This is a genomic window from Streptomyces sp. NPDC047072 (assembly GCF_040643855.1).
Taxonomy (GTDB): domain Bacteria; phylum Actinomycetota; class Actinomycetes; order Streptomycetales; family Streptomycetaceae; genus Streptomyces.
Genome location: NZ_JBEYVC010000070.1, coordinates 1 through 49934 on the forward strand (window position 1 = coordinate 1; position 49934 = coordinate 49934).

47 protein-coding genes and 1 pseudogene are annotated in these 49934 nt (G+C 71.3%); 23 read left to right on the forward strand and 25 right to left on the reverse strand.

Annotation, left to right across the window (positions count from 1 at the left end):
* A pseudogene (locus tag ABZ896_RS26975) lies at positions 1-283 on the reverse strand (hypothetical protein); the annotation flags it as partial.
* Between the two features lie 259 nt (positions 284-542).
* On the opposite strand from ABZ896_RS26975, the gene ABZ896_RS26980 reads away from it, so the two are divergent.
* Together ABZ896_RS26980 and ABZ896_RS26985 are read left to right on the forward strand one after the other, a co-directional pair.
* Positions 543-761 carry a CbtB-domain containing protein gene (locus ABZ896_RS26980; protein WP_360934262.1) on the forward strand — a complete coding sequence of 73 codons (219 nt, stop codon included), beginning with the start codon at positions 543-545 and terminating at the stop codon, positions 759-761.
* A gap of 15 nt (positions 762-776) precedes the next feature.
* Complete coding sequence (locus tag ABZ896_RS26985) at positions 777-1520, forward strand: CbtA family protein (RefSeq protein WP_360934265.1); 744 nt, start codon at positions 777-779, stop codon at positions 1518-1520.
* 93 nt (positions 1521-1613) lie between these two features.
* Here the strand turns inward: ABZ896_RS26985 and ABZ896_RS26990 are convergent, their stop codons facing one another.
* The gene (locus tag ABZ896_RS26990) at positions 1614-1850 is read right to left on the reverse strand and encodes a hypothetical protein (protein ID WP_360934268.1); all 237 of its coding nucleotides are present in this window, start codon (positions 1848-1850) and stop codon (positions 1614-1616) included.
* Between the two features lie 217 nt (positions 1851-2067).
* On the reverse strand, positions 2068-3591 hold the full coding sequence (locus tag ABZ896_RS26995) for a helix-turn-helix domain-containing protein (RefSeq protein WP_360934271.1): 1524 nt from the start codon (positions 3589-3591) through the stop codon (positions 2068-2070).
* A 256-nt stretch (positions 3592-3847) separates the two neighbouring features.
* Here ABZ896_RS26995 and ABZ896_RS27000 point away from each other — a divergent pair, with 256 nt between their 5' ends.
* Positions 3848-4669, forward strand: coding sequence for a class I SAM-dependent methyltransferase (locus ABZ896_RS27000; protein WP_360934274.1), 822 nt, complete (start codon positions 3848-3850; stop codon positions 4667-4669).
* Between the two features lie 14 nt (positions 4670-4683).
* Here the strand turns inward: ABZ896_RS27000 and ABZ896_RS27005 are convergent, their stop codons facing one another.
* From ABZ896_RS27005 to ABZ896_RS27035, 7 genes are all read right to left on the reverse strand, one after another.
* Positions 4684-8370 carry a family 78 glycoside hydrolase catalytic domain gene (locus tag ABZ896_RS27005; protein WP_360934277.1) on the reverse strand — a complete coding sequence of 1229 codons (3687 nt, stop codon included), beginning with the start codon at positions 8368-8370 and terminating at the stop codon, positions 4684-4686.
* Positions 8371-8410: 40 nt separating this feature from the next.
* Positions 8411-8641: a ferredoxin gene (locus tag ABZ896_RS27010; protein ID WP_360934280.1), complete on the reverse strand. Its 231-nt coding sequence runs from the start codon at positions 8639-8641 to the stop codon at positions 8411-8413.
* On the reverse strand, positions 8638-9834 hold the full coding sequence (locus ABZ896_RS27015) for a cytochrome P450 (RefSeq protein WP_360934283.1): 1197 nt from the start codon (positions 9832-9834) through the stop codon (positions 8638-8640). Before ABZ896_RS27015 ends, ABZ896_RS27010 begins: the two co-directional genes overlap by 4 nt.
* A 25-nt stretch (positions 9835-9859) precedes the next feature.
* Positions 9860-10696 (reverse strand): mycofactocin-coupled SDR family oxidoreductase, encoded by an 837-nt coding sequence (locus ABZ896_RS27020; protein WP_360934286.1) that lies wholly within the window; start codon positions 10694-10696, stop codon positions 9860-9862.
* 68 nt (positions 10697-10764) lie between these two features.
* Positions 10765-11244 carry a (2Fe-2S)-binding protein gene (locus ABZ896_RS27025; RefSeq protein ID WP_360934288.1) on the reverse strand — a complete coding sequence of 160 codons (480 nt, stop codon included), beginning with the start codon at positions 11242-11244 and terminating at the stop codon, positions 10765-10767.
* Positions 11237-12073 carry an FAD binding domain-containing protein gene (locus ABZ896_RS27030; protein WP_360934291.1) on the reverse strand — a complete coding sequence of 279 codons (837 nt, stop codon included), beginning with the start codon at positions 12071-12073 and terminating at the stop codon, positions 11237-11239. The genes ABZ896_RS27025 and ABZ896_RS27030 overlap by 8 nt, the downstream gene beginning before the upstream one ends.
* Positions 12070-14388 (reverse strand): xanthine dehydrogenase family protein molybdopterin-binding subunit, encoded by a 2319-nt coding sequence (locus ABZ896_RS27035; RefSeq protein ID WP_360934294.1) that lies wholly within the window; start codon positions 14386-14388, stop codon positions 12070-12072. The genes ABZ896_RS27030 and ABZ896_RS27035 overlap by 4 nt, the downstream gene beginning before the upstream one ends.
* Positions 14389-14485: 97 nt before the next feature.
* On the opposite strand from ABZ896_RS27035, the gene ABZ896_RS27040 reads away from it, so the two are divergent.
* The 4 genes from ABZ896_RS27040 to ABZ896_RS27055 all read left to right on the forward strand — a co-directional run bounded on the left by ABZ896_RS27040 (position 14486) and on the right by ABZ896_RS27055 (position 17394).
* On the forward strand, positions 14486-15079 hold the full coding sequence (locus ABZ896_RS27040) for a helix-turn-helix domain-containing protein (RefSeq protein WP_360934297.1): 594 nt from the start codon (positions 14486-14488) through the stop codon (positions 15077-15079).
* Positions 15080-15142: 63 nt separating this feature from the next.
* Entirely contained in the window at positions 15143-15751 is a 609-nt protein-coding gene (locus ABZ896_RS27045; protein ID WP_360934300.1) for a TetR/AcrR family transcriptional regulator, read from the forward strand.
* Positions 15752-15800: 49 nt separating this feature from the next.
* Positions 15801-16421, forward strand: coding sequence for an L-threonylcarbamoyladenylate synthase (locus tag ABZ896_RS27050; RefSeq protein WP_360934303.1), 621 nt, complete (start codon positions 15801-15803; stop codon positions 16419-16421).
* Between the two features lie 217 nt (positions 16422-16638).
* Positions 16639-17394, forward strand: a complete 756-nt coding sequence (locus tag ABZ896_RS27055; protein ID WP_360934306.1) for a dienelactone hydrolase family protein — start codon at positions 16639-16641, stop codon at positions 17392-17394.
* 51 nt (positions 17395-17445) lie between these two features.
* Here the strand turns inward: ABZ896_RS27055 and ABZ896_RS27060 are convergent, their stop codons facing one another.
* Entirely contained in the window at positions 17446-19521 is a 2076-nt protein-coding gene (locus ABZ896_RS27060; protein ID WP_360934309.1) for a prolyl oligopeptidase family serine peptidase, read from the reverse strand.
* 124 nt (positions 19522-19645) lie between these two features.
* Here ABZ896_RS27060 and ABZ896_RS27065 point away from each other — a divergent pair, with 124 nt between their 5' ends.
* Positions 19646-20479, forward strand: a complete 834-nt coding sequence (locus ABZ896_RS27065) for a helix-turn-helix transcriptional regulator (protein WP_360934312.1) — start codon at positions 19646-19648, stop codon at positions 20477-20479.
* Positions 20480-20482: 3 nt separating this feature from the next.
* Here the strand turns inward: ABZ896_RS27065 and ABZ896_RS27070 are convergent, their stop codons facing one another.
* The 4 genes from ABZ896_RS27070 to ABZ896_RS27085 all read right to left on the reverse strand — a co-directional run bounded on the left by ABZ896_RS27070 (position 20483) and on the right by ABZ896_RS27085 (position 23861).
* A complete protein-coding gene (locus ABZ896_RS27070) occupies positions 20483-21169 on the reverse strand; it encodes an SDR family oxidoreductase (protein WP_360934315.1) in 687 nt (228 codons plus the stop codon).
* 143 nt (positions 21170-21312) lie between these two features.
* Complete coding sequence (locus tag ABZ896_RS27075; protein ID WP_360934399.1) at positions 21313-22482, reverse strand: MFS transporter; 1170 nt, start codon at positions 22480-22482, stop codon at positions 21313-21315.
* A 147-nt stretch (positions 22483-22629) separates the two neighbouring features.
* Entirely contained in the window at positions 22630-23178 is a 549-nt protein-coding gene (locus ABZ896_RS27080) for a YciI family protein (protein ID WP_360934318.1), read from the reverse strand.
* 50 nt (positions 23179-23228) lie between these two features.
* The gene (locus tag ABZ896_RS27085) at positions 23229-23861 is read right to left on the reverse strand and encodes a TetR/AcrR family transcriptional regulator (RefSeq protein ID WP_360934321.1); all 633 of its coding nucleotides are present in this window, start codon (positions 23859-23861) and stop codon (positions 23229-23231) included.
* 102 nt (positions 23862-23963) lie between these two features.
* Between ABZ896_RS27085 and ABZ896_RS27090 the strand changes: the two genes are divergently transcribed.
* The 5 genes from ABZ896_RS27090 (at position 23964) to ABZ896_RS27110 (ending at position 27979) form a co-directional block, all read left to right on the forward strand.
* The gene (locus tag ABZ896_RS27090) at positions 23964-24842 is read left to right on the forward strand and encodes an ABC transporter ATP-binding protein (RefSeq protein ID WP_360934324.1); all 879 of its coding nucleotides are present in this window, start codon (positions 23964-23966) and stop codon (positions 24840-24842) included.
* Complete coding sequence (locus ABZ896_RS27095) at positions 24829-25590, forward strand: ABC transporter permease (RefSeq protein WP_360934327.1); 762 nt, start codon at positions 24829-24831, stop codon at positions 25588-25590. The genes ABZ896_RS27090 and ABZ896_RS27095 overlap by 14 nt, the downstream gene beginning before the upstream one ends.
* 49 nt (positions 25591-25639) lie before the next feature.
* Complete coding sequence (locus ABZ896_RS27100) at positions 25640-26428, forward strand: DUF899 domain-containing protein (RefSeq protein WP_360934330.1); 789 nt, start codon at positions 25640-25642, stop codon at positions 26426-26428.
* A 30-nt stretch (positions 26429-26458) separates the two neighbouring features.
* Positions 26459-27148, forward strand: coding sequence for a 2-phosphosulfolactate phosphatase (locus ABZ896_RS27105; RefSeq protein ID WP_360934333.1), 690 nt, complete (start codon positions 26459-26461; stop codon positions 27146-27148).
* A 66-nt stretch (positions 27149-27214) separates the two neighbouring features.
* Positions 27215-27979 carry an alpha/beta hydrolase gene (locus tag ABZ896_RS27110; protein WP_360934336.1) on the forward strand — a complete coding sequence of 255 codons (765 nt, stop codon included), beginning with the start codon at positions 27215-27217 and terminating at the stop codon, positions 27977-27979.
* Positions 27980-27991: 12 nt separating this feature from the next.
* Here the strand turns inward: ABZ896_RS27110 and ABZ896_RS27115 are convergent, their stop codons facing one another.
* Positions 27992-28771 carry an SDR family oxidoreductase gene (locus ABZ896_RS27115; RefSeq protein ID WP_360934339.1) on the reverse strand — a complete coding sequence of 260 codons (780 nt, stop codon included), beginning with the start codon at positions 28769-28771 and terminating at the stop codon, positions 27992-27994.
* Positions 28772-29010: 239 nt separating this feature from the next.
* Here ABZ896_RS27115 and ABZ896_RS27120 point away from each other — a divergent pair, with 239 nt between their 5' ends.
* From ABZ896_RS27120 to ABZ896_RS27130, 3 genes are all read left to right on the forward strand, one after another.
* On the forward strand, positions 29011-29880 hold the full coding sequence (locus ABZ896_RS27120) for an MHYT domain-containing protein (RefSeq protein WP_360934342.1): 870 nt from the start codon (positions 29011-29013) through the stop codon (positions 29878-29880).
* Between the two features lie 64 nt (positions 29881-29944).
* A complete protein-coding gene (locus ABZ896_RS27125) occupies positions 29945-31459 on the forward strand; it encodes a metallophosphoesterase (protein ID WP_360934345.1) in 1515 nt (504 codons plus the stop codon).
* A 76-nt stretch (positions 31460-31535) separates the two neighbouring features.
* The gene (locus ABZ896_RS27130) at positions 31536-32570 is read left to right on the forward strand and encodes an LLM class flavin-dependent oxidoreductase (protein ID WP_360934348.1); all 1035 of its coding nucleotides are present in this window, start codon (positions 31536-31538) and stop codon (positions 32568-32570) included.
* Positions 32571-32577: 7 nt separating this feature from the next.
* Here ABZ896_RS27130 and ABZ896_RS27135 read toward each other — a convergent pair whose 3' ends face one another.
* Positions 32578-33543 (reverse strand): TauD/TfdA family dioxygenase, encoded by a 966-nt coding sequence (locus ABZ896_RS27135; RefSeq protein WP_360934351.1) that lies wholly within the window; start codon positions 33541-33543, stop codon positions 32578-32580.
* 81 nt (positions 33544-33624) lie between these two features.
* On the opposite strand from ABZ896_RS27135, the gene ABZ896_RS27140 reads away from it, so the two are divergent.
* Positions 33625-34254 carry a hypothetical protein gene (locus ABZ896_RS27140; RefSeq protein WP_360934354.1) on the forward strand — a complete coding sequence of 210 codons (630 nt, stop codon included), beginning with the start codon at positions 33625-33627 and terminating at the stop codon, positions 34252-34254.
* Here the strand turns inward: ABZ896_RS27140 and ABZ896_RS27145 are convergent.
* Positions 34244-35782, reverse strand: a complete 1539-nt coding sequence (locus ABZ896_RS27145; RefSeq protein ID WP_360934357.1) for a glycoside hydrolase family 32 protein — start codon at positions 35780-35782, stop codon at positions 34244-34246. The genes ABZ896_RS27140 and ABZ896_RS27145 overlap by 11 nt on opposite strands.
* A 169-nt stretch (positions 35783-35951) precedes the next feature.
* Here ABZ896_RS27145 and ABZ896_RS27150 point away from each other — a divergent pair, with 169 nt between their 5' ends.
* Genes ABZ896_RS27150 through ABZ896_RS27165 form a run of 4 tightly spaced genes read left to right on the forward strand, consistent with a single transcriptional unit; the run spans position 35952 to position 40513 of the window.
* Positions 35952-37361, forward strand: coding sequence for an extracellular solute-binding protein (locus ABZ896_RS27150; protein ID WP_360934360.1), 1410 nt, complete (start codon positions 35952-35954; stop codon positions 37359-37361).
* Positions 37358-38299 (forward strand): sugar ABC transporter permease, encoded by a 942-nt coding sequence (locus ABZ896_RS27155; protein WP_360934363.1) that lies wholly within the window; start codon positions 37358-37360, stop codon positions 38297-38299. Before ABZ896_RS27150 ends, ABZ896_RS27155 begins: the two co-directional genes overlap by 4 nt.
* A gap of 16 nt (positions 38300-38315) precedes the next feature.
* On the forward strand, positions 38316-39170 hold the full coding sequence (locus ABZ896_RS27160) for a carbohydrate ABC transporter permease (RefSeq protein WP_360934366.1): 855 nt from the start codon (positions 38316-38318) through the stop codon (positions 39168-39170).
* On the forward strand, positions 39167-40513 hold the full coding sequence (locus ABZ896_RS27165) for a glycoside hydrolase family 32 protein (protein ID WP_360934369.1): 1347 nt from the start codon (positions 39167-39169) through the stop codon (positions 40511-40513). Before ABZ896_RS27160 ends, ABZ896_RS27165 begins: the two co-directional genes overlap by 4 nt.
* Before the next feature lie 69 nt (positions 40514-40582).
* Here ABZ896_RS27165 and ABZ896_RS27170 read toward each other — a convergent pair whose 3' ends face one another.
* Positions 40583-41647 (reverse strand): LacI family DNA-binding transcriptional regulator, encoded by a 1065-nt coding sequence (locus ABZ896_RS27170; protein WP_360934372.1) that lies wholly within the window; start codon positions 41645-41647, stop codon positions 40583-40585.
* A gap of 83 nt (positions 41648-41730) precedes the next feature.
* Between ABZ896_RS27170 and ABZ896_RS27175 the strand changes: the two genes are divergently transcribed.
* Both ABZ896_RS27175 and ABZ896_RS27180 read left to right on the forward strand, forming a co-directional pair.
* Entirely contained in the window at positions 41731-42561 is an 831-nt protein-coding gene (locus ABZ896_RS27175) for an aldo/keto reductase (protein WP_360934375.1), read from the forward strand.
* 69 nt (positions 42562-42630) lie between these two features.
* Positions 42631-43215 (forward strand): DNA polymerase ligase N-terminal domain-containing protein, encoded by a 585-nt coding sequence (locus ABZ896_RS27180; RefSeq protein WP_360934378.1) that lies wholly within the window; start codon positions 42631-42633, stop codon positions 43213-43215.
* 179 nt (positions 43216-43394) lie between these two features.
* On the opposite strand, the gene ABZ896_RS27185 is transcribed toward ABZ896_RS27180, so the two are convergent.
* From ABZ896_RS27185 to ABZ896_RS27210, 6 genes are all read right to left on the reverse strand, one after another.
* Entirely contained in the window at positions 43395-44402 is a 1008-nt protein-coding gene (locus ABZ896_RS27185) for a BadF/BadG/BcrA/BcrD ATPase family protein (RefSeq protein WP_360934381.1), read from the reverse strand.
* Positions 44395-45678 (reverse strand): 6-phospho-beta-glucosidase, encoded by a 1284-nt coding sequence (locus tag ABZ896_RS27190; protein WP_360934384.1) that lies wholly within the window; start codon positions 45676-45678, stop codon positions 44395-44397. Before ABZ896_RS27190 ends, ABZ896_RS27185 begins: the two co-directional genes overlap by 8 nt.
* 39 nt (positions 45679-45717) lie before the next feature.
* Positions 45718-46581 carry a carbohydrate ABC transporter permease gene (locus ABZ896_RS27195; protein WP_360934387.1) on the reverse strand — a complete coding sequence of 288 codons (864 nt, stop codon included), beginning with the start codon at positions 46579-46581 and terminating at the stop codon, positions 45718-45720.
* Positions 46578-47579 (reverse strand): sugar ABC transporter permease, encoded by a 1002-nt coding sequence (locus ABZ896_RS27200; RefSeq protein WP_360934390.1) that lies wholly within the window; start codon positions 47577-47579, stop codon positions 46578-46580. Before ABZ896_RS27200 ends, ABZ896_RS27195 begins: the two co-directional genes overlap by 4 nt.
* A 2-nt stretch (positions 47580-47581) precedes the next feature.
* Positions 47582-48931, reverse strand: coding sequence for a hypothetical protein (locus tag ABZ896_RS27205; protein WP_360934393.1), 1350 nt, complete (start codon positions 48929-48931; stop codon positions 47582-47584).
* 138 nt (positions 48932-49069) lie between these two features.
* On the reverse strand, positions 49070-49934 hold an 865-nt coding region (locus tag ABZ896_RS27210; RefSeq protein WP_360934396.1), incomplete at its 5' end, for an ROK family protein.

The window sequence follows — 49934 nt, forward strand, 5'->3', positions numbered from 1 at the left end:
CTCCGACGCCACGCTGGGCGAGCCGCTCAAGGCCGCCGACGACTATCTGCGCGCCGAGATCGTGTACGCCGCCTCCCACGAGGGCGCGCGGCATCAGGCCGAGAGCCTCGGCGGTCTGCGTGCAGCGCATCGAGGGGGCCGTGTAGACAACGGTGGCCCTCTCCAGGGTCCCGGCGGTGGCCCGCGCCTCGCGCACGGCACGCTCGTCGAGGGGGTCGTCGCCGAAGCGTACGGAGTGTTCCGTGGAGGCGGCGGCGCACAGCAGGACGAGCCGGACGGTCATGCGGGCCTTTCGTCGAGTCGCCGGGAGCGGTCCATCGTAGGTGGCGTACGCCATGTTGGCCGACGTGCTGATTGCCCCTACCATCTGGGGCGACAAGGACGACGGCGCCACGGAAGTCCGGTGCAAGCCCGGCACGGTCGCGCCACTGTGTGCCACCCCTCCACCGACGAGGTGACGAGGTGGTGGTGAGTCAGACCCAACGCCGTCGTCGAGTGCTCCACACGAAAACGGGACGCGTTGTTCCCGAGGAGGTCTCGCCATGGCGCAGTCCACTGCCGCCCCCACGCCCACCACCCCTGCGGTCACTCCGCTGCCGGTGCGGGCGCTCGCCCCCTGGACCGTCTTCTTCGGCATCCTGATGCTCGTCCTGCTCTACTTCGTCGGTGCCGAGCAGGGCGCCACCGCGCTCGTCTCCGGCGAAGGCGTCCACGAGTGGGTGCACGACGCACGCCACCTGCTCGGCTTCCCCTGCCACTGAGGCGGGGGCGGAAACGTGAACTCCACAGTCGTACGCACCCTGTTGGTGCGCGGCATGCTCGCCGGTCTCGGTGCCGGTGTGCTCGCGTTCGTCTTCGCCTACCTGGTCGGTGAGGGCCCGGTGGACGCGGCGATCGCCTTCGAGGAGGCCGGTTCCCACGAGCACGGGGAGGAACTGGTCAGCCGTACCGTGCAGTCGACGGCGGGGCTGGCCACCGGTGTCCTCGTCTTCGGGGTCGCCATCGGCGGTATCGCGGCGCTGGCGTTCTGCTTCGCGCTGGGCCGGATCGGCCGGTTCGGCGCGCGGGCGACGGCGGCGCTGACCGCGCTCGGCGGGTTCCTCACCGTGTATCTGGTGCCGATGCTGAAGTATCCGGCGAACCCGCCCGCGGTGGGTGACCCGGACACCATCGACCGGCGCACCGCGCTGTTCGTCCTGATGATCGCGCTCAGTGTGCTGCTGGGCGTCGGCGCGGTGCTCCTGGGCCGCAGGCTGGCTCCGGCCTGGGGCAACTGGAACGCCTCGATCGCCGCCGCCGTGGCCTTCGTCGCCGTGGTGGCGGTGGCGATGGCGGTCCTGCCGTCCGGGGACAACACCCCGAAGGGCTTCCCGGCGAACGACCTGTGGGAGTTCCGCCTGGCGTCCCTGGGTGTCCAGGCCGTGCTCTGGGCGGCCTTCGGCCTGCTCTTCGGCTACCTCGCCGAACGGGTCCTCGCGCCGAAGCCGGCGCGGGGCAGGGTGTCCACGCTGGTCGCCTGATCGCTCACGGATTCCGCCGGGGGCGCGCCCGGCGGGACCTGTACACGGAAGGGCCGGACCCCGTTCGTCCGGGCCCTTCCGCCGGCTGTGCCGTCAGCCGCCGTTCAGCCTTGCGCGCAGCAGACCCTTGCCGATCTCCGCGCCCTTGCGGCTGTCCGCCTGGGCCTTGCGGAACAGGTCGGCGACCTCAGTGTCCTTGGCGCGCTCGGCGTCCTGGATGTAGCTCTCCAGCCGCAGCGCGTTGTTCAGGCACGCCTCTACATACCAGATCAGGTTGTAGTCCTTGTCCGGCGTACCGGTCACGCCGCCGGTCTCCGTGCTGCTGGTCATTGGGACCTCCTCCAGCGGTAGTCGTTCCGGAGCCGGACGGGTACCCGCCGTAAGCAGGTCAATCAGGGAACCGGCGGGCGGGAGCCCGCGAGAAACACACGTCGCAGGGGGCGCGACCGGTCCCCCGTTCCGGTCGTTCCCCCTGCGGTGCGTCGAACTTACGTGACCTGCGCAGTCTTGTGAATCGCGTCGATGCCCGCTGTGCGGAGCACAGGACTCACCCGTGCACAGGTGCGTCCGGATGGCCCGGATCGTCCCGGAGCAGTACGGGGTGTGCCAGCTCGCCCGTCGCCAGATGGGCGAGGACGACCTCGTAGAGATCGCTGCCCGAGGCGATGAGCTGTCGTTCGAGGACGGGCTCGGCGCTGCGGACGTGTTCGCGTACGGTCTGCGCGTGCACGGCGAGGGTCTGTGCGGCGCGTTCCGCGTTGCCGCCGGCCGCGATCCAACTGCGCAGGGTGCGCCGCAGGTCGCGGGCATCGCTGTCCAGGCGGCCCAGCAGTTCCCGCGCCCACATCCCGAGCGCCGGTCCGGCGAGCAGGTCACCGAGCCGGGCCCGGGCCCCGCGGACGCCGTCCGGGTCTCCCTGCCCGTCCGCGAGGCTGACCTGGGTGCTGAGGGCCAGGTGGACGGTCGCGCGGACGGTGAGGTCGGTGAAGTCGGTGCGCAGCAGGGACTCGACCCGTTCCATCCGGGCGCGCACGGTGTTGCGGCTGACGCCGAGGACCTTGGCGGCGCTGACGGCGGTGAACTCCAGGCCCAGGCGGGTGGTGGCGAGGAGTTCGGCGCGGGTGTGGTGCGGCAGGGTGTCGAGCGGGCGCAGCAGCCGGGCGGTCCACTCCCGCAGCACGGCCGGGTCCATCAGGCGCTCGGGGTGGTTGCGTTCGGCGTACACCGCGGCCTTGTCCGGGCGTACGCGGGCCACGGCGAGGGCGCTCACGGCCTGTCCGTAGGCGTTCGCGGTCCGGGCGAGGCTCTGGCGGGCGCTGCCGCCGAGCAGGGTGCCCGGGTTGCGGTCGACGACCGAGCGCAGGGCCTCGCCCGCGGACTCCCCGGTGGTCACGATGATCACCTGCCCGTCCATGGCCGGGCAGCGCACGACGAGTGCCTGGTCACCGGTCGCGCCCAGGCACTCCTGCGTGAGCCGGTCGCGTTCCGCCGCGTCCCCTTCGAGGACGTAGACGCAGGCCATGTCGGTGTCGAGCAGCCCCGGCCACAGGCCCGCGGCGACCCGGCGGGCCGCGACGACGTCCTCCACCATCAGCAACTGCAGGATGGCCAGGCGCAGATCGGAGGTGGCGCGCTGCAGACGGCGGCGGGTCGCGGTCGTCTCCCGGGCCCGCACCAGGAGTTCGAGGACCTGGGCGGTGTGCGTGAGGACATCGGCGGTGCGCCGGTCGAAGGGGGCGGAGCGGGCGACGGCGAGCACGGACGCCGCGTCGGGATCGGTGGGCCCGACCCGCACCAGGCGTACGTGGGTACCGCCGTCCACCCAGGCGGCGGAGGCGATCCGGCCCGCCAGGAGGTCGGCGACGAGTTCCTCGTCGAGGCTCAGGGGTGTTCCGGCGACGAGTGTCCCGGTGGCGTCCTGGAGTACGGCGGTGCCGTCCACGGTCTCGGCGAGCCAGGCGACGATCCGGCGGACGTCGCGCCCGGTGGGCCGTAGATGATCGAGGAGCTCCTGCGCCCACTGCGGAGGCTGCGCCGCCTCGCGTCCCGTTCGGCCGTCCTGACCTGCCACGTCACCCTTCTCCTCGCACCTCGCGCCGTTCAGTCGTACCGCTCGGGGACGTTACCTCACCTGCGGCCGGGGAGCGTCGGGCCGTAACGGGGCGGATCGGCGGCGGCCGTACGCGGGTCGGCGTGGTGCGTTCGAAGTGCCTTTCGCGCGGGCTCAGTTGGCGATCACCGGGCATCGGGGCAGGTCGAGCACCGTACGGGTCGGCCGGTCCGGGCCCCAGCGGCTCTCCTCGCGATGGTGCGCTGTAATGAGGACCATGACCGAGACCGGCGGCGGCAAGGAGCGGGTGCGGCTCGGTGCCGTGCAGGAGACGTTGTTCATTCCGCTCGCCGAGCGGGCCCGGGAGTCCGTCAGGCGGCGGCCGCTCCTGCGGGACCCGAAGGCCGTCAAGATGATCGCGCGCATCGACTACGCGGTGGACAAGTACGGCCCGAGCGCCGGATCGCGGACCACCGTGCTGCGGACCGCGATCGTGGACACCTGGGTACGGGCGTTCCTGGCGGAGCACCCGGCGGGCACCGTCATCGAGATCGGCACGGGCCTCAACACCCGGTTCGAGCGGGTCGACAACGGCTCGGTGCACTGGATCGATCTCGACCTCCCGGACACGATCGACCTGCGGCGGAGGTTCTTCACGGACACCGACCGCCGCCGCATGATCGCCGCCTCGGTCCTCGACGAGGACTGGCTGCGCACCGTCGAGGAGTGCCCCGGACCCTATTTCTTCGTCGCCGAGGGCGTGCTCGTCTACCTCCCGGAGGAGAAGGTGGGTGAGGCGCTGACCCGTATCGCCCGGCGGTTCCCCGGCGCGCTGCTCGCCCTCGACACCTATCCGGGGTGGCTCCTGGAGAAGCAGCACGAGGCGGCGGAACGCAAGCGGATGGCGGCCCGCTGGGCGTGGTCTTGCGACGATCCGCGGTCCCTGGAGCGGCTCGGGCTCCGGATCGTCGAGACGGCCGCCGTCACCCGGCCACCCCGCGCGCTCCGTACCCAACTCCCCTTCCGCTACCGGCTGTTCCTTCCGATCGCCCACCGCCTGCTGCGCGGGCTGTTCCGGGTCACGCTCTTCCGGACCTGAGCCGACCTCCCCGGTCAGGCGTTGAAGCGGTACGAACCCGCCCTGGCCCGGTACACCTTGTACGCGGCACCACCGGAGGTGTCGTCCCGCAGGAAGGCCGCTCCGCGGGGCGCGGTGACCGGCTTGTCCTGCGTGGGGACCCAGATCTCGGCCTCCGTGTTGTACGGCACGGTGACCGCGAGGTCGATCCTGCCGTCCGCCCGGCGCCGCCACCGCGAGGACACCCTGCCGCGCACGGTGTCGATCGAGGCACTGACCTCGTCGAGGGTCGCGGGCGCCAGGTCGGTGTCGTCGACACCCTTCGGCACCCGGCTGTCGACCGCGACCGAGGGGATGTAAGGCCGGACGCGCAGCGTCTCGTAGGCGGTCGCGGTCGGCTTGATGCCGGCGAGGCTCTGGTAGAACCAGGTGGCCACGTTGGAGCGGTAGTGGTGGTCGACGGAGAGCCGGTCGGTCCACTGTTCCCACAGCGAGGTGGCGCCCTTGGCGATCTGGTACACGTACCCCGGCACACCGGTCTGCGTCACCGCCTGCAGCGCGATGTCCGTATACCCGTACTCGCTCAGGACGTTGAACTCGTGGCGCGAGCCGTACATGTCGTTCTGGAGGTGGCGGTCGGCGGCCACGATCCGGTCGGCGAGCAGCTTCGCGAGCGCTTTCCGGTTCTCTGCAAGGGAGTTGGTGCCCGCCAGATACCGGGGGTCGTCGGGGCTCAGGTCGGACCCCGGCACCAGGTCGAAGGCGATGGCCATGGCGTTCTCGCTGGAGACGCTGCCCTGGGTGAAGTACCCGAGGGACGCGTCCCAGTAGTTCGCGACGAACGCCTTGCGCAAGGTGCGGGCCAACCGGGCGTAGTGCGCGGCCCGTTCGCGCCGGCCGAGCTTCCGGCCGACCTCGTCCATGTAGTCGCAGAAGCGGACGTAGAAGGCGAGGCTGATGACGGCGTTGCTGCCGGGAGCCTCCGCACCGGAGTAAGCCCCCAGCGAGGCCTCGAACTTGTAGTCGTTCTCCGGGGTGAACAGGGTCTCGTAGTACGTCAGGAGCGCGTCCTGGTGGTCGTACAGCTCGGCGAACAGGCTGCTGTTGCCGTAGTACGTGTACAGCTCCCACGGGATGACGAAGTACGCGGAGTCCCAGGCCGGTACGGCCTTCCACGCGGCGTTCCAGCCGGGGGTGCGGTCATAGCCGTAACCGCCCTTGGCCACGGGGACGATCATGGGCAGTTGGCCGGTGGAGATCTGGGTGTCGGGGAAGTGCCGCAGGTAGGTGGTGAGGACGCCGTTGACGTCCCAGGTCAGCGACTGCGACTCGGAGCTGGCCATCGCGTCGCCGGTCCAGCCGTTCTTCTCCCGGGAGGGGGTGTCGGTGGGCTTCTGGACGAGGTTGTTCTGCTCGGCCCATTCGAGGTTGCGCTGAAGGCGGTTGAGGAGGGCGTTGTCGGTGGTGAAGATGCCGGTGCGGGCGAAGCCGGTGCGGGCCACGCCGACCGTGAGGAGGTTCGCGTCTCGCTGGAGGTCGGGCCCCCGGCCGAGGACGGCTTCGAGGTTCATGACCTCCAGGTAGCGGAAGCCGAAGTGGCTGAACTGCTGCTCCCATGTCTGCGTGGGTCTGCGGCCCAGGGTGTAGTAGTGCGTCTGGAGGTTGGCGTCGTGCTGGAAGTTCTCCTCCTCGACGGAGAAGGGGGACGCGGCTGTTCCGTCGCCGCCCGAGACGCGGTTGCCGCCGCGGATGCGGAGGGTGAGGCCCTCCCGGTCGGGGCGGATGCCGGTGAGGGACAGACGGACCAGACCGGTCATGATCTGCCCGTAGTCCAGGATCCAGACGCCGGAACCGGGCGCCGTCTCGGTGAGCGACACCGGGCGCAGGATCTGGTGGACGAGCACGGGTTCCGCTTCGTGGGCGCGTACGGCGGCGGGCCTGAATCCGTCGGGGATCGTCGTCGCGGGCAGCGCGCCGTGGTGCTTGGGGGACGGTCCGGAGCAACTGCCCGGCGGGATCAGCACGGTGGCCGGACGCCAGTCGCGGCCGGTGCGGTGGCCTGCCGTACGCCACTCCCCCACCTGCTCGGCGCGCCGGGCGTCGTACTTCTCGCCCGAGTAGACGGAGTCGAAGGTCGTGGGTCCGTCCGCGGCGAGCCAGTCCTCGTCGGTGACGAGGGTGGTGCGGGAGCCGTCGGTGTGGGTGACGACAAGCTTCGCGCGCAGCCGCGGCTGGCCGGCGTACGGAGCGAGCTGCCAATACCACTCCTGAGGGGTCGTCACCCCGTACCAGCCGCGCCCGAGTTCGGCCGCGAGGACGTTCTCCGCGCCCGCCCGGAGCAGCGCGGTCACGTCGAAGGTGTCGTAGAGGACCGTGCGGTCGTAGGTGCTCTGGTCGGTGAGCAGGCGGGGCACGTTGGTGCGGTCGCGGACGGCGCGTCTGCCGTCGACGGTGAGCGGGTCGCCGTTGACGGTGAAGGTGACGTTGCCCGCGGCGCTCAGGTGCAGACGGGCCTCGGCGATACGGCGGCCGCGGGGCAGGGCGAAGGAACGGCGCAGGAGCGGGGCCGGGGCGGCGATCGGGAGGACGGTGTTCTTCGCCGGGATGTAGGGGTTCTTGGGCGGGAAGGTCAGGCCGGCGGGGGTGGGGATGCCGCTCTCGAAGGGGTTGGCGCCGGTGGTGAGGTCGGCGGAGAAGTCGGGGGCGCCGGTGCCGGTCACCTGAACGCTGCGGATCGTGGCGTTCGTACCGCCGGCGAAGCCGAAGCTGCCATGGCGGCGGATCTGGTCGCCGGTGAGGGTGCGGGTGTCGACCTCGACGCCGTTGACGGTGGTCGTGACGGTCAGTCCGCGGGCCTCGACCCGCACGGTGTGGTCGCGGGTCGCCCAGGTGTCCTTGGTCAGGCCGGTCGAGGCGGGGAGGGCGACCGTGCCGACCGGGACGTTGCGGGTGCCCGCGGTGGTGGGGTTGGTCTCGCTCTGCGGGTCGTAGTGGTTCACTCCCCAGTCGGGTTCTGACGTGCCGTCGTCCACCCAGGTGTTGCCCGCGTAGTGGCTGGTGGTCATGACGAGGTGCATGGCGTCCCCGCTCTGACGGAGCGCCCAGACCAGAGCCTCGCCCCAGGTCTTGCCGACGGGCTCGGCGCGCAGCAGGAGGGAGAGGCCGGCCGCGGGATCGGTGCCGCCGCGGAAGACGACGGTCGCCGTCAGGTCCTTCCAGTCGTGGTCCTGGGTCGTCCGGCCGCCGATCCACCGGGCGCCCGCCCAGTCGCTCTCCCCCTTCAGCAGCCCGGTCTCCCACCGGGCCGCCTCGCTCCAGGGGCCGGGCGCGTCCTTGTCGTCCCAGGTCCGCACCCGCCAGAAGTACGCCCGCTCCGAGTGCAGCGCGCCGCCCCCGAAGGGGACATGGGTGCTGTTCGCCCCGGCCACCCTGCCGCTGCGCCAGACGTCCGCGCCGCCGGGCCGGGTGCCGACCTCGATCTCGTACGCGGTCTGCCGGGCCACCGGGGGCACCCAGCTGAACGTCGGCGCGGTCTCCGTCCCGAGCGGCGCGAGTCGGGAGTTGACCTGAAGGCCGGTGGGCGTCGTGGCGTGTCCGGCGTCCGCCGCGAGGGCGGTGGGCGCGGCGACGGCCGGCAGGGAGGCTCCGGCCGTCGCCGCGGTCATGATGCCGAGCAGGTGCCGGCGGCTCAGTGCGCTATGAAACGTTTCAATACCTTCCATGTGGAAAGCTTACGAACGGTACGCGCCGCAGCACAATGGTTCAGTCCGTGGGAAAGACCCTCCGTCCGGATTCCGTCTCGACGACGGAGATCGCCTCGATCGGGCAGGACTCGGCGACTTCCAGGAGCAGTTCGGACGCCGGGAGCGTCTCGGAGCGCGCGTGCCCCTGACCTTCTTCGTCGAGGGCGAACTGCTCGGGTGCGGCGGCCGCGCACAAACCGGTGCGGACGCACACCCGTTTGTCGACGGCGACCGTCCACCGCTCGGTCATCGCCCGCCTCCTTCGACGAGCAGCGGCAGGGTCTTCCAGCCGCGCACGGTCGAGGTCTGCGCGAGTTCCGCGTGGTCCCAGTCGACGTCCCAGTCCGGGAACCGGCCGAGGATCTCCTCCGCCGCGATCCGCCCCTCCAGCCGGGCCAGGGCCGCGCCCAGGCAGTAGTGGGCGCCGACGCCGAAGCTCAGGTGCTGGGTGACCCGGTGGACGTCGAAGCGGTCCGGGTCGGTGAAGCGCCGGGGGTCGCGGTTGGCGGCGGCCTGGACGAACAGGACGGCGCTGCCGGCTGGCACGGTACGGTCGTACAGCTCGACGTCCTTGGTGACGTACCGCGCGGTGAACGGGCCGGTGGGCTCGAAGCGCAGGATCTCCTCGATCGCGTTGGGGATGAGGGAGGGGTCGGCCCTGAGGGCGCGCCGCGCCTCGGGGTAGCGGGCCATCAGCGCACCGAACCAGCCGATGAGCCGGCCGGTCGTCTCGTTGCCGGCGCCCGCGACGACCGTGCAGTAGGTGTGGACCTCCTCGTCGGTGAGGGTGCGGGTGACGCCCTTCTCGTCCTCGAACTCGGCGGTCATCAGATCGGTCATGAGGTCGTCGGAGGGATGCTTCTTGCGCCAGGCGATGTACTCCCGGAACGCCTCGGTGCTGAGGATGTCCCGCTCGTCGATCTTGCCGCCGTTCTCGGTGCCGAGGGTGTCGTCGGTGTAGTCGCGGATGGCGGGCTGGTCGGCCTCCGGGATGCCCAGGAGCATGCCGATGACCCGCATCGGCATCTCGGCACCGACGGCCGCGACGAGGTCGAACCGCCTTGCTCCGGTGACCGGTTCGAGCGCGCGGCGGCAGAAGGCCCGTACCCGTGGCTCCAGGGTGGCGATACGGCGGGGCGTGAACACCCGGGCGAGCAGGCGGCGGTGGATGTCGTGGACGGGCGGGTCCTCGAAGATGAGGGTGCCCGGCGGGAGTTCGATGTCCGCCTGGATGATCTCCAGGATGTCGCCGCGCGCCGAGGAGTACGTCTGCCAGTCGGCGAGGCCGCGTTGGACGTCCGCGTGACGGGTGACGGCGTAGAAGTCGTGCCGGTCGTTGTAGTACAGCGGCGCCTCCTCGCGCAGCCGCTCGTACAGCGGGTAGGGGTCGCGGGCGAGGGCGGGGTCGTAGGGGTCCCAGTAGAGCGTGTCGGTGCTGGTCACGGGCGCAACTCCTTCTCGTTGAGGGCTACTTGAGCAGGGCGCCCGCGTCGATCGGCAGGGTCACGCCGGTGACGAAGCGGCCTTCGTCGGAGGCGAGGAACAGGACGGCGTTGCTGATGTCCAGCGGCTCCACCCAGGGGGTGGGGAGCAGGTGCATGCCCTGGGAGACCGCGGCGAAGTCGTCGACCGTGGGGTTCTCCAGGTCGGGGCGGAACATGCGGTAGGTGCCCTCGTGCATCACCATCGGCGTGTTCACCTGGGTGGGGTGCAGGGAGTTGACGCGGATGTTGTGCGGCCCCAACTCCGTTGCCAGGGTGCGCATCAGGCCCACCACGGCGTGCTTGGCGGCGATGTAGTGCCCGATGTTCGGGTACGCCTTGAGTCCGCCCACGGAGCTGGTCAGGACGACCGAGCCGCCCCGGCCACCGGCCACGATGTGCGGGGTGGAGACCTTGGTGGAGAGCCAGACGCCGGTCAGGTTGACGTCGATCATGTCGCGCCAGGTCTTCTCGGACATGGCGTCGAGGGTGGCGCCGTCGCTGCCGAGACCGGCGTTGGCCACGACGATGTCCAGCCGCCCGAACCGCTCCACGCCGTCGTCCACGGCCGCCTTGAGGGCGTCGTGGTCGCGCACGTCCGCCTGTACGGCGTGGATCCGGCGGCCCAGCTTCTCGACCCGGCGGACGGTCTCCTCCAGATCCTCGGGCGTGGACATGGCGAAGGTGACGCCGTCGAGCTGCTTGCACACGTCGACGGCGATGATGTCGGCGCCCTCCTCCGCCAGCCGTACGGCATGGCTGCGACCCTGGCCGCGGGCGGCTCCGGTGATGAAGGCGACCTTGTCCGCTACTCGTCCGGGCATGACTGACCTCTCTTCGTGGGTGTGTTGAGCTGCGATGGGGTGCTACGCCGATCTGCGCCGAGCTGGCGTCACGCCGGGCCGTCTGTGTCGGCGGCCGCTCGAACCGCGTCGAGGATCCCCTGGTAACCGGTGCAGCGGCACAGATTGCCGGACAGGGCCTCGCGGATCTCCTCGTCCGTGGGCTTGGGGTTCTCGGCGAGGAACGCGGTGGCGGAGATGACGAATCCAGGGGTGCAGAATCCGCACTGGAGCCCGTGATGTTCTCTGAACGCGGCCTGGACCAGGGAGAGTTCGCCGTCGGGTGCGGCGATCCCCTCGATCGTGGTGACCTCGCTCCCGTCGGCCTGCACGGCGAACACCAGGCAGGCGCGCACCGCTTCGCCGTCCAGCAGCACCGTGCAGGCACCGCAGGCTCCGTGTTCGCAGCCGAGGTGCGTGCCGGTCAGTCCGCAGGTGACGCGCAGGTAGTCGGCGAGGGTGAGCCGGGGCGGCACGCTGTCGTGGCGGGCGCGGCCGTTGACCCGTAGGCGGATCTCGACGTCAGCCATCGACTGCCTCCCGTACGGCACGACGCCAGGCGCGGGCCACCATGGCCGCGCCGACGCGCCTGCGGTAGTCGGCCGAGCCGTGCAGGTCGGACGGGACCGAGTCGAGGCCCGCCAGGGCGAGGCGCCCGAGGGCGTCGGCGTCTTGCTCGTCGGGCCTGGAGCCGACGGCTGCCGCCTCCGCCTCGGGGGCCCGTCGGGGAGTGGGACCGAGTCCGAACAGTCCGATGGCACACCGGTCGATGCGCCCGTCGCCGTCGAGGCCGACGGCGACGGCGGCCCCGGCGAGCGCGAGGCCCCTGCTCCTGCGCGCGAACTCCTCGATGGCGAACCCGCAGGGCCCGCGCCAGACGGGGAAGGTGACGGCCGTGAGCAACTCGTCGGCGGCCGGGATCCTACGGCGGCCTCGCACCGACAGCGCTTCGACTTCGGCGTCCAGGGTCAGCGCCACCGCGGGGTACTCGGCAGCCGCGTCCGCATGCGCGAGCGAGCCCCCGATGGTGCCCCGGTTGCGGATCTGGAAGTGACCTATCAGTGGGGTGGCGCGGACCAGGAGAGGGATCAACTCCCCTACCTCCGGCGAGCGTTGAAGCGTGGTCTGGGTGGTCGTGGCCCCGATACGCACCCTCCCGTCGCGGTGCTCGATGCCCCGGAGTCCCTCCACGTGACGCAGGTCGACGAGGTGTCCGTAGGCCGCAAGGCGCAGGGCCAGCATCGGGACCAGGCTCTGCCCTCCCGCGATGACCTTCGCCTCGTCGCCCCACTCGGCGAGCAGCGCGACCGTCTCCTCGGCGCTCGCCGGGGCGTGGTACTCGAACGCCGCCGGCTTCACGAGGCCACCGCCCTTGCCCGCTCGACCAGTTCGACGATCGACGCCGGGGTCAGCGGCAGCCTGCTGATCTCCACGCCGAGCGGGGCGAGCGCGTCGGCGACGGCGTTCACGACGGCGGGCGCGGAACCGATCGCCCCGCCCTCCCCCACCCCCTTGTGGCCGCCGGGCCCGGGACTCGGTGTCTCGACATGCCCGATCTCGATCGTGGGCACCTCGGAGGCGGTGGGGAGCAGGTAGTCCATGAAGGTGGTGGCGAGCGGGTTGCCGAACTCGTCGTGGGCGAGGTGCTCGTACAGCGCCCCGCCGATGCCCTGGACGGTGCCGCCGCGGATCTGCCCCGCCACCACTCCGGGGTTGATCATCGGCCCGCAGTCCTCGCTGACGATGTACCGCAGCAGCTTCACCGCGCCGGTCACCAGATCCACCTCGCAGGTGCACACATGGGTGGCGTTGGCCCAGATCATCAGGTGCGGGGTGCGGTAGCGGCCGCTCGACTCCAGGCCCGCCGGGACGCCCGGAGGCAGCGCGTGGACCTGGAAGTAGGCGATGTCGGCGATCTCGGCGAGGCTGAGCGAGGCGTCTGCGTCGCCCTTCACCGACGCCCTTCCGTCGACGAACTCCACGTCGTCCACCGCGACTTCGAGACGGTGGGCGGCGATCGCGAGGATGCGCTCCCGTAAGGGGGCGGCGGTCTCGGCGATCGCCCCCGCCGTCATGGGCCCGGAGCGGCTGCCGCCGGTGCCCGCGCCGTACGGGGTGAGCGCGGTGTCGCCCTGGCCCGTGCCGATGTCCTCGACGGGGACGCCGAGCGCGTCGGCGGTGAGCTGGACGACGGTGGTCTCCAGGCTGTTCCCGCACGATCCGCCGGCCATGTAGACGTTGACCTTGCCGGACGGCTCGATACGGATCGTCGCGCCCTCGGTGCCGTGGAACGGGGTGGCTCCGGCGGTCGGTTCGACGTAGGTGCAGGTGCCGACCCCGAGGTGGCGGCCCTGCGCGCGGGCCTCTTCCTGCTCCCGCCGGAACGCCGGGTAGTCGAGCATCTCCAGGGCCTGCTCGAAGGTCTCGTACGGGGTGATGTCGGCGTAGGGCATGCCGCTGAAGTTCGACGTCGGCAGGTCCTCGCGGCGCAGCATGGTGCGGCGGCGCAGCTCGACGGGGTCCATGCCGATGCGGCGGGCGGCGGTGTCGAGGAGGACTTCCCGGGCCATCGACTCGAACTGCCAGGGGCCCCGATAGGCCACCCTCCCGCTGGTGTTGGAGAACACGAAGCGGGAACGGAAGGTGCCTTCGGGGATGCGATACGGCCCCGGGAAGAGCATGCCGACCGCGATACCGCTCTGTACCGGGGACGGCGTCGGGTAGGCGCCGGCGTCCTGGACGTGGTCGAGGATGGCGGCCAGGAAGCGGCCGTCCGCGTCGAGGGCCAGGCGGGCCTCGCCGTGCTCGTGGCGGGCCTGTCCGGCGGCGAGGAGGTGTTCCCGGCGGTCCTCGATCCACTTGAGCGCGCCGGGCAGCCGGACGGCGGCGAGCATGACGCACATGTCCTCGCGCTGCGGCAGCACCTTCTGCCCGAAGCCGCCGCCGGTGTCCCGCACGACCACCCGCACCCGGTGCTCGTCGAGACCGAGCAGCCGGACGCAGAAGGAGCGCACCTCGTGCGGGGACTGGGTGGCCGCCCAGATCGTCATCTCCCCGGCGGGCGCGGCCCATTCGGCGACGATGCCGCGGGTCTCCATCGGCACGGGGCCGTGGGCCTGCTGGTGGACGGTCACGCTCACCACGTGCGGCGCACGCGCGAAGACGGGTTCCAGGTCCGCCATCGGACGCCCGGCCAACTCTCCCACCAGGTTGCCGGGGTGGCAGGCGTGGACGGACTCCGGGGACTCCAGCGCGGTGGCGTAGTCGGCGACCGGCGGCAGTTCCTCGTACTCCACGACGACCAACTCCGCCGCGTCCTCGGCGAGGTAGCGGTCGTCGGCGACGACCATCGCCACCGGGTCGCCCACGAACCGCGCCTCTCCCTCCGCGAGGGGCGGCCGAGGCGTGTCCGGGTCGTCACGTCCGTTGAGCGTGTACCACTGCTCACGCACCCCGGAGTTGAGGTCCTGGGCGGTGAACACCGCGTGCACGCCTTCCAGTTGGAGTGCCTCCGTCACGTCGATCCCGACGATGCGGGCCCGGGCCAGGGGGCTGCGCACGAAGCAGGCGTGCAGCAGGCCGGGGCGTACGACGTCGTCGACGAAGGTGCCGGTGCCGGTCAGCAGACGTGGATCCTCGACGCGCGGCATGGAGGTGCCCGTAAAGCGAGCCATCGGCTTGCCCTTCCGTTCATGCTGAACGAGTGTTTAACACGAGCGCTGAACAACTGTTTAACAGCGCTCTGAGGAGTCGTCAAGGACAATGAGCGGCATGACCGCACCTCGCCGTATGGGCACGGAGAACTCCAAGACGCGCCAGGTCCTGCTCGATGTCGCCGAGCGGCTGATGCTGGAGGAGGGGTACGCCTCCGTCGGCATCCGCCGGGTGGCACGCGAGGCCGAGGTGGCACCGGCGCTGGTGCTGTACTACTTCCGCACCCTCGACGACCTCTTCCTCGCGATGCTGCGGCGCCGCGGCGACCAGGAACTGGAGCGCGTGACCGGCCTGTTGGACGGCCCCCAGCCGATCCGGGCGCTGTGGCGGCTCACCACGCACCCCGGCAACGCCCTCACCACGGAGTTCGCCGCGCTGGCCAACCACCGCAAGGCGATCCGCGCCGAGCTGGCCGGGTTCGCCGAGCGCTACCGCGAGGCACAGCTGGAGGTGCTCACCCGCCGGATCGCGGAGAACGGCGTGGAGCTGCCGCCCGAGGTGACCCCGGCGGTACTGCTGATGCTGACGAACGCGCTGGGCCGGATCCTGATGATGGAGAACGCGATGGGCATGACAACCCGGCACGCAGAGGCGAGCGCGTTCGTGGAGGACTTCCTCCGGCGCTACGAGGGTGCGTCCACGGAGGACTGAGTACGCTCACCCTTCGTAATCAGCGTGTCTGGATATCAGCGGCAAGGAATGGGTGAGCGCACCGTGGGTGAGGCAAGGTCACGGGGGCCGTACGCCAAGACGCCCGCCCGCAAGGCGGAGATCGTCCGCGCGGCACGCGACAGCTTCGCCGAGCGCGGCTACGCCAAGGCTTCCCTGCGGGACATCGCGGAGCGGGCCGGGATCACCCACGCGGGACTCCTGCACCACTTCCGCAACAAGGACGAGCTGCTCGCCGAGGTGCTCGCGGACCGTGACGCCGAGGAGTGGCGGCAGGGTCTGCGCCAGGTCGACGGCCCGGACCGGCTCGCCCCCTTCCTCTCCGAACTCCTGCGCCACCACCAGCGGGCGCCCGAGCTGATGCGGCTGTGGATCGAGCTGGCCGCGGCGGCCTCCCGGCCGGACCACCCCGCCCACGACTACTTCGTCGAGCGCTACGCGAACAGCCGCGCCCAGTTCGCCGAGGGCTTCCCGGACGAGGCGGCCCGCGCCAGGCTGCGGGAGGGGGTGAGCCCCGAGAACGCTGCGGTGCTCTTCCAGGCGGTTCTCAACGGACTCCAGCTCCAGTGGGTGCTCGACCGGGACCTCGACATCGTCGGGCCGGTGACCGACTTCGTCCGTCTGCTGTTCGGCGACGAGCGCGCCGAGGGCTGAGGGCGGGTGCCTGCGCGGCGGGCACCCGGTGACGGCATAGGCTCGGCGGATGGCCAAGTACTTCGACGTGCACCCCGACAACCCACAGCCCCGCGCCATCTCCCAGATCGCCGAGAGCATCCGCTCGGACGCGCTCATCGCGTACCCGACGGACTCCTGCTACGCCCTGGGATGCCGGCTGGGCAGCCGTGACGGCATCGACCGGATCCGCACCATCCGGCAGCTGGACGACCGCCACCACTTCACCCTGGTCTGCCAGGACTTCGCGCAGCTCGGTCAGTTCGTGCGCGTCGACAAGGACGTCTTCCGCGCGATCAAGGCGTCGACGCCGGGCAGCTACACGTTCATCCTGCCGGCGACGAAGGAGGTGCCGCGGATGCTCCAGCACCCGAAGAAGAAGACGGTCGGTGTGCGCATCCCGGACCATGTCGTCACCCAGGCGCTGCTCTCCGAGCTCGGTGAGCCGCTGCTGTCCAGCACCCTGCTCCTGCCCGACGAGGAGGAGCCGATGACCCAGGGCTGGGAGATCAAGGACCGGCTCGACCATGTGCTGGACGCGGTGGTCGACTCCGGGGACTGCGGCACCGAGCCGACGACGGTGATCGACTTCTCGGACGGGGAGGCGGAGATCGTGCGGCGCGGGGCGGGGGACACGGCGCGGTTCGAGTAGCGGGACGGTTTCGGGGGTGGCGCGGTTCGCCTAGCGGGCACGGTTCCGGTGACGGCCTCGTTCGAGTGGCGGCCCGGCCTCCCGTGCCGGGTAAGGACGAGGTCAAAGGGGAGGGGGCTGTCGTCGCCCGGTGGACGCCGCGTGCAAACATGACCGCGGTCCGGTTCCGCCCGGGCCGACGACAAGATCACCCTCGACCGCGCTGAGAGGCACCCCCATGACCTCCGTACAGGGAACCACCGTCGAGATCCGCACCGAGGACGGCGTCGCCGACGCCTACTTCGTCCACCCCGCCGACGGCGCGCCCCGGCCGGCCGTGCTGTTCTACATGGACGCCTTCGGGATCCGGCCCCATCTGAAGTCGATGGCCGACCGGCTCGCCGAGGCCGGGTACGCGGTCCTCGTGCCCAACGTCTTCTACCGGGCCGGGGCCACGCCGGTCTTCGACCTGCCGGAGTTCATCGATCCGGGTGCGCGGCCGGAGATCTTCCAGCAGATCGGCCCGGTCATGCAGTCCCTGACGCCGGAGCTGGCGATGCGGGACGCCGGCGCGTATCTGCGCTGGCTGGCCGAGCGCCCCGAGGTCGCCGACGGGCCGGTCGGCCTGACCGGTTACTGCATGGGCGCCCGGCTGTCCCTGCTGACCGCGGGCACCTTCCCGGACCGGGTCGCCGCCGCGGCCGGTTTCCACGGCGGGCGTCTGGCGACCGAGGACGCGGACAGCCCGCACCTGGTGGCCGAGCACGTCACGGCCGAGCTGTACTTCGGTCACGCCGACGAGGACCCGTCGCTGCCGCCGGAGCAGATCGAGCGTCTGGAGGCCGCGCTGACCGCGGCCGGGGTCCGCCACCAGTGCGAGGTCTACGCGGGCGCCCACCACGGGTACACGCAGGCCGACACCGCCTCCTACGACCGCGCGGGCGACGAGCGGCACTGGGAGGCGCTGCTCGACCTGCTCAAGCGCACGTTCTGACGCGGGCGGGGTGCGGGCAGGACACCGACGGCCACCGCACCGGCGCGGGTGCTACGGCCGTCGCACGCTCGCGTCCACCGGGGAGGTCACCGACTCGGCCCCCAAGTGGCGCTGGAGGAAGCGCACTTGATGGTGGAGCAGTTTCACCGTGAGCGGTGAGCCGATCGGTTGGTGGCCCGCGCCCGGCAACAGCAGGAGTTCGTGCGGGCGTTCGGCGGCACACAGAGCTTCCGAGAGCCGCAGGGTGTTGGCCGCGGGGACCCTGGGGTCGGCCAGGCCGTGGATCAGCAGCAGGGGCCGGGGGAGCCGGGCCGCCTCGGCGATCAGGTCGCAGGAGTCGTAGCGCCGCGGGAACACGTCGGGGTGGCCGAGGAACCGTTCGCGCCAGTGCGTGTTGAACAGCCGCTGGTCGGTGACCCCCGCGCCGGCCACGGCGGCGTGGAAGACGTCGGGGCGGCGCAGGACGGCGAGGGCGGCGAGGGTGCCGCCGAAGGACCAGCCGCGGATACCGACGTGGCCGAGGTCGAGTGCGGGGCGGTCGCGGGCGGCCTCGTGCAGGGCGGCGACCTGGTCGTCGAGCGCCGGGCCGAAGGGATCGCCGTACGCCTCGCGCTCCCAGTCCGGTCCGCGGCCCGGTGTGCCGCGGCCGTCGGTGACGAGGACCGCGAATCCGTGCTCGGCGAACCACTGCGACAGCAGGACCCGCCAGTCCAGTTCGACGGTGACCCGCTGAGCACTCGCTCCCCCGTACGAGTCGACCACCACCGGCAACGGAGGGTCGCCCTCGCGATGCCAGGAGGGCAGGTGGAGGCGGACATGCAGGGCGCGGGGTCCGAGGACGAGCCGCTCGGCGCGGATGCCGAGGACCGGGCTCTCGGCGTACGAGAGGACGGGAAGAGTGGGCCCGTCTGCCCGCCGCACCTCGGTCCGGCCGCCGGGACGCTGTGCGTCGCGGGTGACATGGACGAGGGTCCCGCCGCGGGAGACGCCGGAATGGACGCCCGGTTCCGAACTCACCTGTCGTAGACCGGCCTTGGGGCTGTAACACCACAGGTGGGTCTCGGTGGGGTCGGCGGATGCCGTGAAGAGGATGTCGTCACCGTCCGTGCCGAGGACGGTCCGCAGCTGAAGTCCCGGCGGTGTCACCGGAGTTCCGTCCGCGGTGAGATGCCGGGTGCCCAGGAGGTCACGGTGGGCGAGGAGTTCGCCCGTCGCGGTGCGGGCGGGGAGCCCGGGGACGAGGTGCACCCAGCGGTCGTCCCGCCACTCGTCCAGGACCGTGGTCCGCCCGGTGCCGGGGTCGATGCCGAGGAAGCGGACGGTGCACTGGTCGCGGGACTGCACGACGGCCCAGGGACCGTGGTCGTCCCACCCGGCGCCGACCAGGTATTCATAGGCGGTCCGGTCCCAACTCACCGATACCGGCGTCCCGTCGAACCCTGCGATCCACAGGGTCACCTCCGCGTTGGGCGTCCCGACCAGAGCAACCCGTCCTGCTCCGCCGTCGCTGCCGGGCCACGGCCGGACCCCGGTGAAGTCCGTCCGAGCGAACAGCACCCGCTCACCGTCCGGCGACCACCAGTACCCGCGGGTTCCGTCGAGAGAGGTGGCGCCTGTGTGTACTGCGGTCCCGAACTCGACGTCGGGGCAGTCCGGTTGAGCCACCACACGGTCGGCCGTGCCGTCCGTCCGGATCACGCGCAGGGCGCCCTGCACCACGTAGGCGATATGACGTCCGGTCGGATCGGGCCGGGGGTCGGTCACCGCGCCGACAACGGGCAGCCGCCGGGGCTCCCCTTTCCGCACGTCGACCTTCCACAGCCCGCCGGACAGGGCGAAGGCGACGACACGGGCGGCCCGATCGGCGCCGTACGCGTCGATCCCGGCTGCCTTGCGCGGCCCGGCGCCCGCGCCCGCGCCCGCGAGCAACCGCACCGGGTCGGCCACCAGCCGCTCCCTCCCTGACTCGACGTCCAGCGCCCACAGACAGGCGGCCGGGTCGTCGCCGGTCCGCCCCCGCAGGAACAGCACGGTCCGCCCGTCGTCCCCGACGGTGAACCCTTCGGGGACGCCCCGGCTGAAACGGAAGGTGCGGACGAGTTGCTCGGGAAGGGCGACGCGACTCATGCGGGGTTCCTTCCACCACCATCCCGATTGAAACAGATGTTCGATTAAAGCTTCGGCACACTACCCGGCCGGCAAGATCGGTTGGCCTAGAGTCTGGGGTGACCGAGCGGCCGGAGGTGGACGGATGACAACGCTGGACCGCAGGCGTGAGCTTGCCGAGTTCCTCCGCAGTCGGCGGGCGCGGCGCACGCCGGCGGAGGCGGGGCTGCCGTCCTTCGGGCGGCGGCGCACTCCCGGGCTGCGGCGTGAGGAGGTCGCGACGCTCGCCGGGGTGAGCATCACCTGGTACACGTGGCTGGAGCAGGCCCGCGACATCCGCGTCTCGCGCCAGATTCTCGGCAGCTTGGCCACCGCACTCGGACTTGATGAGGTCGAGTGCGCCCATCTGTTCCGGCTGGCCGATGAACCGCCTCCGAAGGGGGCGCCTTCGCGCGCCGAACTGCCGCCCCAGTACAAGCTGTTGCTCACCCACCTCGACCCGAACCCGGCCTTCGTCGTGAATCCGCGGTTCGACATCCTGGCCTGGAACCGCGGCTGCGAACTCCTCTACGGCGACCTGGGTGCCCTGCCCGCATCGCGGCGCAACGTGCTGTGGCTCACGTTCACCGCGCCCGAGGTGCGGGAGATGACCAGGGACTGGGAGACGGAGGCCGCGCTCACCGTCGCGCTGTTCCGCACCCAGGCGAACGAGGGCGTCCTGGCGCCCGAGATCACCGGGCTCGTCGCGGAACTCGCCGACGCCAGCCCCGACTTCGCCCGTCTGTGGCGACGCAAGGAGCTGGCGCCGTTCGTGCCCGAGGCCCGTACGATCGACCATCCACTGCTCGGTGAGGTCACCCTCGACTACGTGAAGCTGCACGTGGCGAACGACGACAAGACGCTGGTGTCGTACCTGCTGCCACCGGGCTCACCAGTGGAGAGCCAGTTCCTGAAGCTCATCCGGAATCCGGGTGGCTGAACGTCAGGCGACCGTGAACCCGCCGTCGACCGGGAGGACCGTGCCCGTCACGTAGTCGGCGCCGATGAGATAGGCGATCGCGTTCGCGACGTCGTCGGGCCGTCCGATCCGCTGGGCGGGAAGGTCCGCGGCCAGGGCGGTGAACTGAGCCGCACGCTGTTCTGCCGGCAGGAACGACCACCAGGGGGTGTCGACGGCCCCGGGGGCCACGGCGTTGACCCGCACCGGAGCCAGTTCGGCGGCGAGCGGGGACACGATCCGCTCGATCGCCCCGTTGACCGCGGCGAGCGCGACGCTGCCGGGCAGGGCGGCCCTCGCGGTGGCCGCGGAGATCATCGTGACCGAGCCGGTGACGTCGGCCTTCCGGATCGCGTGCAGGTACGGGAAGAGCTTGCCGTCGAAGGCGCCCCTGATGCCGGCCAGGCTCACGTCCTTGAGCGATCCGAGCCCGAGTGCGCCCGGGCTGAATGCCAGCACGAGATGGTCGATGGCGCCGGTCCGCTCGAAGAACTCCGTCACGTCCCTTTCCGAGGTGCCGTCGATCTGTTCGGCACCGGCCACCCGGTCCTTGGCTGCCGCCAGCTTCTCGGGGTCCCGTCCGGTCACGATCACCTCGGCGCCGGCGGCAGTCAGCCGCTCGGCTGCCGCCAGGCCGATCCCGGACGTCCCACCCATGATCACAACGCGCATCGCGTGCGTCTCCGATTCCGTAGATCCGTGTTCTGTTCGCCCCAAGCCTCGGGAATCCGGAGACAGTGATCCAGACACGCCTGATGCTGGTGGTCCGACCACCCCCCAGGTTCAGGGTCTCCTACTTGTGGAGGGCGGCGAGGTCACGGACGGTGGTGCCGCGGCGATGAACCGCCCGCCCCACGCGCCGCCACCGCCATGACGCCCACCGAGACGAGGGCGATCGCGGCGCCGACGTACAGCGGTGCCCTGTAACCGAGGCCTGAGGTCAGGGCGAGGCCGCCCAGCCACGCGCCGAGGGCGTTGCCGATGTTGGAGGCCGATACGTTCGCGCCGGCGGCCAGGGCGGCACCGTGGGCGTGGTCCGTGACGCGGGTGATCAGGCCGGGGACGCTCGCGAAGCCGGTCACGCCCAGTAGGAACACCAGGACCACCGACGCCACCGCGCTCCCGGCCAGCAGCCCGAACCCGGCCAGAGTCAGGGTCAGCGCGAGCAGCGACACGACCAGGGTTCGGTCGCGGTCCCGGTCCGCCGCACGTCCGCCGATCGCGTTTCCGACGACCAGGCCGACGCCGTACACCATGAGCAGCCAGGCGACGTCCGACGGGGCGAATCCGCCGACCTCCGTGAAGGTGTAGGCGAGGTAGCTGAACGCGCCGAACATCCCGCCGTAGCCGAGCGCGGTGGCCGTCAGCGTCAGCCAGACCTGCCGGGAGCGGAACGCTCGCACCTGTGCGCGCAGGCCGTACGAGGACACGGCACCAGCGGCCTGCCCGGGGACCAGGACGGCGATCCCGATGAACGCCAGCACCCCGACCCCGGTCACCGCCCAGAACGCCGCCCGCCACCCCCACCGCTCGCCCACCGACGCACCGAAGGGCACGCCCAGGACATTGGCGACCGTCAGCCCGGCGAACATCACCGCCACCGCACGGGACTTGCGCTCCGGCGAGACGAGGGCCCGGGCGACCAGCGAGCCGAGGCCGAAGAAGGAGCCGTGGCACAGGGCGGCGACGATCCGGCCGAGCAGCATCACCCGGTAGTCCGGGGCGACGGCGCAGAGCAGGTTGCCGACGACGAACAGTGCCAGCAGGCCGAGCAGGACCTGCTTGCGGGGCAGGCGGGCCGTCGCCGCTGTCAGCGCGATCGCGCCCACGGCCACACTCAGCGCGTATCCCGAGATCAGCCGGCCCGCCTCCGCCTCGGACACCGCGAAGCTCGCCGCCACCTGCGGCAGCAGTCCCGCGATGAGGAACTCGGTCAGCCCGATGCCGAAGCCGCCGAGGGCCAGGGCGATCAACCCGCCGGGCAGGCGCCGCCGTTCGACCGGCCGCGCCGAGCCGTCCGTCGTGTCCTTGCGCCCGGATTCGTCCATGGGCCGACCCTCACCCTCGGCGGCGAGGACGGTCCATGGACAAAGTTCGACGGCGCTTGGACGAAAGGGAATCGTCCCCGCTCCTCAGCGCCGCCCGCCGAACTCCCAGTCGTGGACCTCGATTTCCGCGTACCGGTCGGCGTCCAGGATCTCCCGTGCCGTTCCCCGGTCCGGCGCCCCGAGGAGGACGGCAGTACCCAGCCAGCTGTCGCCGTCGTCGGACAACAGCGGTCCGTAGGCGACGAGTTCGTCCCGCTCTGGCGGCAGGACGAGGTCCGCGATCTCCGCCACTCCCAGCCCGAGGACCATGTACCGCTGCCCCTCGGTCGGGCCGCCGGGGAAGTCCCACATCGTGCGCCCGAGCATGTTGCGCCAGCGACGCAGCAGCACGTCCCGGTACGCCCCCGCCTGGTAGTTGGGCTCGTCGAAGGCGAAGGCGCGGGCGGCCGCGGGATCGGGCAGGTCGACGATGTGCACGCTGCCCGTGGGGGTCTCACCGTCGTCGGCGAACGTGGGGCCTCGTGCGATCAACTCCGCCTCAAAGCGGTCCATGTAGGACCAGTGCTCCTCCACCAGCTTCTCGCGCAAGGGCAGGGAGCCGGGCCGGTCACGGTGGTAGCAGAAGAACTCCATGGCCAGGGAGCCTTCCGTATCCCGGGATCCGCGCTCAAGTCGGTTGTCGCTCAGCCCCGTTGCCGTGCCGCCGCCACGATCAGCCGCCGGATGTCCGCCAGGTCCGCCTCGAACTCCGCCGTGAGGTCCACCGGCAGATCCAGCCAGGCCGCGAGCCGGGCGTGGCCGGGCAGGTCCCCGTCCGGCAGCTGCCCACGGCGACCGCGCGGGTCTACCGGCCCGGGTGCGAAACGGCCCGACGCCTCCGACGCGGCGAAGCCGATCACGAACGTGCTGACCAGCCGCTCCAGTCGGGGCACGTCCGCCTCCGGCACCCCGGCGTCGATGAGGGCGACGTAGATGATGTCCACCGCCCGCACCGCGTCCGGTGTGACGGCGGGACGCGAGAACAGCAGGTGCGCGGCCCACGGGTGACGCTGCGTCACCTCCCGGCAGGCGTACGCCAGGGCGTTGAGCCGCTCCTCCCACGGCCGCTCCCGGACCTCGTCCGCCGGGAGCAGCGCGGAGAGCAGCCGCCCGACCATGCCGTCCAGCAGCGCGCCCTTGTCCTTGACGTGCCGGTACAGCGCCATCGGCGTCACGCCGACCCGCTCGGCCAGCGCCCGCATCGACACCGCCTTAAGGCCGCGCTCGTCGGCGAGGACCAGCGCCGCGTCGAGGATCTCTTCCCGTCTGCCACTCATGGGTCTACAGTGTAGACGTATACGGCGTAGACCCCAGTAGGCCTCAGTGGACATCAGAGGACATCAGAGGACCGGGACATCAGCGGACCCAAGGAGGGGCACATGCTCGTCGCGGAAGGACTGACGAAGTCCTACGGCCGCCGTCGCGCGCTGGACGGCTTCGACCTGTCGGTCGCGCCCGGCGAGATCGTCGGGCTGATCGGCCACAACGGCGCCGGGAAGACCACCTTCGTGGAGACGGTCACCGGGCTGGTGCGCCCGGACGCGGGCCGGATCCGCATCGGACCGTACGACGCCCTGCGCGCCGGCCGGGACGCGCGGCGGCTGCTGGGCGTGGCACCGCAGGAACTCGCCCTGTACGGCGGTGTCACGGTCCGGGAGAACCTGCGGCTGTTCGCCGGGCTGACCGGACTGCGCGGGCGGCGCCGGGACGTCGAGATCGCCCGCGTCCTGGAGGAGCTTCGGCTCACCGACCTCGCCGGCCGTCCCGTGGGCGTCCTGTCCGGCGGTCAGCGGCGGCGCGTCCAGGCGGCGACCGCGATGGTCGGTTCACCGCCGTTGCTCCTGCTCGACGAGCCGACCGCGGGGGCCGACCCGGAGACCCGCTCGGCCCTGCTGAGCGCCGTGAAGGCGCGCGCCGAGGCCGGTGCCGCCGTCGTCTACACCACCCACTACCTGCCGGAACTCGTCGACCTGGACGCCACGTTGGCGCTGGCCCGGGCCGGGCGGGTCATCGCGCGCGGCACCCAGGAGGAGCTGACACGCCGCCTCCCGGGCGAGCTCAGGGTCACGTTCGCCGACCCGGCCGAGCCCGAACTGCGCACCCCGACCACGGATCCCGGCGCCGACCTGGCGGCCCTGCTCGCCACGGGCCGTACGCCCGCCTCCGTGGACGTGCGCAGGCCGAGCCTGGACGACCTCTACCGATCCCTGGGGACCGCGGTGCCCGAGAAGCCGGAGGCCCCAGATGCCGTCGCGTGAGTCCGCCACCCGGCTGGGCGTGCTGATCCGCCACAACGCCCTGATCATGCTGCGCGAGCCGGGGCCACTGCTGAGCCGGATGATCCTCCCGCTCGTCTTCATGACCCTGCTGCGCCCGCTCTACGTCTCCGCCCAGGACCGCGTGTCCGGCACCGAGCAGGCGGTCGTCGGCACCCTCGTCACCTTCTCGTTGCTCGCGCTCAGCATCTCCGGCAACACGATCCTGACCGAGCGCCTCGGCCGCACCTGGGACCGGCTGCGCGGCACGCCCCTGCGCCCCGCCGAACTGCTCCTCGGCAAGGCGGTCCCGGTCTTCACGGCCATGCTGGCGCAGCAGTTGCTGATCGTCGGCTTCGGCGTGTGCGCCTTCGGACTCGCCGTTCCGCACCCCTTCCTGCTGCTGGGCGTCCTGCTCAGCTGGACGTGCACGCTGCTGGGACTCGGCGCCCTGCTCGGGGTGCTGGTCCGCTCCATGGGCGAGCTGTCGGCGGCGTACGACATCGGCGGCATGCTGCTCAGCAGCGTCGGCGGTGCGCTGGTGCCGCTGGCCGTGCTGCCGGCCTGGGTCTCGGACGTGGCCCCGGCCTCCCCCGGCTACTGGGCCGCCCACGGGATGCGCGCCGCCCTCTCGGGTGACACCCACGTCGCGGTGACGGCCTGCGCCACGCTCTTCGTGATGGCCCTGGCCTGCGGCGCCCTCGCCTCGGTACGGCTGAGGGGTCGCGGCGGGCGGCTCGTGGCCCTGTAGGCGCGCCGATTCCGGGTACCCGGCCGAGGGGCGAGTGGGGAGAAACGACATGACACGACTGCCCGAGGTGGTGTCGCGCGAGGAGTGGCTCCGCGGGCGCAAGGAACTGCTGGAGCAGGAGAAGGAGGTCACCCGGGCCCGCGACCGGGTCAACGCCGCCCGGCGGCGGCTGCCGATGGTCCGCGTCGAGAAGCCGTACCTCTTCCGGGGACCGGACGGGGAGATCGGGCTGCTCGAACTCTTCGAAGGGCGCCCCCAGTTGGTGGTGCACCACTTCATGTGGACGTACGACATCGACGCCGACGGCATCGAGCACCCCCGCGACACCGGGTGCCCGAGCTGCTCCACCGCGGCCGACCAGCTCGGCAACCTCCGCCGGCTGCACGTGCGGAACACGACCCTCGTCGCGGTGTCACGGGCGCCGTACGGGAAGATCGCGGCGTTCCGGGAGCGGATGGGGTGGTCGTTCCCCTGGTACTCCTCGGCGGGCGGCGACTTCAACTACGACTTCCACGCCACGGTCGACGAACGGGTGGCGCCGGTCCGGGTCTTCCACCGCGACGCCGAGGAGATGGCGGCGGCGGGCACCCCGTGGTCGCCGGACATGCGCGGCGACTGGCCGGGCATCAGCGCCTTCCTGCGCGTCGGCGACGAGGTCTTCCACACGTACTCCACGTTCGGCCGGGGCATCGAGGAGTTCCACAACGGCTATCCGCACCTCGACCTCACGGCGCTCGGCCGCCAGGAGGCATGGGAGGAGCCGAAGGACCGCGCCGTCCCGCTGGGACTCCAGGTCGGCGGCCCGGCCCTGCGCCTGCCTGACGCATACGATCTCTGAACTCCTGATCACTGTGGCAAGATCGGCCGGATGCGCTCACACTTCGCCGGGATCCCCGAGTTGACCCGTACCCCCTCCGTCGCGGTCGTCGTCGACGTCATGCGCGCGTTCACGGTGGCCGCGTGGGTCTTCGACCGGGGCGCCGAGAAGATCGTCCTGGCGTCCACGGCGGAGGAGGCCCTGGAACTGAAGCGGCGGCACCCGCAGTGGCTGACGCTCAAGGACGCACCGCCCTTCGACGGCTTCGACCTGGTCAATTCCCCCGCCATGATCGCGCCGGAGGATCTCACCGGCCGTACCGTCGTGCAGAAGACGATCGCGGGAACGGTGGGTGCGCTGGCCTTGACCGACGCCCGCCTGGTGCTGTGCGCGAGCTTCGTCGTGGCGGAGGCGACGGCGCGGTATCTGCGGGCCGACGGCACCGAGGAGGTGACGTTCGTGGTCACCGGGGAGGACGGGCGGGCCGAGGAGGACCGCGCGTGCGCCGAGTACATCGGGCGCCGATCCGGCACAGCCCCCGAGGCGGACGCAACGCCGTACCTCGACCGCGCCCGGACGTCCGGAGGGGCGGACCGCCTCACCCAGGGGGCCCGGCGCGGCGCCCCGGGCATCCACGCCGACGACGTCCGACTCTGCCTGGAACTCGACCGGTTCCCGTTCGCGATGGTCGCCGCCCGCGAGGGTTCGATGATGGTGCTGCGCCCGACAGCCTCCCCCTGACGATGAGTTCCGGCCCTCGGGCCGGTCTGCCTGGCATACGGCTCTCTCCGAACGGATGTGATTCCCATGCCGGCCCACTCCGCCCACGCCAAGGTCAACGGCCTGGAGATGTACTACGAGGTCCACGGCACCGACCGCCCGGGAACTCGCCCGCTGGTGCTGCTGCACGGTGGTGGGAACACCGTCGGCCTGTCCTTCGCCGCCGTCCTGCCCACGCTCGCCGCCGACCGGCTCGTGGTGGCCCCCGAACTCCAGGGACACGGACGTACCGCCGACATCGACCGCCCGCTGACGGTGCCTCTCCTCGCCTCCGACGTGATCGCCCTGCTCGACGAACTCGGCATCGAGCAGGCCGACTTGTTCGGGTTCAGCCTCGGCGGCCTCACCGCGCTGGAGGTCGCCGTACGGCATCCGGAGCGCGTCGGACGGCTCGTGACGGCCGCGGCCCCGTACACGCAGGACGGATTCCACGAGGACGTCCGCGTTCCGGACTACAGCTCGCCGCGACTGCCCACCCCCGCGGACTTCCAGGAGATGGCCGACGCCTACGCGGCCGTCGCCCCCGACCCCGGGCACTTCCAGGAGTTCCTCGCCAAGGTGTCCGAGGCCGCGCACGCGCCGCTGCCCTGGACCGCCGACGACCTGCGCGGCCTCCGGGCGCCCACGCTGGTGCTCGTCGGCGACAACGACTTCGTGACCGTCGAGCACGCCGCCGAGATGCACCGCCTGATCCCCGACTCCCGGCTGGCCGTCCTGCCCGGCACCACGCACCTGACCCTCATGCGGCGGACCTCCCTGGTGCTGCCGCTGCTGGGCGAGTTCCTCGCCTGAGACAGAACGGGGCTATGCGAAACCCCCGTTGCTCTTCAGCAGCTGCCCGTTGATCCACTGCCCTTCCGGCGAGCACAGGAAGTCGACCAGGTGGGCGGTGTCCTGCGGGGTGCCGAGGCGCCCGAGCGGGGTCGCGCGCAGGCAGTGCTCGCGGCCCTCGTCGGTCATCCAACCGGTGTCCACGGGACCGGGGTTGACGACGTTGCCGGTCACACGGAGATCGGCGAGTTCATGGGCGGCGGCCAGGGTGATGCGGTCCAGGGCGCCCTTGCTCGCCCCGTACGGCAGGTTGCCCACGGTGTGGTCGCTGGTGAGGCTGATGATGCGGCCGGTGCCCTGCTCCGCGTCGAAGCGGCGGCCGAACTCCCGGATGAGCAGCCAGGTGGCCCGCGCGTTCACCGCGAAGTGCCGGTCGAAGCTCTCGACCGTGGTGTCGAGCAGGCCGGAGTCGACCGACTCGCAGTGGCACATCACCAGCGCGGTCACGGACCCCAGCCGCCGCTCGACCTCGTCGAAGACCCGGGCCGGGGTGCCGGGGTCGGCGAGGTCGGCCTCGATCGCGGCCGTGGCCGCACCGAGACCGGTCAGCTCGCGGTCGATCGTCTCGGTCGCGCCGGGTTCCCTGCCCCAGGCCATGCGCTCGTCGTAGGGGTTCCAGTAGGTGAAGGCGATGTCCCATCCGGAGGCCGCGAGCCGCCGGGCGATGCCGGCGCCGATGCCGACGGTGCGGCCCACGCCGGTGAGGAGGGCCAGCGGGCGTACGGGGGAAGGAAGTTGCTCGGTACTGTTCACGGGCGGCGATCGTTCAGGATCCACAACCGGCCCTGCAACCGGTTTTCCTCAAAACCCTCAACTCTGCCACGCACGGCCTTCACATGGCGCCACCTGGCCGGAAGACGCCCTCTTGTGGCCCGAGTTCATCCACGCTATTCGAGAGTCCGCTGCTTACCAGCGGTAAGACCTTGATTTGAACGATCCTCAACAGTAACCCTTCCCCCACGATCAGCCATTGCTCTGGGGGGAGTTGGCGCATGGAAGGTACGGTCGACGGGTTCCGCTATGGGGCCGTGACACCGGTGGCCGCCTATCTGATGGCGTGCCTGGGAGGGGCTCTGGGGCTGCGCTGCATCGTGCGCACGCTGCTCAGCACACAGTCGTGGAAGGCGGGTTGGCTGGCGCTCGGCGCCGCCGCCATCGGCTGCGGCATCTGGACGATGCACTTCATCGCGATGATCGGATTCCAGGTCGTGGAGACCCGGATCCGCTACGACGTGGGGCTCACGGTGCTCAGCCTCGCCGTCGCCATCGTGGTCGTCGGCATCGGCGTGTTCATCGTCGGTTACCGCGGCGCGAGCCCACTGAACCTGTCCTTCGCGGGCGTGGTCACGGGGCTCGGCGTGGCGGCCATGCACTACCTGGGCATGGCGGCGATGCACCTCAACGGCACGGTCCGCTACGACACGACGGTCGTGGCGCTCTCCGTGCTGATCGCGATCGTCGCCGCGACCGCCGCGCTGTGGGCTGCGGTGACGATCCGGGGCTTCCTGACGAGCCTCGGGGCGAGCCTGGTCATGGGCGTCGCCGTGTCCGGGATGCACTACACGGGTATGGCCGCGGTCAGCGTCCATGTGCACGGCCGGGTCGGCGGGACGTGGGCGGGCGACACCCCGACCTCGTTGCTGCTGCCCATGCTGATCGGACCGGTGATCTTCCTGGTGCTGGCCGGTGTGGTCGTCATGTTCGACCCACTGCTCGTGCTGGGCGACGGCGACTGGAACAGGAAGACCGAACCGGCACCGGCCGTCCCGGCCCAGCCCGACTCGGTCTTCGAGAGCCGTTCGATCACCGCCCGCGCACCGCAGGATCCGCACTGGGTGGCACGGCAGAGCCCGCAGCGATAGGAGGCCGGGCCGGGAGGCACGTCCCCCCTCTCGGCCCGACCTAGATCGTTGTTACGGTGCACCGGTGTCTGAATCCTCACGCGATACCGCCGAAGGCGCCGGCTGGGGCGCGTCCCAACTCGGCCAGTACAAGGGGCTGATGCCGGCCGAGGTCGAGAAGATCTCGTGGCTGAACCCGCAGCTCCTGTGGGCCGCCCGCAACGGCGTGGTGGCCTCCTGGTTCGGCGACCCCACGGGCCGTACCCGAAGCCGGTGGGTGGCCCAGCGCGCGGCGGCGGGCGCACCGGCCGACAAGGTGATCCGGCGCGCCGACCCGGAGCGGTTCTCGTTCATGGTGATCGGCGACACCGGCGAGGGCGACGACCCTCAATACGCCGTGGTGCCGGGCTTTCTGAAGGTGAGTCAGGACACCCGGTTCGCGGTTCTCGCCAGTGACGTCATCTACCCGGTGGGCAGCGCGGACGACTACGGCACGAAGTTCTTCCGTCCCTACCAGGACTATCCGGCGCCGATCTACGCGATACCCGGCAACCACGACTGGTACGAGGACCTCGGCGGTTTCATGCGCGTCTTCTGCGACGACGCCCCGCCCCTGGACCCAGAACCCGCCCCACGCCCCCTCACGAAGTCCTGGCTGCGCTCTCTCCTGTGGCATCGCCCGAACCCCGCGGACGGTCAACGCCTCGACCGGGCACGGCAGTTGCGCTCCGCCGCGGCCCAACGGGCCGTGCAGCCGGGCCCGTACTGGGCCGTGGACGCCGGCCCGCTGCGGATCATCGGCATCGACACGGGCCTGCTCGGCACCCTCGACGCCGAGCAGGGCGCCTGGCTGCGCGAGGTCTCCCGCGGCCCCCGCCCCAAGATCCTGATCACCGGCTCACCGCTGTACGTGGACGGCGAGCACCACCCCTGCCCGATCGACGGCGGCGGCACCGTCGACGCCATCGTCCGCGACCCGGAGCACCACTTCGTCGCGTCGATAGGCGGCGACATCCACAACTACCAGCGCTATCCGGTGCAGGTGGACGGGCGCACCCTCCAGTACGTCGTCTCGGGCGGCGGCGGGGCGTTCATGCACGCCACCCACACCATCCCGCGCGTCTCCGTCGCGGACGTCCACGAGAAGGACTTCCGCTGCTACCCGCTGCGCGGCGACTCGCTGGCCTTCTACAGCCGCCTCTACGGCCGCCGTCTGCACCTGCGCCGCTTCTTCACCCTCACCGAGGCGGAGGCCACGGCGGTCATCGCCGAACGCCTCGGTATTCCCCCGACCCGTACCCCTGGGCAACCGGCCCGCGTCACCTGGCGCACCCGCCTGGTCGCCGGTCTCCTCGGCGCGGGCGGCCGACCGGACCGCACCTCGCGCTTCCGCCTCCCGGTCCGCAAGATCTACACACAGCTGTTCTCGCCCGGCTCGGCGACGTACAGCCCGCCGTTCTTCAAGTGCTTCCTGCGCCTGGACGTCACCCCGGAGGCGGTGCGGCTGCGCTGCTACGCGGCCACCGGGAACCTCGCCCAGGAGCTCGACCCGCCGGTCGAGGACGAGGTGATCATCCCCCTGACCGCCGGCCTGACCTGAGACGGGAACAGGGCGGGCGGCGGCCGGGTTGGCACAGCCGTACTACTTGATCGCTCAAGCACCCTCGGAGGAGCCCGTGCCGTCCACCCCCCGCCCCCTGCGCAAGCTGGGCTTTCTGACCATCGGCCTGTTCGACGAGGCGGATCCGCGGCGCGGCCACGAGTCCACGCTGGAGATCATCGAGCTGGGCGAGCGGCTCGGGTTCGACAGCGCGTGGCTGCGGCACCGGCATCTCCAGTACGGCATCTCGTCCCCGGTGGCGGTCCTCGCGGCCGCCTCGCAGCGCACCAGCCGGATCGAGTTCGGCACGGCGGTCACCCCGCTGGGCTGGGAGAACCCGCTGCGCCTCGCCGAGGACCTGGCGACCGTGGACGTGCTGAGCGGCGGGCGCCTGAACCCGGGGGTGAGCGTGGGCCCGCCGATGCACTTCGACGAAGTCAAGGGGGCGCTGTACCCGGACACCGCAGAGGCCGAGGACTTCTCCTACGAGCGGGTGCGGCGGCTGCTGGACCTGGTGCGGGGCGAGACGGCCTCCGACTTCAGCGGGGTACAGGGCTTCGAGGTGTTCTCCCATCGCGTGCAGCCGCACTCCCCCGGTCTGGGCCGGCGGATGTGGTACGGCGGCGGCAGCCTGAGTTCGGCGCGCTGGGCCGGTGAGCACGGCATGAACTTCCTGACCAGCAGTGTCGTCAAGGCGGAGAGCCCAGAGGGGCCGTACGACTTCGCCGAGATCCAGCTGTCGCACATCCGCGCCTTCCGCGCCGCCCATCCGGACGGGGAGCAGGCCCGGGTCTCCCAGGGCCTGGTCGTCATCCCGACCGACTCCGCCTCCGCCTCCGCCGACCAGCGGGCGCGGTACGAGGAGTACGCGGCCAAGCGCACCCCTCGTACGGCCGCCCCGCAGGGTCCGGCGCGGATGATGTTCGCGCCGGACATCGTCGGGACGTCCGACGAGATCGCCGAGCGGCTGCACGCGCACGCCGCGTTCCGCGAGGTGGACGAGGTGGCGTTCGCGCTGCCGTTCACCTTCGGGCACGAGGACTACGTGCAGATCCTCACCGACATGGCGACGAAGCTGGGTCCGGCGCTGGGCTGGAAGCCGAGCGTCTAGGCGCGGGTCACCAGCGGCCGGGTTCCGTCCCGACGATCGGCTCGGACGGCTTGCCGTCCAGCCCGACCGGGACGTCCCCGGCCAGCATCACCCGGTGCATGGTCCGCGGGAAGCCGAGGTGGGCGTTGTCGCTGGGGGCCAGGTGGATGGTGGCCCGGTTGTCCCAGAAGGCCACGCTGCCGGGCTCCCAGCGGAAGCGGACCGTGTACTCGGGCCGTACCGCCTGGTCGAGGAGCATGTCCAGGATCGCCCGGCTCTCGGCGCGGGAGAGGCCGTCGATCTGCTCGACGTAGTAGCCGTTGACGTAGAGGATCCGCTCCCCCGTCTCGGGGTGGACCCGCACCAGCGGGTGCAGCGAGGCGACCTGGTGGTCCAGCAGGTGGCGTACGTAGGCGTCGTCGCCGGGGCGGGGCTGGTAGCCGACGCCGAGCCGGTGCTCCACCCGCAGCCCGTCGACGAACTCCCTTACGGGGCTTGAGAGTCCGGCGTAGGCGGCGGCGAGATTCGACCAGGTCGTGTCGCCGCCGTACGGCGGGACGGTCTCCGCGCGCAGGATCGTCGCGGCCGGCGGGTCGACGCGGGCGCCGTGGTCGCAGTGCCAGCCGCGCAGCAATGTGTGCCGGCGGCGCTGGAGCCACTCCTCGTGCTCCATGCCGAACTTCCCGCCCAGCTCCAGCCGGTCGGCGGTCGTCTCGACCTCCGGGAAGCCGGGCGGCGAGGCGCTGCCGCGCTTGCGCAGGACGACCGGCTCACCGAACCGGCGGGCGAAGGCCACGTGCCCGGTGTGGTCGAGCCTCTGCCCGCGGAAGAACACCACCTTCCAGCGCAGTACGGCGGCCCGGATCGCGGCGACCACCGAGTCGTCGAGGTCACCGGCCAGGTCAACCCCGGTGATCTCGGCACCGATGTGCCCGGCCACCGGGTTCACCTCGATGCCCGCGTCCCGCTCCGCCGTGTCCTTGTCCGTCGTCATGCGTGCTCCGTCGATCGTCGGCAGTACCAGTCCGAAAGTCCGCACCCCGCGGGGCACGTCACCCGTGGTTGACTGCCCAGCGTGGCCGCTTCCTCAACTCCCCAGGACCCCAGTGCCTTCGTACGGCGCCTGCCCACGGGTGAACGGCTGCCCATGCCGGCCGAGTCGGTGGCCGACTGGGAGACCTTCCCCTTCGAGGGCGACGACCTCCGCGTCAAGCCGCTGAGGCCGCCCGTCCTCCCCGAGCCCGCCCGCGCCGGCGAGCACGGACCCGAGGAGTGCCGCACCTGCAACAGGCCACTGTCAGAGGCACTTTGGGCGGACGACCACTGGCGCCTGGACCCGGTCGGCACCGAGTCCAGGCTCCCCGCGGTCGTCCTGCTGCAACCCCGCGGCCACTACGACCTCTCCGGCCTCCCCGCCGAGCGCACGGCCGAACTGGGCCCCCTGCTCCAGCGCGCGGAGCGGGCCGTGCTCGGCCTCGACGGGATCGCCCGCGTCCATGTGAACCGCTGGGGCGACGGCTCCGCCCACCTGCACTTCTGGCTGCTGGCCCGCCCGGCGGGGCTGATGCAGCTGCGCGGCACGTTCCTGGCGGTGTGGGAGGAACTCCTGCCGCCGCTCCCCGACGCGGAACGGCGGCACAACCACCGTCTGATCGCCGCCGCGCTGGCCGCGGAGGGCGGCACGGCCTACGCCCTCAGACCGTGAACTCCCTGATCACCACGTTCTCGAACAGCGCCGTTCCCTCGATCGAGAACAGCGCGATCCCGGTGTCGATCAGGTAGGGGAACGCCGCCGACGAGTGCACGTAGCGGCCGTCGTCGACGAACATCTCGACCGACGTCCGATCGACGAGGATCCGCAGCTTCACGCGGTTCCCCGAGAACGGGCTGTGGCTCTCCTGCCAGCGCGCCGTGGGGTCCGGGTTCACCGTGCCTCGGCGGTTGAGGAAGGCGTAGTCGTTGTAGATCCCGGCGTCGATGTGCCGGCCCCCGTCCGGGGAGCGGCGCACCTGCACGCCCGCGCCCAGGAGTTGGCTCCAGCTGATCTCACAGCTCAGCTCGTAGGCGACGCCCTTGTAGTCGAGGACACGCGTGCCGGTGACCGACAGGTCTCCGAGGTCGACCGCGCGGGAGACGTGGGCGTCCAGGGCGGCCACCGGCTGCGAGGCGAGGTAGTACGCGCCGGAGGAGGTCCGCTTCAGCGTCACCTCGCGGACGATCGAGTCGGTGCCGTTGAAGCCGTCGCAGTCGATCGTGGGCGTCGTCCCGGAGTAGTCCCAGTTGTTCAGCCACCCGATCGCGTACCGCGCGCTCGCGTCGAGGGTGCCGCCCGCGTCCCGCTTCTCGAAGGTGACGGCCCCATACCAGTCCCAGCCGTGGTCGAGCCACTGCGGATCGGCGGAGTCGGCCGTGAAGGCCGTACCGTCGAAGGAGCCCGTCCAGTAGGCGTACGTGTTCGGCAGCCCCGAGCCCTTGCCGTTCGCGCTCACCCCCAGCACCCACTTCGCGGTGCCGTCCGCGGCCACGATCCGGAACAGGTCGGGGCACTCCAGCACCCCGATCCCGCCCTTGACGAAGCCGCCGACGTACGTCCACGCCTTCAGGTCCGTCGAGTGGTAGAAGCCGACCTTGTCGTTCTCGGCCAGCGCCATCACCCACCGGCCCCGCTCCTCGTCCCGGATCACCTTGGGGTCCCGGAAGTCGCGCACGCCGGGGTTCGCCAGCACCGGGGCAGTGCCGTAGTTGGTGAAGGTACGGCCCCGGTCCGTGGAGTAGTACAGGTACTGCGCCTGGGCGGTGTCCCCGTCGCCCGGTGACATCGTGGCGAGGACGACCACCGCGCCCGCGCCGAAGCCCGCCGTGTTGCCGGTGTCGACCACCGCCGAACCCGACCAGACGTCTCCGTTCGCCGTCGTGTTCTTGGGTACGGCGACTCCCCGGTCCGTGAAGGAGACCAGGTCGGAGCTGGTGGCGAGGCGCCAGGCGGTGCCGACGACACCGGTCGTGTAGTCGGCGTTGTAGAGGTAGTAGTAGTGGTACTCGCCGTCGATCCAGACCGGCCGCTGGGGGTCGTTCTTCCACTGGTCGGGGACCGTGAAGTGGTATCCGGCGCGGTAACTCGCGCAGGTGGCGGCCACTGCGGGCTTGGCCTCGGCCGGCCCCGCGGGCAGTAACACGGCCGCCGTCCCAGCGGCCGACCCGGCGAACAGCGCTCTCCTGGAGATCCCACCCATCACACATCGTTCCTCTCGTCGAAACGGCGGCTCATGTGTCTCTTGTGGACCAGGACTGTGGGACCTAACTCGTTAAAGGTCAAGTGGTTACGGGCCTTGACACCCCCGCACCCCGCTTCCCATCATCTGGGGCATCAGACTCTGGCTAACACGAGTTAGGCCCTGTTGGATGACCGACTCGCACTTCACCCGCCGCACCTTGATGCGGTACGGCGCCTATGGCGCGGGCGCCGCCGCGCTCGCCGGTACCGCCGCCAGTTGGGACCGGCTCACCGGAGCCGACATCCCCGGTCGCGACGACGGTTCGCTCGTCGTCGCCACCCTCGGCCCCGCCTACGGTCCCGAGGCGATCCGTACCCTCACCGAGGGCTTCAAGAAGGTCCATCCCGACATCAAGGTGCGGATCAACGCGGTGCAGGCCGTGGACTGGTCGGACTTCTTCGCGAAGATCCTCACCCAGATCGCCGCGGGCACCGCGCCCGACCTCGTCTATGTCGCAACCGAAGGCGTCCAGTTGTTCGCCCAGCGCCTCGGGGTCGCGCTCGACAAGTGGGTGAAGCGGGACGCGGCCGAGCTGCGCGAGTACTTCGCCGACGTCCACCCGTCCCTGGTGGAGTCGATGATGTACGAGGGGAGCCTCTACCAGCTGCCGGTCGAGTTCAACGCGGCCGACATGTACCTCAACAGCCAGGTGTTGAAGCGGGCGGGCGCGGACTTCCCGGCCGCCGACTGGACCCGCGACGACTTCACCGCCCTGCTGCGGGACATGAAGAGGTCCAGCGGGTCGCAGTTCACCCCGTACTTCTGGACGAACCGGCTGTGGGGCGGGGTGGTCCCCTGGCTCTTCGCCAACGGCACCAACCTGCTCACCGAGTCCAAGGCCCCGGGCGGCGCCTGGCTGTGGGACTCCTTCTACCCGGCCGACCGACGGGCGGGCCGCGGGGGCGGGTTCAGGTGGACGACCCCGCAGGCGACCGACGCGCACGTCGAGGAGGCGTACGACTATCTCGCCTCCCTCATCCAGGAGGACCTGTGCACCCGCCCCGAGGGCGGCAACGGCCAGAACCTCATCGGCGTGTTCTCCACCGGCCGGGTCGGCGTGACCCCGGCGGGCGGCTTCTGGGCGGGCGGGCTACAGCAGGCGGGCATGAAGGACGGCAGCTTCGACGTGCAGTACTTCCCCCGCTGGCGCACCCAGCGCATGCAGTACGGCGCCGCCGGTTACGCGCTGCTGCGCACGTCCAAGAAACAGGAAGAGGCCTGGGAGTTCATCAAGTACGCGGCGCGCAGGGACACCCTGATGCGGCTCTTCGAGACCAACCAGACCACCCCGGCCCGCCGTTCGATGCTCACGGCCGACCGCTACCGCGCGTCCGGCCCGCGCCACTGGCAGGTCTTCTACGACACCCTCGACAGGTTCCCCGACACCGGGCCGATCCCGGCGCCGCCGCAGGTCGCCGAGGTCGAGCAGGTGCTGCTCAAGCACACCGGGACCGCGCTGGCCTCCCGGCGCTCGGTGGGGCCCGCGCTGCGCAGGATGCAGAGCGATCTGGAGAAGGCCATGGAGCGTGAGGTATGACGCAGACATCCGTACGGCCGAGGGCAGTTGCTCCGGTCACGGTCCCCGTGAAGCCGTCCGCCCGGGAGCGCGGCACCCGGCTGCTGGCCGCCCTCTTCCTGGCACCGACGATCGTCGGCATCGTCGTGTTCACGGTCGTCCCGATCGTCGGCTCGCTCGTCCTGAGCCTCTTCCACTGGAACGTGATCGACTCCCCGAGCTATGCCGGGATCGCCAACTACCGTGAGATGTTCGGCGATTCGACGGTCCTGGTGTCCTTCCGCAACACGCTGGTGTTCATGGTGTTCGCGGTCGCGCTCCAGCTGCTGATCGCACTCGTCCTGGCGATCGTGGTGAACGGGCGGATGCCCGGCTGGCTGCGCTCGCTGTTCCGGTCGGCGTTCTTCTTCCCGCTGGTGCTCTCGGCGGCGTCGATCTCGGTGGTGATGAAGTACCTGTTCAACCAGGACTTCGGGGTCGTCAACTGGCTCATCGGGCTGGTCGGGATCGCCCCGGTGCCGTGGCTGACCTCGGAGAACTCGGCGATGGCGACGATCGTCATCGTCTACGTGTGGCAGCAGTTCGGCTTCTCGTTCCTGCTGTTCGTCGGCGGGCTCAACAACATCCCGAAGGAGATCCACGAGGCCGCCTCCCTCGACGGGGCGACCGGGCTGCGCAAGCACCTGCACGTCACGCTCCCGCTGCTCTCGCCGACCCTGCTCGTCGCGACCGTCGTCGGGGTCATCAACGCGCTCCAGGTCTTCGAGCAACCGTACGTCCTGACCGACGGCGGGCCCGGCGACTCCACCCGCACCGTCGTGATGGTCATCTACGAGACCGCCTTCGAGCAGCTGCGCTTCGGCGAGGCGTCCGCGGTGGGCGTGCTGCTGTTCCTGCTGATCATGGCGGTCACCGCCGTCCAGTTCCGGCTCAGCCGGCGTTTCGTCCACTACGAGTGAGCCGGGTGAACCTCCCATGAGCCAAGCCACGTTGACACTGAACCGCGCGCGCCACTCCCTCGCGCCCTGGGGGCGGATCGCCGGGCTGGCCCTGTGCGCCCTGCTGACCCTCGGTCCGGTGATCTGGACTGTCTCCACCTCGCTGCGCACCCCGGCCGAGTCCTTCGACCTGCCGCCGAAGATCATCCCGACGAGCCCGACCGTGGACGCCTACCGCGGGGTGTTCGACCAGATCGACGTGTGGCTGCTGGCGTGGAACTCCGCGCTGGTGACGGCGCTGATCGCGGTAGGGCAGATGATCACGGCGGGGCTTGCCGGCTACGCCTTCGCGCGCCTCGAATTCCGTTTCAAGAAGCCGCTGTTCGGGCTGGTCCTGGCCACCATGATGGTGCCGCTCCAGGTCACGATCGTGCCGGTGTTCCTGGTCCTGAAGTCGATGGGCCTGACCGACACCCTGCTCGGCCTGATCATCCCCGCGTTCCCGACCGCCTTCGGCACCTTCCTGATGCGCCAGTATTTCCTGGGCATGCCGAAGGATCTCGGCGAGGCGGCCATGCTGGACGGCGCGGGCCCCTGGCGGACCTTTCGCTCGGTCTACGCCCCGCTGGCCACGCCGGGCCTCGCGATCGTCGGGGTCCTGGCCTTCAACTACCACTGGAACGAGTTCTTCCGGCCTCTGATCCTGGAGACCTCCGGCCAGAACTACACGCTCCCCCTCGGCCTGGTCTCCCTCCAGGGCAACCTCGGCACCGGCTCCATCTCGGTGGTCCTCGCCGGTGTCGTCCTGTCCATGCTCCCTGCCGTCGCCGTCTTCCTCGTCGGCCAGCGCCCTCTGCGCGAGGGCATCACCTCCGCAGGAGTCAACCGTTGAGCAACGACCCCAACGCGCCCCGTTTCCGGGTCCGTCCACCGGCGAACTGGGTCAACGACCCCAACGGGCCGTTCCGTTGGCGGGGCCGCCACCACCTCTTCTACCAGCACAACCCGGACGCTCCCGTCCACGCGAACGTCCACTGGGGCCATGCCTCCAGCCCCGACCTGGCCCACTGGGACCACCATCCCGTCGCCCTCACCCCCACCCCCGGCGGCCCCGACGAGGCGGGCTGCTGGTCGGGCTGCGTGGTCGACGACGACGGCGTGCCGACCGCGGTGTACTCCGGAGTCGACCGGGCCCACACCGGCCTGAGTTCGATCTGCCTGGCCGTGGCCGAGGACGACGACCTCCTGGAGTGGAAGCCGGTCCCGGAACCGGTGGTCTCCGGCCCACCGCCCGGCCTGGACGTGACGATGTTCCGCGACCCGTTCGTCTTCCGCTTCGGCGGACGGCGCTGGGCGCTCGTGGGAGCCGGACACGCGGACGGCACACCGTCCGTCCTCGTCTACGACTGCGAGGACCTCTACGACTGGCGGTTCGCCGGAATCTTCCTGGACGGCCACGACCCGGTGACGGCCGAGGCGTTCGGCACCGGGGCGACGGGCTGGGAGTGCCCGCAGCTGGGTGAGACGGCGAGCGGTGAGTGGATCCTGGCGGTGGCCCTGTGGGACGGCGACCCGCAGGGCACCGCGTATGTCACCGGCAGGCCGGTCCAACTCCCGGGCGGCACACTGACGTTCGCCACCCGTCACGCCGACCGTCTCGACCTGGGCCGGGACTTCTACGCCCCGTCCATCCTCCAGGAGACGGACCGGGTCCTGCTGTGGGGCTGGTCGTGGGAGGCCCGCTCGCAGGAGGAGGTGGACCGGGCGGGCTGGGCCGGAGTCCTGACGGCACCGCGCGTGCTGGACGTGCACGAGGACGGCTCGCTACGGGTCGTACCCGCGCCGGAGCTCCAACTGCTGCGGAACGGCGAGCCATTGATCCCCGGCCCGCTCCCGTCGTCGTACGACCTGACGGTCACCGCCCGCTCCCCCGCCACCGTGAGCCTGCTGCGGAGCGCCTCGGGCGCCGAACTCACGGTGTCCCTGGACCCGGCGGCGGGGACGGTCACCCTGGACCGCTGCGGCTGGCCCAGGTCCCGCGCCGACGGTTCCGCGCCCCTCGTGCTGCGGGCGACCGGAGACACGGTGCGGATCCTGGTCGACGGCTCCCTGCTCGAACTCTTCGCCGGGGAACGGGCGATGGTGACCGAGCGGGTGTACCGGCGGCCGGACGACACCGCCGAACTGGCCGTGACGGGCGAGGCGGTGCAGGTGACGGGCCGGGCCCTGGGATGAGCTCCGACGGGCCGGTCCCTGGGGTGAACTCCCCAGCCGCCGGGAACGCCCCCGGCCGGTGAGGCGGCCTCACCCCACGGGCGCCGGTCCCACCGACCCCCGGCCGACCACCGGACAGCCGACGCGGCGCACGGTCGCCGGTGGGGTACGGCCCGTGTCGATGGCGTCCAGGAGGAGGCGGGTCGCCGTCTCCCCCATCGCCCGGTGCGGCAGGGCGACCGTGGTGAGGGGCGGGGTGAGGAAGGCCGCCATGTGCTCCTGGTCGTCGTAGCCCACGACGGACAGGTCGGCCGGGACGGCGATCCGGAGGCGGGTCGCGGCGTGCAGGGCGCCCGCCGCGACCCGGTCGTTGTAACAGAACACCCCGGTGGGGCGCCGGTCGGCGGGGACGCCGTCCAGGACCCGCATCGCGCCCTCGAAGCCGCTGGAGATCTCGCCCCCGGTGCGCACGACCCACTCCTTCGGCACGGTGATCCCCTCGGCGCGCAACGCGTCCCGGAAGCCGCGCAGCCGTTCCACCGAGGCGATGTCGTCCTGGCCCCCGACCAGCGCGATCCGGCGGTGCCCCTGGTCGAGGAGGAGCCTGGCCGCCGTACGGCCGCCCGCGCGCTCCGCGGGAATCACCGCCGGCAGGGAGTCGTCCTCGGGGAGGCAGTTGGCGAGGACGGAGTGGGTGCGGTGCAGGCCCTCCGGGACGCGGACCCGTCGTAGCGACATGGCGGCGTAGATGATGCCGTCCACCCGCCGGTCCAGGAGCTCGGCGACGGCCGCGTCCTCCTTGGCGCGGTCGCCGCCGGAGTCGACGGTGACGACGAGGTGGTCGCTGTCCCAGGCGGTCTCCATCGCGCCGCGCAGCAGCCGGCCCGCGAAGGGCGAGGAGGCGATCTCGTCGGTGACCAGGCCGATCACGGCCGTACGGCGGCGGCGCAGACCGCGGGCGACGGGATCGGGCCGGTAGCCCAGCTCGGTGGCCGCCCGGCGGATGCGTTCCTGGGTGGCGGGTGAGAGGTTGCCCTCGGCGCGGCCGTTGAAGACGAAGGAGACCGCGGTGTGGGACACCCCGGCGAGCCGGGCGACATCCCGTGACGTGGGGCGTCCGGGGCCCGCGGGCCGCTTCTCCTCGGTGCCGTCCATGCCGTGCGCTGCCCCTCCGGTTGATCAGCACTCACCCTATCCGTGAGGCTGGGAGGACGACACAGTCAAGGGAAGGTCCGCACGTGATCAGCATCCCGACGTACACGCTCAACGACGGCACGACGATCCCCGCGCTCGGTCTGGGCACCTGGCCGATGGACGACGCGGAGGCCGAGCGGGCGGTCGCCACCGCCCTGGAGGCCGGTTACCGGCTGGTCGACACGGCCACGAACTACCGCAACGAGACCGGCGTCGGCCTCGGTGTGACCCGCGCCGGCGTCCCTCGCGAGGAGGTCGTCGTGGCCACGAAGCTCCCCGGGCGTCATCACGGCTACGAGGAGACGCTGGCCTCCTTCGAGGAGTCCCGGGCGCGGCTGGGCCTGGAGTACGTGGACCTGTATCTGATCCACTGGCCGCTGCCCCGGGTCGACAAGTACGTGGACTCGTGGAAGGCCATGATCAGGCTCCGCGAGGACGGTCTGGTGAAGTCGATCGGCGTCTCCAACTTCACGGTGGCGCACATCGAGCGGCTGGAGAAGGAGACCGGGGTCCTGCCCTCGGTCAACCAGATCGAGCTGCACCCCTTCTTCCCGCAGGACGAGCTGCGCGCCTACCACGCCGAGAAGGGCATCGTGACGGAGAGCTGGAGCCCGCTGGGGCGGGGCTCGGACCTGCTGGAGGATCCGGCGATCGCGCGCATCGCCGAGGCCCACGGGGTCACCCCCGGCCAGGTGGTGCTGCGCTGGCACGTCCAGCTGGGCGCGCTGCCGATCCCGAAGTCCGGGGACCCGGAGCGGCAGCGGGCGAACCTCGACGTCTTCGCTTTCGAGCTGGACGCGGATCAGCTCGCGGCGGTCTCGGACCGCGCGCACCGGCGCCTCGGTGGTGACCCGGACGTGCACGAGGAGTTCTGAGACCGGGCCGGGGTACCCGGGGCCTCGCCGGGACCTCGGCGCCCCGGACCCCGCCGGAAGGAGCCGGACGTGAACGAGCGACTGCGGACCTACCGGGCCAAGCGGGACTTCGGACGGACCCGTGAGCCCGAGGGCCGGAACGGGTCCGGCGGCCCGGCGCCCCGGTTCGTCGTGCAGATCCACGACGCGAGCACGATGCACTTCGACTTCCGCCTCCAGGTCGGCGACGTCCTGAAGTCCTGGTCGGTCCCGAAGGGCCCCTCCGACGTCCCCAAGGACAAGCGGCTCGCGGTGCCCACGGAGGACCATCCGCTGGAGTACGAGGAGTTCGAGGGCGTGATCCCGGCGGACGAGTACGGCGGCGGCACGGTGATCGTGTGGGACCACGGCACGTACGAGCCGCTCAGCCACGACAGGCAGGGCCGCCCCGTCGACTTCGCCGAGTCCCTGGAGCGCGGCCACGCCACGTTCCGGCTGCACGGCGCCAAGCTGCGCGGTCAGTACGCGCTCACCCGGTTCCGCGAGGACGACTGGCTGCTCGTGAAGACCGCCGAGGGCCGCAAGCGGGGGCACGGCACGCCGAATCCGCGCCGGGCACGGTCGGTGATGAGTGGCCGTACGCTCGCGCAGGTCGCCGCGGAGGGCGAGGGCTGAGGGGGGCGCTCACCTCGCTCGGGGGCCGCCGGTGGCGAGGGCTGGGCCGAGGACGGCCACTCGGTAGGCCGCAGCAACCGGTTGCTGAGCCGGGCCCGGCCCCTCGCCGACACCCTGCGGCGCCGCCTCCGGGTCCCGGCCTCGCTCCCGGACCGTCCCGGCTCCCTCTCCGCTCCCCGTCAGATTCCGTCCTGCACCGGCGTCGGCGGCCGCATCCCCGCGATCGTCTTCCGCAGCCGTCGCCGTGCGTCCTCCGACGCCCCCGCCTCGCGCAGCGCCTCGGCCACCGCGCCCGCCACCGGGGGCACGTCCAGCACCCGGGGCTCGGCCCGCGGGGCTTCCGCCGCGAGGCGCTCGCGGATGTGGTCGTGCAGCATGGTCTGGCCGTGCTGGAGTGTGCCGCCGCCCAGGACGACGGGGGTCGTGGTGCGCAGCAGGCGGAGTCGGCGCAGCAGCGCGGTCACCATGGCGAGGATCTCGTCGCCGAGGCGGATCACGATGCCCCGGGCCACCGGGTCACCGCCCGCCGCCGTCGCGAAGACCAGGGGCGCGAGCCCGTGCAGCGCCTCGACGGCTATCTCACCCCGGCTCACGGCCAGCGCGACGGCCTCCACGGACGCGAGTCCGAAGTGGCCCGGCAGCTCGCGGCGCAGCCCGGTGGCCGGTCCCCGCCCGTCGCCCGCGCGTACGGCGGCCCCCAGCCCGGCACGGGCCACGGCGAGTCCGCCGCCCCAGTCCCCCGTGATCTCGCCGAGCGAGAGGAACCGGGCCGAGCGCCCCTCCGGATGCACCCCGGCCGCGTTGATCCCGGCGCCGGACACCACCGCCACACCCCACCCCTCGGGCGCGCCCGCCTGGAGGACGGCGAGCGTGTCGTTCCGCACGAGCACGTGATCGGCCACCTCCAGTGCGGTCAAGTCGTCGCGCGCCGACCGTTCTTGGGCCCGTCGGTCGACATTGGCGAGGAAGTAGGCCGCTACGGCGACCGGGGGCCCGGCGTCGAGTCCGGCCGTCGCCAGCGCCCGGCACCCCAGGTGGGCGAGCCGTTCGGTGGTGACCCGCATGCCCTCGTGGTGCGGGCGGGTGCCCCGGCCCCGCACCCACGCCAGCAGCTGCCCCTCGGTGTCCGCGAGCACCAGGTCGGTCTTGGAGTTCCCGCCGTCCACCCCCATCACGAGGTCAGGCATCGGCTGCCTCGCGCGCGAAGAACCGGGGCAGGTGGCGGCGGTTGGCCTCCAGGAGCGCGTCCAGCAGCGGCTCGACCCGACCCCATTGCCGTACGAGGGGATGGGCTACGAGGGCTCGTCGGGCCACCGTCCGGTCTCCGCTCAGCGCGGCCTCGACGGTGAGCGTCTCGTACGCGGTGACCGCCTGGACCAGGCCCAGCATCTCCGGCGGCAGGGGCGGCACCGAGCCCGGGTGCGGTCCCTCGGTGTCGACATGCGCCGGCACCTCCACGACGGCCTCGTCCGGGAGGCCAGCCAGCACTCCGTTGTTGCGGACGTTGACGTAGTGGTGTTCCGCGTCGCCGGTGAGCAGGCTGGTGACCAGGGCCGCGGCGGCCTCGCTGTAGTAGGCGCCGCCCCGGCGCTCCAGGAGTTCCGGGAGCCGGTCCAGGGCGGGGTCGCGGTAGAGGGTGAGCAGTTCCCGCTCGATGGCCTGCACCTGCTCGGCCCGGTGTGTGCCGCCGAGTTGGCGGCGGACCTCCTCGTCGGTGTCGTAGAAGTAGTGGAGATAGTAGGAGGGGATGGCGCCCAGGTCGCGCAACAGGCTTGGCGGGGCGCCGACTTCGGCGGCGATCTCGTCGAGGGCGTCCCCTCCCAGTAGTTCGGGCAGGCGGTCCACGCCGTCGACCGTGACCGAGCGGATCCAGGTCAGGTGGTTGAGACCGGCGTGGCCGAGGCGGACGCGGGCGGGCTGGACGCCGAGCCTCTTGGCCAGTTGGCGCTGCGCCTTGATCGCCACGTTGCACAGGCCGACCGCGCGGTGACCGGCGTCTAGGAGGGCGCGGGTGACGATGCCGACGGGGTTGGTGAAGTCGACGATCCAGGCGCCGGACAGGGCGTGTTCGCGTACCTGGTCCGCGGTGTCCAGGACGAGCGGCACCGTGCGCAGCGCCTTGGCGAAGCCGCCCGCGCCGGTGGTCTCCTGGCCGAGCAGGCCGTACGTGTTCGGCAGGGTCTCGTCGACGAGCCGGGCCGCCTGTCCGCCGACCCGCAGCTGGATCAGCACCGCCGCCGATCCGTCCACCGCCCGCCTGAGGTCGGTCGTGGTGGTGAGCCGGCCGGGGAAGCCGTGCCGGGCGAGGATACGGCGGGCCAACGCGCCGACCACGTCCAGGCGTTCGGGGTCGGTGTCGTGCAGGACGAGTTCGTCGACCGGCAGCAGTGCGGCGCGGCGGGCGAAGCCCTCGACCAGTTCGGGTGTGTAGGTACTGCCACCACCGACAACGGTGATCTTCAAGAGTGCTCCTTGGGCAACGGGGAGTGCGGCGGCGGTCGTTCAGCCCTTGACGCCGGTCAGCGCGATGCCCTCGACGAAGACCTTCTGGGCCAGGAAGAACAGCACCAGGACGGGCAGGAGGAACATCAGCGAGGCGGCCATCTGGAGCTCGTAGGCGTTCTGGTGGCCGTTCTTGGCGAGCTGGCTGAGGGCCACGGCGAGCGTCTGGCCGGTGTCGCTGTTGCCGGTGTAGAGCAGCGGGTTGTAGAAGTCGTTCCAGGCGTAGAGGAACGCGAAGAGTCCCACCGCGGCGATGGCGGGCCTCGCCATGGGGACCAACACCCGGCACAGGATGCGCAGTTCGCCCGCGCCGTCCATCCGGGCGGCCTCGGTGATCTCGTCGGGGATCGTGAGGAAGAACTGGCGCAGCAGGAAGATGCTGAAGGCGTCGCCGAAGAAGGATGGGACGATCAGCGGTTTGAGGGTGCCGACCCAGCCGAGGTGCGCGTACATGACGTACATCGGCAGGCTGGTGACCTGGGCCGGGATCATCATGGCGGCGAGGACGACCAGGAAGACGGCCTCCCGGCCCCGCCAGCGCAGCCGGGCCAGCGCGTAGGCGACCGGCACCGACGAGACGACGACGCCGATGGTCGACAGACCCGCGTACAGCATGGTGTTGGCGAGGTCGCGGCCGAACGGCATGGCGGAGAAGACCCTGCGGAAGTTGCCGAACTCCCAGGGCGAGGGCCACAACGAACCGGTGCCGGACTGCTGCTCGGTCATGAACGCGGTGACCACGCAGATCGTCAGCGGCAGCAGGAAGCAGAGGGCGATCGCGACGGCGGGCGCGTGCTCGGCGACGACGTACAACAGACGGCGCCCGAGCGGTCGTTGACGCTTCGTCAGTTCAAGGGTGCTCATCGGCCGCCTCCCGCGTGGTGGACGAAGCGGCCGGAGGCGCGGATGAAGACCACGGTCGCCGCGAAGATGACCAGGAACAGCAGCCAGGCCATGGCCGAGGCGTAACCGGTCTTGAAGTAGGCGAAGCCCTGCCGGTAGAGCTCGGTCGAGTAGAAGAGCAGCGAGTTGGCGGGGTAGCCGATGAGGTCGTTGCTGGAGGAGGTCATGTTCGCGGAGCTGGAGGCCACGAACGCCTCGGTGAAGTACTGGAAGGTGTAGATCATCCCGGTGAGCAGGGCGAAGAAGACCACCGGGGAGATCGCCGGGAGGGTGATGCTGCGGAACTTCTGCCAGCCGTTCGCGCCGTCGAGGTCGGCCGCCTCGTAGAGGTCCCTCGGGACGTCCAGCATGGCGGCCGAGAAGATGACCATCACGTTCCCGCTCGCCCACAGGGCCATCAGGACCAGGCTGGGCTTGGACCAGGCCGGGTCGGAGAACCATCCCGGGCCGCTGATGCCCACGACGTCCAGCACCTTGTTCAGCGGCCCGACCGGATTGAGCAGCACGATGAAGGACAGCGCGGACGCCACGACCGGCACCATCGACGGCAGGAAGAAGAGGGTGCGGTAGACGGCCCTGCCCCGCCGGACGCGGATGATCACCCAGGCGGTGAGCATCGCCCAGGCCGTGCGCAGCGGCACCATGACGACGACCATCCACACGGTGTTGCGCACCGCCACCCAGAAGGTGTCGGACTCGGTGAACAGGGCGCGGTAGTTGTCCAGTCCGACGAAGCGCACCGGCCGGTAGGAGCCGGCCTGGAAGTCGGTCAGCGAGTAGTACAGGGTGGCGGCCACCGGGTAGAGGACGAAGATCCCGAACCCGACGACGAAGGGCGACAGGAAGCCGAGGACGACCCACCACCTCGCCCTGCTCGGCGGGCGCCGGCGGCGGCCCCGGGCCGGGTGCGCCTGCACCCGCCCCGTCCCCTCGCCGACGTCGGCGACGACGGTCGTCATCCCTACCGCCCGCTCTCGGCGTTGAGGGAGTCGATCTTCTTGCCGACGGAGGCCAGCCCGGCGGCGGCGCTCTTCTCCCCGCCCTGCTCGTACTGGAGGAGGTAGGCGCGCCAGGTGTCCATGTCCTCGACGCCCGCCGGGGTGAGGGTCTTGTAGGAGGAGTCGGGGTTCTGGAAGAGGTCGACGAACGGCTTCCAGTGCGGGTCGTCCGCCTTGTCCCAGGCCTTCAGCGCGGCGAAGGTGCTGGGGACGTTGGAGACCGCGTCGGCCAGCTTGTTGAGGAAGGTGGTGTCGGTGGTGAGCTGCTGGAGCGCGAAGAACGCCTCCTGCTTGTGCTTCGACCCGGCCGACAGATAGGCCACGGTGCCCAGGGTGTTGCCCGCGCCGTAGGTGCCGCCTCCAGAACCGCCCAGGACGGGCATCGGGACGACGCCGTAGTCGAGGTCCTTCTTGAAGGAGGCGATCTCGCCGATGTGCCACTCGCCGTCGAACTCCATGGCGGCCGCGCCGGTCAGCAGCGGGTTGCCCGCGTCGTCGGCGTGCGCCTGGTAGCGGCCGACGAACTTCTGGACGTTGTCGGCGCCGTAGTAGTCGATCAAGTCGCGGTCCCAGCCCAGCAGTTGCTGCCACTTGGGGTCGGAGGCGAAGGTCGTCCTGCCGTCCTTGCCGTAGAACGAGCTGCCGCTGGTGACACCGGTGTACAGATAGCGGTTGACGTCGAAGTCGGAGCGCGGGACGAAGCCGAAGGTCTTGACGGAACCGTCGCTGTTCTTGACGGTGAGCTTCTTGGCGTCGGCGGTCAGCTCGGCGAGGGTCTTCGGCGGCTCGGTGATGCCGGCCTCGGCGAACATCTTCTTGTTGTAGTAGAGCGCGAAGGCGTCGGTCAGCAGCGGCAGCGCGCACTGCTGGCTCTGGTAGCGGGTGTAGACGAGGGTCGCGGCCGGGAAGACCTTGGCGGTGTCGACACCGGCCGCGGTGAGGTAGGGGTTCAGGTCGGCGACCGTGCCGTTGTAGCAGAACTTGGCCACGTTGTCGGGCGTGGAGCTGACGAAGACGTCCGGGGGATCGCCCGCGGCGACCGCCTTGGCGTAGGCCGCGTCATCCTTGTTGGGCACGAACTTCACGGTCAGCCACGGGTACTTGGTGTGCAGCTGGTCCAGCGTCGCCTTGAAGGCCGCCACCTCGTTGGGCAGGTGGTTGAAGGTCCACACGGTGACGGTGGTGGGCGCGTGCGAGGCGCCGGGCGTGATGGCGGACGCCGGCCCGGAGCCGCCGGAGCCCGTGGAGGTACAGGCGGCCAGCAGGACGGCGGCGCCCGTGGCGGCCGCGCCTCTGGTGATAAGTTTGAACACTGATCGTCCTCTCTCAAAGATGGCATTCCTGGGTGACGGATCGGTCGTTCGGACCAGGGCGCGGCAACGCCCGAAGTCCTTCTCAAGCGGCGGCGCTGTCCGGCAAGACGGCGTCGCCGTGGTGTTTCCCGACGGGGCTCAGGGCGGGGACAACTGCGCCTCCGCGGTGGTGGCGGCTGTGAAGGCGGCCTCCCGGGCGAGTTCCGCCGCCTTCGTGGTGGTGCCGAGCAGGACCGCGTCCTGTCCGAGGTCGGACACCACCACCGGGGGCCGGAAGTCGCTGAAGTCGGCGAGATGCCGTGCGACCGGTTCGAGCAGCAGATCGCCGTTGGCGCCGATGGCGCCGCCCAGCACGATCAGCGCCGGGTCGATCAAGGGCACCACGCAGGCCACCACGTACGCGAGACTGCGCGCGGTGTCCTCGACGATCTCCACCGCGCCCGGGTGTCCGTCGCGGGCCAGCGCGAAGACGCTCAGCGGGCTGCCGTCGCCGGGCAGTCCCAGCTCCCCTGCGCGGGCGCTGATGTAGCGGGCGCCGAGGTGCTCCTGCACGAGGTCACGGCGCTGCCCGACGGGTGCGGTCATACGGTCGCTCGGCAGATAGCCCGCCTCGCCCGCGACACCGGTCGCCCCGCGCCGGACCCGGCCGTCGACCACCAGGCCGAGTCCGAGGCCCACGCCGAGGCTGAGCAGCACGAAGTCGTCGGTGTCCGTACCCCGCCCGTGGATGCGCTCGGCCAGCGCCGCGAGGTTCACGTCGTTCTCCAGCACCAGCGGCACCGGAAGGGCCCGGCCGAGGGCCTCGCCGAGACCGCGCCCCGCGTCGGGCAGTCCCGCCGCGTAGGACAGGGCGCGGCCGTCCGCCCCGACGACGGCGGGCAGTCCCATGACGACCTGGGTGATCTCTGACAGGGCGAGACCGGCCTGGCCCGCCAGGTCGGCGCAGATCGCGCGGATCTGCGCGACGAGCGCGTCCCGCCCCTGGGCACCCCCGTGCGCGACC

Coding starts and splice junctions, on each gene's coding strand:
- ABZ896_RS27090 (WP_360934324.1), top strand. CDS start 23,964: ATGCTCGTCGCGGAAGGACTGACGAAGTCCTACGGCCGCCGTCGCGCG.
- ABZ896_RS27000 (WP_360934274.1), top strand. CDS start 3,848: ATGACCGAGACCGGCGGCGGCAAGGAGCGGGTGCGGCTCGGTGCCGTG.
- ABZ896_RS27120 (WP_360934342.1), top strand. CDS start 29,011: ATGGAAGGTACGGTCGACGGGTTCCGCTATGGGGCCGTGACACCGGTG.
- ABZ896_RS27005 (WP_360934277.1), bottom strand. CDS start 8,370: ATGGAAGGTATTGAAACGTTTCATAGCGCACTGAGCCGCCGGCACCTG.
- ABZ896_RS27185 (WP_360934381.1), bottom strand. CDS start 44,402: ATGCCTGACCTCGTGATGGGGGTGGACGGCGGGAACTCCAAGACCGAC.
- ABZ896_RS27110 (WP_360934336.1), top strand. CDS start 27,215: ATGCCGGCCCACTCCGCCCACGCCAAGGTCAACGGCCTGGAGATGTAC.
- ABZ896_RS27150 (WP_360934360.1), top strand. CDS start 35,952: ATGACCGACTCGCACTTCACCCGCCGCACCTTGATGCGGTACGGCGCC.
- ABZ896_RS26990 (WP_360934268.1), bottom strand. CDS start 1,850: ATGACCAGCAGCACGGAGACCGGCGGCGTGACCGGTACGCCGGACAAG.
- ABZ896_RS27155 (WP_360934363.1), top strand. CDS start 37,358: ATGACGCAGACATCCGTACGGCCGAGGGCAGTTGCTCCGGTCACGGTC.
- ABZ896_RS27085 (WP_360934321.1), bottom strand. CDS start 23,861: ATGAGTGGCAGACGGGAAGAGATCCTCGACGCGGCGCTGGTCCTCGCC.
- ABZ896_RS27145 (WP_360934357.1), bottom strand. CDS start 35,782: ATGGGTGGGATCTCCAGGAGAGCGCTGTTCGCCGGGTCGGCCGCTGGG.
- ABZ896_RS27160 (WP_360934366.1), top strand. CDS start 38,316: ATGAGCCAAGCCACGTTGACACTGAACCGCGCGCGCCACTCCCTCGCG.
- ABZ896_RS27105 (WP_360934333.1), top strand. CDS start 26,459: ATGCGCTCACACTTCGCCGGGATCCCCGAGTTGACCCGTACCCCCTCC.
- ABZ896_RS27055 (WP_360934306.1), top strand. CDS start 16,639: ATGACCTCCGTACAGGGAACCACCGTCGAGATCCGCACCGAGGACGGC.
- ABZ896_RS27040 (WP_360934297.1), top strand. CDS start 14,486: ATGACCGCACCTCGCCGTATGGGCACGGAGAACTCCAAGACGCGCCAG.
- ABZ896_RS27050 (WP_360934303.1), top strand. CDS start 15,801: ATGGCCAAGTACTTCGACGTGCACCCCGACAACCCACAGCCCCGCGCC.
- ABZ896_RS27010 (WP_360934280.1), bottom strand. CDS start 8,641: ATGACCGAGCGGTGGACGGTCGCCGTCGACAAACGGGTGTGCGTCCGC.
- ABZ896_RS27170 (WP_360934372.1), bottom strand. CDS start 41,647: ATGGACGGCACCGAGGAGAAGCGGCCCGCGGGCCCCGGACGCCCCACG.
- ABZ896_RS27035 (WP_360934294.1), bottom strand. CDS start 14,388: ATGGCTCGCTTTACGGGCACCTCCATGCCGCGCGTCGAGGATCCACGT.
- ABZ896_RS27135 (WP_360934351.1), bottom strand. CDS start 33,543: ATGACGACGGACAAGGACACGGCGGAGCGGGACGCGGGCATCGAGGTG.
- ABZ896_RS27065 (WP_360934312.1), top strand. CDS start 19,646: ATGACAACGCTGGACCGCAGGCGTGAGCTTGCCGAGTTCCTCCGCAGT.
- ABZ896_RS27020 (WP_360934286.1), bottom strand. CDS start 10,696: ATGCCCGGACGAGTAGCGGACAAGGTCGCCTTCATCACCGGAGCCGCC.
- ABZ896_RS27070 (WP_360934315.1), bottom strand. CDS start 21,169: ATGCGCGTTGTGATCATGGGTGGGACGTCCGGGATCGGCCTGGCGGCA.
- ABZ896_RS26980 (WP_360934262.1), top strand. CDS start 543: ATGGCGCAGTCCACTGCCGCCCCCACGCCCACCACCCCTGCGGTCACT.
- ABZ896_RS27060 (WP_360934309.1), bottom strand. CDS start 19,521: ATGAGTCGCGTCGCCCTTCCCGAGCAACTCGTCCGCACCTTCCGTTTC.
- ABZ896_RS27100 (WP_360934330.1), top strand. CDS start 25,640: ATGACACGACTGCCCGAGGTGGTGTCGCGCGAGGAGTGGCTCCGCGGG.
- ABZ896_RS27200 (WP_360934390.1), bottom strand. CDS start 47,579: ATGACGACCGTCGTCGCCGACGTCGGCGAGGGGACGGGGCGGGTGCAG.
- ABZ896_RS27080 (WP_360934318.1), bottom strand. CDS start 23,178: ATGGAGTTCTTCTGCTACCACCGTGACCGGCCCGGCTCCCTGCCCTTG.
- ABZ896_RS27025 (WP_360934288.1), bottom strand. CDS start 11,244: ATGGCTGACGTCGAGATCCGCCTACGGGTCAACGGCCGCGCCCGCCAC.
- ABZ896_RS27195 (WP_360934387.1), bottom strand. CDS start 46,581: ATGAGCACCCTTGAACTGACGAAGCGTCAACGACCGCTCGGGCGCCGT.
- ABZ896_RS27095 (WP_360934327.1), top strand. CDS start 24,829: ATGCCGTCGCGTGAGTCCGCCACCCGGCTGGGCGTGCTGATCCGCCAC.